The sequence below is a fragment of the Micromonospora sp. NPDC048999 genome (assembly GCF_040649295.1).
Taxonomy (GTDB): domain Bacteria; phylum Actinomycetota; class Actinomycetes; order Mycobacteriales; family Micromonosporaceae; genus Micromonospora.
Genome location: NZ_JBEZFI010000024.1, coordinates 1 through 56,725, shown reverse-complemented (window position 1 = coordinate 56,725; position 56,725 = coordinate 1). Strand labels below are relative to the sequence as shown.

Annotated in this window: 50 protein-coding genes, 1 pseudogene and 1 riboswitch (1 of these 52 cut by a window edge); of the genes and pseudogenes, 31 read left to right on the top strand and 20 right to left on the bottom strand. The window is 72.6% G+C overall.

Annotation, left to right across the window (positions count from 1 at the left end; genetic code table 11):
- Both AB0C02_RS22375 and gltX read left to right on the top strand, forming a co-directional pair.
- Positions 1–773: the 3' portion of an MFS transporter gene (locus tag AB0C02_RS22375; protein ID WP_357550626.1), read on the top strand. The gene continues 505 nt to the left of window position 1, outside the view; only the last 773 of its 1,278 coding nucleotides appear in the window; its start codon lies off the left edge, out of view; the stop codon is at positions 771–773.
- Between the two features lie 48 nt (positions 774–821).
- Positions 822–2,231, top strand: coding sequence for a glutamate--tRNA ligase (gene gltX / locus AB0C02_RS22370; protein ID WP_357550625.1), 1,410 nt, complete (start codon positions 822–824; stop codon positions 2,229–2,231).
- A gap of 174 nt (positions 2,232–2,405) precedes the next feature.
- Here the strand turns inward: gltX and AB0C02_RS22365 are convergent, their stop codons facing one another.
- Positions 2,406–3,026, bottom strand: coding sequence for a copper resistance CopC family protein (locus AB0C02_RS22365; RefSeq protein WP_357550624.1), 621 nt, complete (start codon positions 3,024–3,026; stop codon positions 2,406–2,408).
- A gap of 223 nt (positions 3,027–3,249) precedes the next feature.
- On the opposite strand from AB0C02_RS22365, the gene AB0C02_RS22360 reads away from it, so the two are divergent.
- Positions 3,250–3,912, top strand: a complete 663-nt coding sequence (locus AB0C02_RS22360; protein ID WP_357550623.1) for a hypothetical protein — start codon at positions 3,250–3,252, stop codon at positions 3,910–3,912.
- 33 nt (positions 3,913–3,945) lie between these two features.
- Here AB0C02_RS22360 and AB0C02_RS22355 read toward each other — a convergent pair whose 3' ends face one another.
- Positions 3,946–4,188, bottom strand: a complete 243-nt coding sequence (locus AB0C02_RS22355) for a hypothetical protein (RefSeq protein WP_357550622.1) — start codon at positions 4,186–4,188, stop codon at positions 3,946–3,948.
- A gap of 114 nt (positions 4,189–4,302) precedes the next feature.
- Between AB0C02_RS22355 and AB0C02_RS22350 the strand changes: the two genes are divergently transcribed.
- From AB0C02_RS22350 to fabF, 5 genes and pseudogenes are all read left to right on the top strand, one after another.
- Positions 4,303–5,628, top strand: coding sequence for a helix-turn-helix domain-containing protein (locus tag AB0C02_RS22350; RefSeq protein ID WP_357550621.1), 1,326 nt, complete (start codon positions 4,303–4,305; stop codon positions 5,626–5,628).
- A gap of 78 nt (positions 5,629–5,706) precedes the next feature.
- Positions 5,707–6,615 (top strand): annotated as a pseudogene (locus AB0C02_RS22345) (ACP S-malonyltransferase); the annotation flags it as partial.
- A gap of 17 nt (positions 6,616–6,632) precedes the next feature.
- A complete protein-coding gene (locus AB0C02_RS22340; protein WP_357550620.1) occupies positions 6,633–7,577 on the top strand; it encodes a beta-ketoacyl-ACP synthase III in 945 nt (314 codons plus the stop codon).
- 86 nt (positions 7,578–7,663) lie between these two features.
- The gene (locus AB0C02_RS22335; RefSeq protein ID WP_334485728.1) at positions 7,664–7,903 is read left to right on the top strand and encodes an acyl carrier protein; all 240 of its coding nucleotides are present in this window, start codon (positions 7,664–7,666) and stop codon (positions 7,901–7,903) included.
- Between the two features lie 2 nt (positions 7,904–7,905).
- Positions 7,906–9,132: a beta-ketoacyl-ACP synthase II gene (fabF, locus tag AB0C02_RS22330; protein ID WP_357550619.1), complete on the top strand. Its 1,227-nt coding sequence runs from the start codon at positions 7,906–7,908 to the stop codon at positions 9,130–9,132.
- Between the two features lie 90 nt (positions 9,133–9,222).
- Here fabF and AB0C02_RS22325 read toward each other — a convergent pair whose 3' ends face one another.
- Positions 9,223–10,950: a glycoside hydrolase family 3 protein gene (locus AB0C02_RS22325; protein ID WP_357550618.1), complete on the bottom strand. Its 1,728-nt coding sequence runs from the start codon at positions 10,948–10,950 to the stop codon at positions 9,223–9,225.
- A gap of 48 nt (positions 10,951–10,998) precedes the next feature.
- Positions 10,999–11,490, bottom strand: coding sequence for a DUF3145 domain-containing protein (locus AB0C02_RS22320; protein WP_357550617.1), 492 nt, complete (start codon positions 11,488–11,490; stop codon positions 10,999–11,001).
- 322 nt (positions 11,491–11,812) lie between these two features.
- Here AB0C02_RS22320 and AB0C02_RS22315 point away from each other — a divergent pair, with 322 nt between their 5' ends.
- The 5 genes from AB0C02_RS22315 (at position 11,813) to AB0C02_RS22295 (ending at position 17,283) form a co-directional block, all read left to right on the top strand.
- The gene (locus tag AB0C02_RS22315; RefSeq protein WP_357550616.1) at positions 11,813–12,142 is read left to right on the top strand and encodes a hypothetical protein; all 330 of its coding nucleotides are present in this window, start codon (positions 11,813–11,815) and stop codon (positions 12,140–12,142) included.
- 120 nt (positions 12,143–12,262) lie between these two features.
- Positions 12,263–14,380 carry an AAA family ATPase gene (locus AB0C02_RS22310; protein ID WP_357550615.1) on the top strand — a complete coding sequence of 706 codons (2,118 nt, stop codon included), beginning with the start codon at positions 12,263–12,265 and terminating at the stop codon, positions 14,378–14,380.
- A 73-nt stretch (positions 14,381–14,453) separates the two neighbouring features.
- Entirely contained in the window at positions 14,454–15,368 is a 915-nt protein-coding gene (locus tag AB0C02_RS22305) for a cation diffusion facilitator family transporter (protein WP_357550614.1), read from the top strand.
- Between the two features lie 143 nt (positions 15,369–15,511).
- Positions 15,512–15,645, top strand: a riboswitch (cyclic di-AMP (ydaO/yuaA leader).
- Positions 15,646–15,649: 4 nt separating this feature from the next.
- Entirely contained in the window at positions 15,650–16,708 is a 1,059-nt protein-coding gene (locus AB0C02_RS22300; RefSeq protein ID WP_357550613.1) for a hypothetical protein, read from the top strand.
- Between the two features lie 110 nt (positions 16,709–16,818).
- Positions 16,819–17,283: a hypothetical protein gene (locus AB0C02_RS22295; protein WP_357550612.1), complete on the top strand. Its 465-nt coding sequence runs from the start codon at positions 16,819–16,821 to the stop codon at positions 17,281–17,283.
- Position 17,284: 1 nt separating this feature from the next.
- Here the strand turns inward: AB0C02_RS22295 and AB0C02_RS22290 are convergent, their stop codons facing one another.
- The 3 genes from AB0C02_RS22290 to AB0C02_RS22280 form a co-directional block, all read right to left on the bottom strand.
- On the bottom strand, positions 17,285–17,737 hold the full coding sequence (locus tag AB0C02_RS22290; protein ID WP_357550611.1) for an SRPBCC family protein: 453 nt from the start codon (positions 17,735–17,737) through the stop codon (positions 17,285–17,287).
- Positions 17,738–17,832: 95 nt separating this feature from the next.
- A complete protein-coding gene (locus AB0C02_RS22285; protein WP_357550610.1) occupies positions 17,833–18,192 on the bottom strand; it encodes an STAS domain-containing protein in 360 nt (119 codons plus the stop codon).
- A gap of 295 nt (positions 18,193–18,487) precedes the next feature.
- A complete protein-coding gene (locus tag AB0C02_RS22280) occupies positions 18,488–21,250 on the bottom strand; it encodes a cellulose binding domain-containing protein (protein WP_357550609.1) in 2,763 nt (920 codons plus the stop codon).
- Between the two features lie 261 nt (positions 21,251–21,511).
- Here AB0C02_RS22280 and AB0C02_RS22275 point away from each other — a divergent pair, with 261 nt between their 5' ends.
- On the top strand, positions 21,512–22,207 hold the full coding sequence (locus AB0C02_RS22275; protein ID WP_357550608.1) for a BON domain-containing protein: 696 nt from the start codon (positions 21,512–21,514) through the stop codon (positions 22,205–22,207).
- Positions 22,207–22,758, top strand: a complete 552-nt coding sequence (locus AB0C02_RS22270) for a thioredoxin domain-containing protein (RefSeq protein WP_357550607.1) — start codon at positions 22,207–22,209, stop codon at positions 22,756–22,758. The genes AB0C02_RS22275 and AB0C02_RS22270 overlap by 1 nt, the downstream gene beginning before the upstream one ends.
- 2 nt (positions 22,759–22,760) lie before the next feature.
- Here AB0C02_RS22270 and AB0C02_RS22265 read toward each other — a convergent pair whose 3' ends face one another.
- A complete protein-coding gene (locus AB0C02_RS22265) occupies positions 22,761–25,469 on the bottom strand; it encodes a LuxR C-terminal-related transcriptional regulator (RefSeq protein ID WP_357550606.1) in 2,709 nt (902 codons plus the stop codon).
- 224 nt (positions 25,470–25,693) lie between these two features.
- Between AB0C02_RS22265 and AB0C02_RS22260 the strand changes: the two genes are divergently transcribed.
- From AB0C02_RS22260 to AB0C02_RS22230, 7 genes are all read left to right on the top strand, one after another.
- Positions 25,694–26,131, top strand: coding sequence for a hypothetical protein (locus AB0C02_RS22260; protein ID WP_357550656.1), 438 nt, complete (start codon positions 25,694–25,696; stop codon positions 26,129–26,131).
- Positions 26,128–27,279 carry a zinc-dependent alcohol dehydrogenase gene (locus AB0C02_RS22255; protein ID WP_357550605.1) on the top strand — a complete coding sequence of 384 codons (1,152 nt, stop codon included), beginning with the start codon at positions 26,128–26,130 and terminating at the stop codon, positions 27,277–27,279. Before AB0C02_RS22260 ends, AB0C02_RS22255 begins: the two co-directional genes overlap by 4 nt.
- Positions 27,280–27,310: 31 nt before the next feature.
- A complete protein-coding gene (locus AB0C02_RS22250) occupies positions 27,311–28,486 on the top strand; it encodes a saccharopine dehydrogenase NADP-binding domain-containing protein (protein ID WP_357550604.1) in 1,176 nt (391 codons plus the stop codon).
- A 47-nt stretch (positions 28,487–28,533) separates the two neighbouring features.
- Positions 28,534–29,604, top strand: a complete 1,071-nt coding sequence (locus AB0C02_RS22245) for a MerR family transcriptional regulator (protein ID WP_357550655.1) — start codon at positions 28,534–28,536, stop codon at positions 29,602–29,604.
- A gap of 461 nt (positions 29,605–30,065) precedes the next feature.
- Positions 30,066–31,352, top strand: a complete 1,287-nt coding sequence (gene serS, locus AB0C02_RS22240; RefSeq protein ID WP_357550603.1) for a serine--tRNA ligase — start codon at positions 30,066–30,068, stop codon at positions 31,350–31,352.
- 155 nt (positions 31,353–31,507) lie between these two features.
- Positions 31,508–32,953: an alpha-amylase family protein gene (locus tag AB0C02_RS22235; protein WP_357550602.1), complete on the top strand. Its 1,446-nt coding sequence runs from the start codon at positions 31,508–31,510 to the stop codon at positions 32,951–32,953.
- A gap of 36 nt (positions 32,954–32,989) precedes the next feature.
- A complete protein-coding gene (locus tag AB0C02_RS22230) occupies positions 32,990–33,892 on the top strand; it encodes a L,D-transpeptidase family protein (protein WP_357550601.1) in 903 nt (300 codons plus the stop codon).
- A gap of 6 nt (positions 33,893–33,898) precedes the next feature.
- Here AB0C02_RS22230 and AB0C02_RS22225 read toward each other — a convergent pair whose 3' ends face one another.
- The 4 genes from AB0C02_RS22225 to AB0C02_RS22210 form a co-directional block, all read right to left on the bottom strand.
- Complete coding sequence (locus AB0C02_RS22225) at positions 33,899–34,522, bottom strand: response regulator transcription factor (protein ID WP_357550600.1); 624 nt, start codon at positions 34,520–34,522, stop codon at positions 33,899–33,901.
- Positions 34,523–34,600: 78 nt separating this feature from the next.
- On the bottom strand, positions 34,601–35,728 hold the full coding sequence (locus tag AB0C02_RS22220) for a sensor histidine kinase (RefSeq protein ID WP_357550599.1): 1,128 nt from the start codon (positions 35,726–35,728) through the stop codon (positions 34,601–34,603).
- A 30-nt stretch (positions 35,729–35,758) separates the two neighbouring features.
- Positions 35,759–36,565, bottom strand: a complete 807-nt coding sequence (locus tag AB0C02_RS22215; RefSeq protein ID WP_357550598.1) for an ABC transporter permease — start codon at positions 36,563–36,565, stop codon at positions 35,759–35,761.
- Between the two features lies 1 nt (position 36,566).
- Positions 36,567–37,505 (bottom strand): ABC transporter ATP-binding protein, encoded by a 939-nt coding sequence (locus tag AB0C02_RS22210; protein ID WP_357550597.1) that lies wholly within the window; start codon positions 37,503–37,505, stop codon positions 36,567–36,569.
- A 171-nt stretch (positions 37,506–37,676) separates the two neighbouring features.
- Here AB0C02_RS22210 and AB0C02_RS22205 point away from each other — a divergent pair, with 171 nt between their 5' ends.
- Complete coding sequence (locus tag AB0C02_RS22205; protein ID WP_357550596.1) at positions 37,677–38,528, top strand: alpha/beta fold hydrolase; 852 nt, start codon at positions 37,677–37,679, stop codon at positions 38,526–38,528.
- Between the two features lie 209 nt (positions 38,529–38,737).
- Positions 38,738–40,135 (top strand): histidine-type phosphatase, encoded by a 1,398-nt coding sequence (locus tag AB0C02_RS22200; protein ID WP_357550595.1) that lies wholly within the window; start codon positions 38,738–38,740, stop codon positions 40,133–40,135.
- 103 nt (positions 40,136–40,238) lie between these two features.
- Here the strand turns inward: AB0C02_RS22200 and AB0C02_RS22195 are convergent, their stop codons facing one another.
- Positions 40,239–41,963, bottom strand: coding sequence for a S8 family peptidase (locus AB0C02_RS22195; RefSeq protein WP_357550594.1), 1,725 nt, complete (start codon positions 41,961–41,963; stop codon positions 40,239–40,241).
- A 259-nt stretch (positions 41,964–42,222) separates the two neighbouring features.
- Here AB0C02_RS22195 and AB0C02_RS22190 point away from each other — a divergent pair, with 259 nt between their 5' ends.
- Positions 42,223–43,365 (top strand): site-2 protease family protein, encoded by a 1,143-nt coding sequence (locus AB0C02_RS22190; protein WP_357550593.1) that lies wholly within the window; start codon positions 42,223–42,225, stop codon positions 43,363–43,365.
- On the opposite strand, the gene AB0C02_RS22185 is transcribed toward AB0C02_RS22190, so the two are convergent.
- On the bottom strand, positions 43,362–44,696 hold the full coding sequence (locus tag AB0C02_RS22185) for an FAD-binding protein (RefSeq protein WP_357550592.1): 1,335 nt from the start codon (positions 44,694–44,696) through the stop codon (positions 43,362–43,364). The two genes, AB0C02_RS22190 and AB0C02_RS22185, sit on opposite strands and share 4 nt — an antisense overlap.
- A 90-nt stretch (positions 44,697–44,786) precedes the next feature.
- A complete protein-coding gene (locus tag AB0C02_RS22180; protein ID WP_357550591.1) occupies positions 44,787–45,716 on the bottom strand; it encodes an LLM class F420-dependent oxidoreductase in 930 nt (309 codons plus the stop codon).
- A gap of 67 nt (positions 45,717–45,783) precedes the next feature.
- On the opposite strand from AB0C02_RS22180, the gene AB0C02_RS22175 reads away from it, so the two are divergent.
- Positions 45,784–46,440 carry an ABC transporter ATP-binding protein gene (locus tag AB0C02_RS22175; RefSeq protein WP_357550590.1) on the top strand — a complete coding sequence of 219 codons (657 nt, stop codon included), beginning with the start codon at positions 45,784–45,786 and terminating at the stop codon, positions 46,438–46,440.
- Complete coding sequence (locus AB0C02_RS22170; RefSeq protein ID WP_357550589.1) at positions 46,437–47,978, top strand: DUF6297 family protein; 1,542 nt, start codon at positions 46,437–46,439, stop codon at positions 47,976–47,978. The genes AB0C02_RS22175 and AB0C02_RS22170 overlap by 4 nt, the downstream gene beginning before the upstream one ends.
- An 18-nt stretch (positions 47,979–47,996) precedes the next feature.
- Here the strand turns inward: AB0C02_RS22170 and AB0C02_RS22165 are convergent, their stop codons facing one another.
- Positions 47,997–49,217: an FAD-dependent monooxygenase gene (locus AB0C02_RS22165; protein ID WP_357550588.1), complete on the bottom strand. Its 1,221-nt coding sequence runs from the start codon at positions 49,215–49,217 to the stop codon at positions 47,997–47,999.
- A gap of 71 nt (positions 49,218–49,288) precedes the next feature.
- Here AB0C02_RS22165 and AB0C02_RS22160 point away from each other — a divergent pair, with 71 nt between their 5' ends.
- Positions 49,289–49,876, top strand: coding sequence for a TetR/AcrR family transcriptional regulator (locus AB0C02_RS22160; RefSeq protein WP_357550587.1), 588 nt, complete (start codon positions 49,289–49,291; stop codon positions 49,874–49,876).
- Positions 49,877–49,890: 14 nt separating this feature from the next.
- Here AB0C02_RS22160 and AB0C02_RS22155 read toward each other — a convergent pair whose 3' ends face one another.
- Positions 49,891–50,850, bottom strand: a complete 960-nt coding sequence (locus tag AB0C02_RS22155; RefSeq protein ID WP_357550586.1) for a TIGR03560 family F420-dependent LLM class oxidoreductase — start codon at positions 50,848–50,850, stop codon at positions 49,891–49,893.
- A gap of 191 nt (positions 50,851–51,041) precedes the next feature.
- On the opposite strand from AB0C02_RS22155, the gene AB0C02_RS22150 reads away from it, so the two are divergent.
- Positions 51,042–51,887, top strand: a complete 846-nt coding sequence (locus AB0C02_RS22150) for a trypsin-like serine protease (protein WP_357550585.1) — start codon at positions 51,042–51,044, stop codon at positions 51,885–51,887.
- A 124-nt stretch (positions 51,888–52,011) separates the two neighbouring features.
- On the opposite strand, the gene AB0C02_RS22145 is transcribed toward AB0C02_RS22150, so the two are convergent.
- Genes AB0C02_RS22145 through AB0C02_RS22135 form a run of 3 tightly spaced genes read right to left on the bottom strand, consistent with a single transcriptional unit; the run spans position 52,012 to position 55,101 of the window.
- Positions 52,012–53,790, bottom strand: a complete 1,779-nt coding sequence (locus AB0C02_RS22145; protein WP_357550584.1) for an FtsX-like permease family protein — start codon at positions 53,788–53,790, stop codon at positions 52,012–52,014.
- Between the two features lies 1 nt (position 53,791).
- Complete coding sequence (locus tag AB0C02_RS22140; protein ID WP_357550583.1) at positions 53,792–54,565, bottom strand: ABC transporter ATP-binding protein; 774 nt, start codon at positions 54,563–54,565, stop codon at positions 53,792–53,794.
- Positions 54,562–55,101 carry a PadR family transcriptional regulator gene (locus tag AB0C02_RS22135; RefSeq protein ID WP_357550582.1) on the bottom strand — a complete coding sequence of 180 codons (540 nt, stop codon included), beginning with the start codon at positions 55,099–55,101 and terminating at the stop codon, positions 54,562–54,564. The genes AB0C02_RS22140 and AB0C02_RS22135 overlap by 4 nt, the downstream gene beginning before the upstream one ends.
- A 180-nt stretch (positions 55,102–55,281) precedes the next feature.
- Between AB0C02_RS22135 and AB0C02_RS22130 the strand changes: the two genes are divergently transcribed.
- Positions 55,282–55,935, top strand: a complete 654-nt coding sequence (locus AB0C02_RS22130; RefSeq protein ID WP_357550581.1) for a hypothetical protein — start codon at positions 55,282–55,284, stop codon at positions 55,933–55,935.
- Between the two features lie 220 nt (positions 55,936–56,155).
- On the top strand, positions 56,156–56,578 hold the full coding sequence (locus AB0C02_RS22125; protein WP_357550580.1) for a hypothetical protein: 423 nt from the start codon (positions 56,156–56,158) through the stop codon (positions 56,576–56,578).
- The last annotated feature ends 147 nt before the right edge of the window (positions 56,579–56,725 follow it).

Genomic DNA, 56,725 nt, shown 5'->3' with positions numbered 1-56,725 from the left:
TTCCGCAGGCGCTCGGTCTGGTGGTGGGGGCGGTGCTGGTCACCGCCGTGGTCACCGGCAACGCCGCCGGGTACGCGGCCGTCGCCGCCGCGGTGCTGCTGCTGTCGCTGCCGTTCGCGCTGCTGACCGCGGACGACCCGCTGCCCCGGGAGCACCGGTCGGTGCTGCGGCTGCGCGGGCTGCTCGCCTCGCTCTGGATCAGCCCACGCCGGCACCCCGACTTCGCCTGGGCCTGGTTCACCCGGTTCCTGGTCCAGACCGGCAACGCGCTCGGCACGCTCTACCTGCTGTATTTCCTCACCGACGGGGTGCGGGTGGCCGACCCCGAGGGCGGGTTGCTGGCGCTGATCCTGCTCTACACGCTGGGCATGATGCTGACCGCCGTGGTGTCCGGTCGGCTGTCGGACCGCTCCGGCCGGCGGAAGGTCTTCGTGATCGTCTCCGGGCTGATCATGGCCGTGGCGGCGCTGCTGCTCGCGGTGGCGCCGACCTGGCCGATGGCGGTCACCGCCGCGCTGCTGCTCGGCGCCGGCTACGGCGTCTACCTGGCGGTGGACGCGGCGCTGATCACGCAGGTGCTGCCGGCCGCGACCGACCGGGCCAAGGACCTCGGGGTGATCAACATCGCGAACTCCGCGCCGCAGGTGCTCGGCCCGGCGCTCTCCGCCCCGATCGTGGTCCACCTCGGCGGCTACCCCACCCTGTACGCGGCCACCGCGGCGGTCACCCTGCTCGGCAGCGCCCTGGTGTTGAAGATCAGATCGGTCCCCTGACCGCCCCCTCCCTCAAATCGGCTGGCCCCCGGCCGTAGGCTGGGGGACGTGACGGTACGTGTACGCTTCGCCCCCTCCCCGACCGGTATGTTCCACGTCGGCGGTGCCCGCTCGGCACTACAGAACTGGATCTACGCCAAGCAGCAGGGCGGGGTGTTCGTGCTCCGCATCGAGGACACCGACGCGGCCCGCAACAAGCCGGAGTGGACCGAGGGCATCCTGTCGGCGCTGGACTGGATCGGCATCGCGCGGGGCAGCTACGAGGGCCCGTACTTCCAGTCGTCGTACGCCGGCGAGCACCGCGCCGCCGCGCAGCGGCTCCACGAGGGCGGCCGGGCGTACTACTGCGACTGCACCCGGGAGGAAGTGCAGGCGCGGACCGGCTCCCAGTACGCCGGCTACGACGGTTTCTGCCGCGACCGCGGCCTCGAGCCCGGCGAGGGCCGGGCGCTGCGCTTCCGTACGCCGGACGAGGGCGAGACCGTGGTGGTCGACCTGATCCGCGGCGAGCCGACCTTCGAGAACAAGCTGATCGAGGATTTCGTCATCGCCCGGGGCGACGGCTCGCCGGTCTTCCTGCTCGCCAACGTGGTCGACGACATGACCATGGGGATCACCCACGTGATCCGGGCCGAGGAGCACCTGCCCAACACCCCGAAGCAGCAGCTGCTCTGGGACGCGCTCGGGGTCAAGCCGCCGGTCTGGGCGCACGTCCCCGTGGTGGTGAACGAGAAGCGGCAGAAGCTGTCCAAGCGGCGGGACAAAGTCGCCCTGGAGGCGTACCGGGACGAGGGCTACCTCGCCGCCGCGATGCGCAACTACCTGATGCTGCTCGGCTGGGCGCCCTCCGGTGACCGGGAGATCGTGCCCTGGTCGGTGGTCGAGGAGGAGTTCCGGCTGGCGGAGGTGAACCCCTCCCCGGCGTTCTTCGACGAGAAGAAGCTGCGCGCGTTCAACGGCGAGTACATCCGGGCGCTGCCCGTCGAGGATTTCATCACGGAGTGCCAGCCGTGGCTGGCCGGCACGGGCACCATCGCCCCGCCGCCGTGGCAGCCGGAGGAGTTCGACGCCGCCGCCTTCGCCGCGGTGGCGCCGCTGGCGCAGACCCGGATCGCGGTGCTCAGCGAGATCGTGCCGAACGTCGACTTCCTCTTCCTGGCCGACCCGCTGATCGACGAGGCGGCCTGGGCGAAGGCGATGAAGGAGGGCGCGGCCGAGCTGCTGGAGGCGGCCGTCGCCGCGTTCGAGGGGCTGGAGTCCTGGGACGCCGAGTCGCTGAAGTCCACGCTGGAGGCGGTCGGCGCGGAGCGTGGCCTGAAGCTGGGCAAGGCGCAGGCGCCGGTCCGGGTCGCGGTCACCGGTCGCACCGTCGGCCTGCCGCTCTTCGAGTCCCTTGAGGTACTCGGCCGCGAGCGCACCCTGGCCCGGCTGCGCGCCGCCCGCGTACGCCTGGTCTGACGTGGATCGTGCCCGGCGTGTCGTGCTCCGGGAGACCAGGTCCCTGACAGCGATATGCCGCTGAGTCATGAATATGACTCAGCGGCATATCGATGAAAACGGGAGTGCCTCCTCAACCAGCCGTCGGTGGCGGCTCCGCGCGTCCGGCGCTCCGGGCGACCGCGCCGACACGGCTCAGCGGCGGGCGGAGCGGCGGCGAAGCAGCAGCCCGCCGCCCAGCGCGGCCAGCGCCGCCACGGCTCCCAGCGCCCACCACAGGCCGGTCCCCCCGCCGCTGTCGTCCGGACGCGACGCGACCGGTTCGGCGCTCGCCGGCGAGGCCGCCTCGGCCACCGGAGTCGCCTCGGCCACCGGATCCGTGGGCGGCGTGGTGGTCGGCGATTCCTCGGCCGAGGGCGTGGCGGTGACCGCGCCGACGGTCAGGGTGAAGCTGATTTTCCCGTTGACCTGGTGACCGTCAACCGAGCCGACCCGGTACGCGACGGTGTACGAGCCGGCCGGGCCCGGGGTGAACGGCACGCTCACCCGCTTGCCGGAGAAGGTCGGCTCGCCGTCGGAGGCGGGCGTGTCGTCCGGGCCGGTCACGGTGATCTTGGTGGCGGTGGGGGCCGGCGTGGCGAGGAAACGGAGCTCGATCCGCTTCGGGGCGGTCGCCACCTTTGCCCCGTCCTTCGGATTGCTGCTGGTCAGCGAGTTGTGCGCCGCGGCCGGGCTGGCTGGTAACACCGCCGCGCCCGCCGCCATGCCGAGAACCACCAACCAGGTACGCGCCGCTCGGGCGACCCTGCCCCCCATAAGCCCCTCCATCCGGGTACGATCCGGCCGCTGATCATCGACCGGCTGTTAGTCGGTTCCAGATCGCAAATAGTTCCAATTACTCTCTCCGCAGCTGCAACCGAGCGACGTTCCACGGAGTCTTTTTGGAGTGGGCACCGGTTCGCCGGGCGGCCACCACCGTCGGCCGGTCAAGCGTGACCCGCAGCGGGAGCCAGCCATCGAACGGGGCGAGGAGGCGGCGATGATCCGGAGGGTAAGGCGGCTGCTGGCAGCCGTGGCCGGGACGGTGATCGCGACCGCCACATTGGCCCTGGCGGGCCCGGCCGCGGCCCATGCGGCGGCGGCCAGAGTCGACCGCCCGGCGGCCGGAGTGGACATCACCGGCGAGCACCTGGACCAGCCCCTGCGGCTGCGCGCCGCCACGCACCCCGCCGAGGTGAACGCGGTCCTCGATCAGGTCAGCTGGCTGGGTCGTACCGGCCAGCAGCAGGGCCCCAAGACCGCGGACCTCGGTCCGAAGTACACGGTCGTGGTGCTCGCCGGAGACGCGCCGACGAAGACCTACGACCTCTACCCGCTCGCCAAGGGCGGGCCCCGGGTCTACCGGCCGGCCAAGCAGCCCGACCGGAGCAAGACCCTGGCCGGCTGGTTCTTCGGCCGGCTGAACATGTCCGAGACGCTGCGCGCCGCCGGGGTGCCGCTGCAGCGACAGTTCGACACGCTCAGCGGCGGCGTCGGCGGCGGCGAACGGGTCATCCCGGACGACGCGCTGGACCCCGGGCAGGACCTCGACGCGGCGATGGGTGAGCTTCAGCGGCTGCTGCTGCTCAACGGCGGGGTGATGCTGGTCATCACCGCCGGGATCGCCGGCATTGCGCTGCTGGTCCGCCGCCGTACCCGCTGAGGTCAGCCGCCGGCCCTCCGCCGGGTGGCGGGGTCAGCACCAGCGGCGCGGCGGCCGCTCCTGGCGGCTCGTGCGGCGACGGGGTCGGACCGGGCCGTGCCGGTGGGCGCCGGCCCAGCCGGGCAGCTCGCTGCAGCAGCCCGGCTCGTGCGCCGGCTCGGGCATCGCCGGCGGCATCGGCTCGACGGCCCGCTGCCGGGGCACGGGCGGGTCGTGGTGGCCCGGCCGGCAGGGTTCACCCTGGGCGCAGCCGTGGTCGGCCTCCCCGTGCGCCATCCCGGTCTCCTCAGTCTCGCCATCGCCCGTCGGGCGGTCGCCCGGCGTGCCCTGACACCGTACTGGCCGGCCCCGACGAGGTGTTCAGCGCGGGCGGCATCCAGGTCAGCGCGGTTGAGCCGGGCACCGACCCTCGGTGTCGAGGCGCTGGTCAGGGCATGTCAGGCTGAAGCCGTGAGCGAACCGGGCGGGACCGAACTACCGGCCACGCTGCGCCGGATCGAACGGGCGGCGGGCGCACTGGCCACCGCCAGCGTGGCCCGGATGGACGAGGCCCTCCCCTGGTTCCGGGAGCTGCCGGCCGACCAGCGGTCGTGGGTCATGCTGGTCGCCCAGGCGGGTGTCCGGTCGCTGGTGCAGTGGCTGCGGCAGGGCGGCGGTGCGACCGACAGCACCCAGGAGGTGTCGGACGAGGTCTTCGCCACCGCGCCGCAGGCGCTGGCCCGCTCGATCAGCCTGCAGCAGACCGTGGCGCTGATCAAGGTGACCATCGAGGTGGTCGAGGAGCAGGTGGCGCACCTGGCCGCCGAGGGCGAGGAACAGCCGCTGCGGGAGGCGGTGCTGCGTTTCTCCCGCGAGATCGCCTTCGCCGCCGCCCGGGTGTACGCCCGCGCCGCCGAGTCGCGCGGCTCGTGGGACGCCCGGCTCCAGGCGTTGCTGGTGGACGCGTTGCTGCGCGGCGACTCGCCGGACGTGCTGGCCAGCCGGGCGGCAGCGCTGGGCTGGACGGACGCGCCGCCGGTGGCGGTGGCGGTGGGCCGCTCGCCCGGCGGCGAGGTGGCCGCCGTGCTGCACACCGTCTACCGGCAGGCCCGCCGGATCGGGGTCGAGGTGATCGGCGGGGTGCACGGCGATCGGCTGGTCATCGTGCTCGGCGGGGCGGCCGACCCGCTGTCGGCCACCGAAAAGCTGCTGACCGCGTTCGGGGAGGGGCCGGTGGTGGTCGGCCCGGCCGTGCCGAGCCTGGACGAGGCGACGGACTCGGCGCGGGCCGCGCTGGCCGGGTTCCGCGCGGCGCCGGCCTGGCCGACCGCGCCTCGCCCGGTGCCCGCCGCTGACCTGCTGCCGGAGCGGGCTCTGGCCGGCGACGGCGAGGCCCGCCGCCGGCTGCGCCACGACGTGTACGCGACACTGGCCCGCGCCGGTGGCGAACTGCTGGAGACGTTGGACGCCTTCTTCGCCGCCGGCGGCACGCTGGAGAGCGCCGCCCGGGCGCTCTATGTGCATCCGAACACCGTGCGTTACCGGCTCAAGCGGGTCGCCGACGTGACCGGCTTCTCGCCGCTGGTCCCGCGGGACGCGTTCGCGCTACAGGTGGCGCTGACCGTGGGCCGGCTCGACCCGATCGTCCCCGGCGTCGCACCCGTCCCGAGCCAGACATTGGGTTCAGGGGTCAGGAAAACATCACACACAGGTGATGATCGTCGCCGATTTTTGTAGGTTTCCTCCAAAGCTTCTAGTACGGCTTGGTGCCGTGCGTTACAGCGCGACCCGCGAGTATCCGTCAGAGTCGTAGACGTGCTCGCCGTACTCTCACCCGGACAGGGTTCCCAGAAACCCGGCTTCCTGATCCCCTGGCTCGAGCTGCCCGGGGCCGAGGCCCGCCTGCGCTGGTGGTCAGCGCTGGCCGGCGTCGACCTGGTCCACCTCGGTACCCAGGCGGACGCGGACGAGATCAAGGACACCGCCCGCACGCAGCCGCTGCTCGTCGCGGCCGCGCTGCTCGCCGCCGAGCACCTGCCGCTGCGCGACGTGTCGCTGGTCGCCGGCCACAGCGTGGGCGAGCTGGGCGCCGCCGCCCTGGCCGGGGTGCTGTCCGCCGAGGCGGCCGTCACCCTCGCCGGCGTACGCGGCCGGGAGATGGCCGCGGCGTGCGCGCTCGAGCCGACCGGAATGGCCGCGATGCTCGGCGGCGACGCGGACGAGGTGCTCGCCGCGATCGAGGCCCACGGTCTGTACCCGGCCAACCGCAACGGCGCCGGCCAGGTTGTCGCCGCGGGCGCGGTGGCCGGGCTGGAGAAGCTGGCCGCCGAACCGCCGGCGCGGGCCCGGGTCATCCGGCTCCAGGTCGCCGGTGCCTTCCACACCCCGTACATGGCTCCGGCCGAGGCCGCCCTGGCCTCCGTGGCCGACGGCATCGTGCCGGCCGACCCGGCCCGGATCCTGCTCTCCAACCTCGACGGCACCGCGGTCAGCGACGGCCGGGAGATGGTGCAGCGGCTGGTCCGGCAGGTCACCGCCCCGGTCCGCTGGGACCTGTGCATGCGGGCCCTGGCCGACCTCGGTGTCACCGGCGTGATCGAGCTGCCGCCGGCCGGCACCCTGGCCGGCCTGGTCAAACGTGAACTGAAGGGCGCAGGTGCGCCCGAGATCGTCACCCTGAACACCCCCGACGATCTGCCCGCCGCGCGGGACCTGATCGCCCGGATCGGAGGGCTTAACTGATGTCCGGCAGTCGAATCGTCGCGATGGGGCACTACCAGCCCTCCCGCGTGGTGACCAACGACGACCTCGCGCAACTGGTCGAGACCAACGACGAGTGGATCCGGGACCGGGTCGGCATCGTCACCCGGCGGATCGCCGGCGACGAGACGGTGGCCGACATGGCAGCGGCCGCCGCCGGCAAGGCGCTGGCCAGTTCCGGCCTCACCGCCGCCGACATCGACCTCGTCGTGGTGGCCACCTGCACGTCGGTCGACCGTAGCCCGAACGTGGCCTGCCGGGTCGCCGCCAAGCTGGGCATCAACGCCCCCGGCGCGTTCGACCTCAACACCGCCTGCTCGGGCTTCGCGTACGCGCTCGGCACGGTCGACCACGCGATCCGGGCCGGCGCGGCCCGCAACGCCATTGTGATCGGCGCGGAGAAGCTCTCCGACTTCACCGACTGGACCGACCGCTCGACCTGCATCATCTTCGGCGACGGCGCCGGGGCAGCGGTGGTCACCGCGGCCGCCGAGGGCGAGCCGGCCGGGATCGGGCCGGTGGTCTGGGGCTCGGTGCCGGAGAAGAGCGACGCGGTCCGCATCGAGGGCTGGCGGCCCTACATCGCGCAGGAGGGGCAGACGGTCTTCCGCTGGGCCACCACGGCGCTGGCGCCGCTGGCGCTGCAGGCCTGCGAGAAGGCCGGGGTGTCCCCCGCCGAGCTGGCCGCGTTCGTGCCGCACCAGGCCAACGCCCGGATCATCGACGGTATCGCCAAGCGACTGAACATCCCCGACGCGATCATCGCGAAGGACATCGTCGAGTCCGGCAACACGTCGGCGGCGAGCATCCCGCTCGCCCTGTCGAAGCTTGTCGAGCGGCGCGAGGTGCCGTCCGGCGCCCCGGTGCTGCTGTTCGGCTTCGGCGGTGGCCTGACCTACGCCGGTCAGGTCGTCCGCTGCCCCTGAAGACCTCCTCGGGCGCGAGTGCGCCGAGGATTGACGGCCGGCATCGCCGACCGTCGTGAACACCCGATGAGAGGAACCGAACCGTAATGACCCGTGACGAGATCACCGCCGGCCTCGCCGAGATCCTCGAAGAGGTTGCCGGGGTGAACCCGGACGACGTGGCCGAGGGGAAGTCCTTCACCGACGACCTCGACGTCGACTCGCTCTCGATGGTGGAGGTCGTGGTGGCGGCCGAGGAGAAGTTCGGCGTCAAGATCCCGGACAACGAGGTGCAGAACCTGAAGACCGTCGGGGACGCCGTCAGCTTCATCGAGGCGCAGTCCTGATCATGAGTCGCCCCGACGTCGTCGTCACCGGGCTCGGCGCGACGACCCCGCTCGGCGGGGACGTCGCGTCGACCTGGGACGCCATGCTCGCCGGCCGCTCCGGGGTGAGTGCGCTCACCCAGGAGTGGGCGGCGCAACTGCCGGTCCGGATCGCGGCCCAGCTCGCCGTGGAGCCCTCCGCGGTGCTGGACCGGGTCAAGCTGCGCCGACTGGACCGGTCCCAGGCGATCGCGATCATCGCGGCGCAGCAGGCCTGGGCCGACTCCGGGCTGGCCGACTCCGGGCTGGACCCGGAGCGGCTGGCGGTCAGCGTCGGCTCCGGCATCGGCGGGGCCACCACCCTGCTCGCCCAGGACGACATCCTGGAGGCGTCCGGGCCACGGCGGGTCTCCCCGCACACCGTGCCGATGCTGATGCCGAACGGCCCGGCCGCCTGCGTCGGACTGGAACTGGGCGCCAAGGCCGGCGTGCACTCGGTGGCCAGCGCCTGCGCGACCGGCGCGGAGGCGATCGCGCTCGGCCTGGACATCATCCGCTCCGGCCGGGCCGACGTGGTGGTGGCCGGCGGCACCGAGGCGGTCATCCACCCGCTGCCGATCGCCGGCTTCGCCTCGATGCGGGCCATGTCGACCCGCAACGACGAGCCGGAGAAGGCCTCGCGGCCGTGGGACAAGGGCCGCGACGGCTTCGTACTCGGTGAGGGCGCGGGCGTGCTGGTCCTGGAGCGTGCCGAGCACGCCGCCGCCCGCGGCGCCCGGGTGTACGCGCGCCTGGCCGGCGCGGGGGTCACCTCGGACGCGTACGACATGGTGCAGCCGCACGCCGAGGGCGAGGGCGCGATCCGGGCGATCGGGAAGGCGATCGCGGACGCGGACATCGCCAAGACGGACATCGTGCATGTCAACGCGCACGCCACCTCCACCCCCGTGGGCGACATGCTGGAGATCGGCGCCCTGCGCAAGGCGCTCGGCGACCACCCACTCCTGTCGGCCACCAAGTCGATGACCGGGCACCTGCTCGGCGCGGCCGGGGCGCTGGAGTCGATCGCCACCATCCTGGCCATCCGCGATGGTGTCGTCCCTCCGACGATCAACCTCGACGACCCGGACGAGGGCCTCACGCTGGAGGTGGCCGCGCACAAGGCGCGCCACCTGGAGATCCCCGCCGCGCTGAACAACGCGTTCGGCTTCGGGGGCCACAACGTGGCGCTCGTCTTCACTCGGCCCTGAGGCCCGTGCGGCTCAGGTAATCCAGCGGTTCCACCATCAGGGTCCGCGCCCTCCCCGGGCGCGGGCCCTGCGCCGTTTCAGCCCCGGCGGTCAGTTGTCGCAGGCGGTGGCGGGCAGGCCGGTCACCGGAACCGGCGAGTGGCCGACCGGTCGGGCGGTGCCGGCGAGCACGGCGGCCAGCGCGGTCATCGACGCCGGGCTGGACGAGTAGCTGGCCAGCAACGTCGGCGACTTGGCGGTGGCGAGCACGTACGGGGTGTCCATCGCCACCGTCACGGCCGCGTCGGCCCGCAGGTCGCCGGCGCCGTCGCCGTATCCGACGAGATGCACGATCCGGCCGCCACTCGGCACCACCTTGACGCCGGCGGCGGTGAGTGCCTTGGTCAGTGCGTCGCGGGCGCGGTCCCGCCCGGCGGAGGAGGTCACGGTGACCGGCCCGGTCACCGGGGCGGCGTCGCAGCGGCCGCGCAGCATGGTGACCGTGGCGGCGGCGAGGGCGGCGACGGCCTTGCGGTGTTCGGCGCTGCCCAACGTCGACATGTCGGGGGCGGTCCGGTCGGCCAGCTTGAACTTCATGGTCAGCACCCGGGTGACCGCCTCGACCAGCCGGTCCCGGGGCAGTGAGCCGTCCCGCAGCGCGGCGAGCAGCCCGTCGAACGCCTCGCTCACGTTCGGGGTCATCAGGATGAGGTCGTTGCCGGCGTTGAGCGCCCGGACCGCGGCCTCCCCCGGCGACCAGCGCTTGGCCGGCTCCATGTTCATCCCGTCGGTGATCACCACGCCCTGAAAGCCGAGCTGGCCCCGGAGCACGTCGGTGAGGACCTTGTGGGAGAAGGTGGCGGGGGTGCCCGGGTCGATCGCCCGCACGTCGAGGTGGGCGGACATCACCGCCATGGCGCCCGCGTCGATCCCGGCGCGGAACGGCGGGAACGCGGTGCTGTCCAGCACGGCGCGGGACTGGCCGACGACCGGGAGGTCCTGGTGCGAGTCGGCGGAGCTCAGGCCGTGGCCGGGGAAGTGCTTGACGCTGGCCGCCACCCCCTCGGCCTGCAGGCCCCGGACGGCGGCGGCCACCTGGGCGGCGGCCTGCTGCGGGTCGGCGCCGAACGAGCGGGAGCCGATCACCGTGCTGCGCTTGACCAGCACGTCGGCGACCGGCGCGAAGTCCATGTTGATCCCCATGGCGGCGAGCTCGGCGCCGGCGGCCCGCCAGGCGGCCTCGGTCAGCGCCGGGTCGCCCGCCGCGCCGACGGCGAGCGCGCTGGGCAGCAGCGTCACCCCGTCGGTGATCCGGGTCACCATGCCGTACTCCTGGTCGGTGCCGATCAGGAAGGGCGCCGGGCCGGCGGGAAGTTTGCCGGCCGCCTCCCGCAGCCCGGTGGTCAGCTCGCGGACCTGCCGAGGGCTGTCGACGTTGGTGGTGACCTGGTTGGCGGAGGTGGGGTCGTCGGCGCTGAACCCGACCAGGATCACCCCGCCGAGGCGGTACTTCGCCACCATCTCGGCGGGAGTGTCGACCCCGGCGAGGGCCCGGTTGCCGGCGGCCGAGGCGGGCGAGACCTCGGTGGCCGAGCTGCCGTACGCGTACGGCATCAGGACCTGGCCGACCAGGTCCTCGTCGGCGAGGGTCCGCACCAGCGCGGCGGCTCGGGCGGCGGGGTCGGTGTCGGGGGCCGGGGTGGCGGCGGACCAGATCCCGGCGGACGCGCTCGCGGACGGGGCGGGACGGGGGCGGTCCGGCCCTGCGGAGCAGCCGGCGGCGAGCAGTGCGGTCAGCGCGGTGAGCGCGACGAAGGTACGCCGAGGGGTGGTCAGCACGCGGCCATCCCATCAGTTGCCCGCGTATCAGGGCAACTTGACCTTTGGTCAACCCACCCGGGTGAGCAGGGTCACCGGTGCGCCGTCGCCGGCGTATCGGTAGGGCTCCAGTTCGGCGTCCCAGGCGGTGCCGAGCGCCTTGTCGAGGGCGTGCGCGAGCGCCTCCGGGGCGCGGACGGACGCCACGATCGCGCGCAGCCGGTCCTCACCGACCTGGATGTCGCCGGCCGCGCCGACGGTGGCCCGGAACAGGCCCCGCCCCGGGACGTACATGAACCGCTCGCCGTCGACGCCCGGGCTCGGCTCCTCGGTCACCTCGAAACGGATCATGGGCCACTGCCGAAGGGCAGCAGCCAGCTCGGCACCCGTCCCCGGGCTACCGGTCCACCCGCACTCGGCGCGCCGGGCACCGGGCTCGACGGGCTGGGCCGTCCAGTGCAGGTTGACCGGCGCGGCGAGGACGCGCGCGATCGCCCACTCGACGTGCGAGCACACGGCGAGCGGGGTCGAGTGGACGTATACGACGCCACGCGTTGGCACGGTGACCTCCCGGAGAGCGAGGTGCGTCTTCCCCTACGACCTCGACCAACCGAGTGATGCGTGCAACACATGATGACCGCTGTGACAGATGGTGCGCCAGCGAATCGGAAAATTCGCCGGTGCTGGCGGCCGGAAATACCCGGGCGGCTGACCCTGTTGACCCTCCTGACGGCGCGATGACCAGCCAGGCGTCGAGGTCGTGTACAGTTCTCTGGGCGGTTCTGTGCCGCCGCACAATCTTCGCGGGCCGAGGCTCACCCGGGCGTCACCCGCACAGCCCCCGGACGTTTCAGTCCTCCCGTACGTCTCAAGGAGTACCTCCGTGGCGAGCAACACCTCTAAGACCGCGCGCGCGTCAGTCCGGGCCGGCCAGGCTGGCCAGGGTGGCGCCCTCAGCGTGCTGGGCGAGTTCAAGTACGTGATCCCGCTCAACGGCGGCAAGCACGCCTACGTGCGCAACCTGACCAACGGCAAGACCGCGCACCTGCGCACCGACTCCGAGGCCTTCGTCGAGGAGATCCGGACGCTGGCCGCGGCCGGCCACGCCGCCAAGGTCCGCGCCGAGCTCAGCGGCCTCGCCGCCGCCTACCCCGAGCACGGCTGGGACGCCACCGAGAAGCGCCTCGTCGAGGCCGGTGTCTTCGAGGGCTGAGTCCCTCACCCGCGTCACTCGAACCGCCCGCCGGGTCGTCCCGGCGGGCGGTTCGTCGTCTCCGGCCCGTACCCTCATTCAGCCCACCGTGCCCGCCGCATGACCACAGGAGCCCCCGCCTTGAGCGACCAAACCACCCTGGACCGGGAGATCGCCGTCGAACAGCGACATCTCGACCGGGTGTACGCCCGGTTGGCGGAACTACGCAAGGCCGCCGCCGACGCCGAGCGGGAGGGCTACCGGCTGGCCGGGGTCGGCAACTTCGGCGCGTTGGTGGAGCGGGACGCCATGGTGTTTCACGCCGCGCAGCGCCGGCACGTGCTGGACGCCGAGCACGAGGGGCTGGTGTTCGGCCGGCTCGACCTGCGTACCCGGCAGGTGCTGCACGTGGGCCGGCTAGGGGTGCGCGGGCAGAACGCCGAGACGCTGGTGGTGGACTGGCGGGCACCGGCCGCCGCCGCCTTCTACCGGGCCACCCCGGCCGAGCCGATGGGCGTGGTGCGCCGGCGCACCATCCAGTCATCGGCGGAGCGGGTAACCCGGATCGAGGACGACCTGCTCGACCCGGAGTCGGCGCCGCCGGACCTGGCGGTGGTCGGCGACGGTGCGCTGCTGGCCAGCCTGTCCCGGGCCACCGGGCGGGGCATGCGGGACATCGTCGCCACCATCCAGCGGGAGCAGGACGAGGCGATCCGCTCCCCCGGCTCGGGGGTCACGATCGTCTCCGGCGGCCCGGGCACCGGCAAGACCGCGGTCGCGCTGCACCGGGCCGCGTACCTGCTCTACTCCGAACGGGCCCGGTACGCCGGCGGCGGGATCCTGGTGGTCGGCCCGTCCGGCGTGTTCGTCGAGTACATCGCCTCCGTGCTGCCCTCGCTCGGCGAGGAGACCGCCACCCTGCACTCGCTCGGCTCGCTCTTTCCGGGCATGTCGGCGACCCGTACCGACCCGCCCGAGGTGGCGGCCGTGAAGGGGTCGCTGCGGATGCGCCGGGTGCTGGAACGCGCGGTGCGGGACGCGGTGCCGGACTCCCCCACCGAGCTGCGCCTGCTCTATCGGGGCGAGCTGCTCCGGCTGGGCCGGGCCGAGTTGGACGCGATTCGGGACCGGGCGCTGGCGCGCGGCGCACGCCGCAACGAGGTGCGCCGAGTCGGCTTCGACGCCGTACTCGCCGCCCTGTACGCCCAGGCTCGGGGGCTGCGGATCGGCCGGCTGCCGGAGCAGCCCGCGTTCGAGGACGAGATCATCGAACGACCGGAATTCCGCGAGTTCCTCAAGGCGTGGTGGCCCCGGCTGCACCCGCGGCACGTGCTCGGCTGGCTGGCCCGCCCCGACCGGCTGCGCCGGTACGCCGACGGGATCCTCGCGGCCCGGGAGATCCGGCTGCTGACCGAGGCGTACCGGGCCCTGGACACCGAGGGGCTGACCATCGCCGACATCGCGCTGCTGGACGAGCTGGACGCGCTGCTCGGCAAGCCGGTGCGGCGGGCGAAGCCGAAGCGTGATCCGTTCCAGCTCGCCGGGGGCGTCCGTGAGCTGAGCACGTTCGCCGAGCGGCAGCGGGCGGCCCGGGCCGCCGCCCGGGAGCGGCCGGAGGACTACCGCGACTACGCCCACGTGGTGGTCGACGAGGCGCAGGACGTCTCGCCGATGCAGTGGCGCATGATCGGCCGGCGCGGTCGGCTGGCGTCCTGGACGGTGGTGGGTGACCCGGCGCAGACCGCCTGGACGGGTGACCCGGGGGAGCTGACCCGGGCCCGGGACCAGGCGCTGGGGCAGCGCCGGCGGCACCGGTACGAGCTGACCACCAACTACCGCAACTCGGCGGAGATCTTCGCGGTGGCGGCGGCGGAGATCCGCCGTCGCTATCCGGACCTGGCGTTGCCGACTGCGGTGCGCTCCACCGGGGTGCCGCCGGTCGAGCAGACCGTGCCCACCGCCGAGCTGCCCGCCGCGACCGTGGCCGCGGCCGACGCGCTGCTGGCCGAGGTCGAGGGGACGGTCGGCGTGATCACGCCGGTGCCGCGCCGGGACGAGGTCGCCGGCTGGCTGGGCGAGCGCGGCGACGGCCGGCTCCAGGTGGTGACCAGCCTCCAGGCCAAGGGCATGGAGTACGACGGCGTGGTGCTGGTGGCACCGAGCGAGATCCGGGCCGATCCCGGATCGGGCGTGCGAACGCTCTACGTGGCGCTGTCCCGGGCCACCCAGCGCCTCACCACCCTGGACCCGGTCGGCTGACCCACTCGCTTGCACATATTGCGATGTGAGCATAGATTGGCCTGGCCGGGGCGCGGAACGAGAGGGTGTGGGCGTGGGCGCAGGTCATGACCACAGCGGCACGGTCACCAACGCCGCGCACCGCCACCGGGGTCGGCTCTGGGCCGCGTTCGGGCTGCTCACCGCTCTCATGCTGGTCGAGGCGGTGGCCGCGTTCGCCACCGGTTCGCTGGCCCTGCTCTCCGACGCCGGGCACATGTTCACCGACGTGCTCGGCATCGGCATGGCGCTCGCCGCGATCACCGCCACCCAACGGGCCAACACCGACCCGCAGCGCACCTTCGGGCTCTACCGGCTGGAGGTGCTGGCCGCGCTCGCCAACGCGGTCCTGCTCGGCGCGGTCGCCGCCTACGTGCTCGTCGAGGCGGTCCGCCGGTTCGGTGAGCCGCCGGAAGTGCTCGCCTGGCCGATGCTGGCCGTGGCGGTGCTCGGCCTGCTCGCCAACCTGGCCGCGTTCGGGCTGCTGCGGTCCGGCGCGCAGGAAAGCATCAACCTGCGCGGGGCGTACCTGGAGGTGCTCGGCGACCTGCTGGGCTCGCTCGGGGTGATCGCCGCCGCCCTGGTCATCGCGTTCACCGACTGGTGGTGGGCCGACCCGCTGGTCGCCGTCGCGATCGGGCTGTTCATCCTGCCGCGTACCTGGCGGCTCGGCCGGGCCGCGGTCCGCATCCTGGTGCAGGCTGCCCCGGAGCACCTCCAGGTGACCGCGGTGCGCGACCGGCTGGCCGCGGTCCCCGGCGTCGCCGAGGTGCACGACCTGCACGTCTGGACGCTCACCTCCGGCATGGAGGTGGCCTCGGCGCACCTGGCCACCATCCCCGGCGCCGAGGTGGGCGAGGTGCTGGCCGCCGCGCGGGCCGCCCTGCACGAGGACTTCCGAATCGATCACGCCACGTTGCAGATCGAACCCGGAGCGTCAGCCGGCGCGTGCGGACCCGTGGAGTGGTAATTAGGGCAATCTTAAATCCAAGTGGCTATTGTGCATCTATGCCGACTTTGGTCCGATTCTCGATCCCCGCCACGGGGCCCGGATCGGCGTACGGCCGGTAGGCTCGGTCGCGGTCTCCACCCGGCGGCGCGCTGTGGCGCCGGGGGCGGCCGTCGCCTAATCGCCAGCAGCACGGCGAGCCGGGGAACCACGTTCCTGGGGTGCATCCGCGTCAGCGGTAGGGATCTTCCGTCCCGAACCCGTCAGCTAACCCGGTCGGCGGTTGACGGAAGGACACGTTCATGGCACCTGTACGACGGACGGCCGCCCGGTTGGCGGCCCTGCTCGTCGCGGCGCTCGCCCTCGGCGTCGCGGCCGCGCCGCTCTCCCCCGCCTCGGCGGCCGCCCCGACCGGGCTGCTCGCGGTCGGCCACGACGACGAGGGTGGCAGCCCGGCGCTGCACGCCCAACTCGAAGCGGCCAGCAAGGGCTGGCTGGACGCGCGGGCGGCGTTGAACCGGTCGGAGCAACGGCAGCGGCAGCTCACCGCCCAGCTCAAGGCGGTCAACGCCGAGCTGGAGGTACGCGACGCCAAGGTCGGCGAGATCGCCGAGGTCGCGTACCGGACCGGGCGGCTCGGCACCGCCGCGGCCCTGCTCGGCAGCAGCAGCCCGCAGGGCTTCCTGGACCGGGCCGCCGCCCTGCAACAGGTCGCCGCGCACGAGGACCACGCGCTGCGCGAGCTGATCGACACCCGGGACCGGGCCAACCGCACCCAGACGGCGCTGGGCGCCGAGATCCGGGAACAGCGCAAGCAGGTCACGGTGATGGCCAAGCGCAAGGAGCAGGCGGAACGCGCGCTGGAGGTGGCGAACACCAACGCCACCAGCACCGACGGTGGCAGCGGCATGCAGGGCACCTCCCGGGCCGACGCCACGCCGGCGCCGCGCAACGCCGACGGCTCGTGGCCCTCGGAGTCGTGCAGCGTGAAGGACCCGACCCCGGCCAACGGCTGCATCACCCCGCGCATGCTGCACGCGCTTCAACAGGCCAAGGCGGCCGGGTTCACCCGGTACGTCTCCTGCTACCGGCCCAGCGGCTCCGGCGAGCACCCGAAGGGCCGGGCCTGCGACTTCGCCGCCCAGAAGAACGGCTTCGGCGGGGTGGCCACCGGCGGCGACAAGACGTACGGCAACAACCTGGCCGCGTACTTCATCCGCAACGCCGACCCGCTCGCGGTGCTCTACGTGATCTGGTTCAAGCAGATCTGGCTGCCCAGCAGCGGGTGGAAGGCGTACACCAGCGGCAACGGCGACCCGTCCAGCGACCACACCAACCACGTGCACCTGTCGGTGTACTGAGGCCGCCGGTGGCCCGCCGCCCGGCGGGCCCACCTACGCCCGCCGACGTACGCCGGATGTCGCCGCGCGCCCCACGACGGCGGGCCGGCGAGGATCGAACATCTCCAGGCATGAGCCGACTGTCTCCCGCCGGGCGCAAGGCCCTGCTCACCCTGCACCTGGTCACCGCGCTGGGCTGGCTCGGGGCGGACCTGGTGCTACTCACCCTCGGCGTCGCCGGGCTGCGTGGCGCCGACCCCGCAGTGGTCTACCCGGCGGCGGGGCTGCTGGTCACGTACGTCTTCGGGCCGCTGAGCGTGGCGGTCTGGCTGATCGGACTGGCCAGCGCGCTGCTCACCCCGTGGGGCCTGCTGCGCTGGCGCTGGGTGCTGGTGAAGTTCGCGATCACCACGGCGATGCTGGGGCTGGTGCTGCTGCTGCTCACCCCGACCGTGCGCCGGCTCGGCGCGCTGGGCCCGGACCTCACCACCCGGGACCGACTGGACCTCATCATCCCGCCGGTGGTCTCCAGCACCCTGCTGATCGTCATGACCGTGCTGTCCACCTACAAGCCGTGGGGACGGCGGCGCAGCTGACTCACTCCGTCCGCCCCTCCAGGGCGGCCCCGAGCCGGCTGGCGAGGCCGAGGTGGGCCGCCCGGGCCTGCCGGAAGGCGTACCCGAACAGCGGCGCCGGGGCGGAGAGGGTGATCTCGACGTCGACGCGCACCACGCCGCCCGGCTCGTCCCGCAGCCGGGTGTGGTTGCGGACGGTGGTGGCCGGCTGCTGACGGGCCACCGTCACCACCTCGTCCTCGGTCGCGATCAGCACGTCCGCCTGGTAGGTGACCGGGAAGTGCAGCGGCCCGAGCTCCAGCCGGTCGGTGATCGCATAGCTGGCCAGGGCGCCGGGGCGCGGCGGCAGCGAGCGCACCCGGACGATCAGCGGATGCAACTCACCCTGGCGGGTCAGGTCGCTGAGCAGGGCGAGCGCGTTCGCCCTGGTGCAGCGGGCCTGCACGGTGTAGCTGAAAGTGTCGCTGCTGAGCAACGCCGTATCCCCTTGCCGTCGGCGATCCGCACGATCGTCGCCTAACCGGGGCCCGGCTGGCAACGACCGACGAAAAGCGTACGGAGCCGGGCGGCTCAGGCGCCAGGAAGGACCTGCGGAGCGCCGGCGGCGAAGTAGGGCTCGGGCGCGCCGAAGAGGCCCAGCAGGCCGGTGACCCAGAGCTGGCGGTGCACGAACCGGCTCGGCTCGGTGACCACCAGCTTCACGCCGCTGACCTCGGCGGTCTGGAAACCGGCGACCATCGCGCTGATGCCGACCGAGTCGATGAACGTGACCAGCCGCATGTTCAGCTCGATCCGGGCCGGGCGGCCCTTCGCGAGCACCTCAGCGATCGCTTCCCGCACCTCGTACGCGGTGTCGACGTCGATCTCGCCCCGCGGGGCGATCTGGATGACACCACCCGGCAACACCGATTGCACGATCGACAGGCTCACGCGAGCACCTCCACTCGCCCGTACGGGCGCCTCATCAGTACGCGGGCCGCGACCGAGAGTATTCCTCCGATGCCCTCGGTCGCCACCCCTCGGGACGGGCAATTCGCGGACTGGGCACACCTGGGCATCCCGACCAGAGTAGCCGCTTCGGGCCGCTCCGGCCCGGAGCCGACCCCCGGCGCGTTCGGGTGGTTGGTCCCGCCTCGTCCCGTCGGCCACGCCAGTCCTGGGATGGTTTGCGGTGACCCGACGACGGTGGCCGTCCCGCGGACGGGACGGCCACCGTACGGCCCGGTCAGCGGGCGATGGTCGGGGTGCAGGTGGCCGTGGGCACCGAGTTGGTCTTGCTCCAGTCGGCCAGGAAGCCGAAGCTGGTGCTGGCCCCCGTGCCGAGGGCGCCGTTGTAGCCGGCGTCCTTGACCACCACGGAACTGCCGCTCTGGGTGTACGTACCACCCCAGAGCTGGGTGATCTTCTGCCCGTTGGCAAAGGTCCAGGACACCGACCAGGCGCTGGTCGGCGAGCCGTTGTTACGGACCGTCACCTCGGCCTGGAAGCCGCCCTCCCACGAGTTGGTCACCTGGTACGTCGCCGTGCAGCCGCTGCCGGGCGGCGGAGTGGTCGTCGGCGGCGCGGTCGTCGGCGGCGCGGTCGTCGGAGGTGCGGTGGTCGGAGGTGCGGTCGTGGGCGGGGCCGTCGTCGGCGGGGCAGTCGTCGGCGGCGCGGTGGTGGGCGGAGCCGTCGTCGGCGGTGTGGTCGTGCCGCCGAGCCGGTCCGCCACCAGGATGCCCCGGCCGTTGGTGCCGAGGTAGACCCGACCGTAGACGCGCGGGTCGCCGGTCAACGCCTCGCCGGCATTGCCGTACTGGTGCTGGTTGTCGTTGATCCGCACCCAGGTCGCGCCGGTGTTGTCGGAGCGGTAGACGCCGGGCTGCCCGTCGATCGTGCCGACGACGAACAGCGCCGGGTACGTCTGTCCGGGCGCCGCCTTGCCGAAGCCGACGTTGACGGCGGTGCTGACGCTGGTGACCTTGGTGAAGCTGGTCCCGGAGTTGGTGGAGTGCCAGAGGCCGCCCTCGCCGGCCAGCCAGACGTCGCCCTCCGTGCCGGGGAGCGCCTTGAACTTCACGTCGACGGTCGGCAGGCCGGTGGCGGCGCTGGCGGTGAAGCTGGCCCCGCCGTTGGTGCTGACGTAGAACTTCCCGCCGCTGTACCCGTAGAACTTGTTCGAGTTGACCCGGTCGGACTTGATGATCGCGTTGGCCGGGATGCCGGTCGACGCGGTCCACGAGTTGCCGAAGCCGACCGAGCGGACCACCTGCTTGCCGGAGTCGCCCGGCGCCCACACGAACTGGCTGCCGTCGGCGGACGCGGCCACCGTGCCGCCGTTGTTGATCCCGCCGGGCTCGCTGCCCTGGAACCAGTTCGCCCCGCCGTCGGTGGAGAACGCGACATGCCGGTCGTTCGGCCGGTCCGAGGCGGTGAAGTTACCCGCCCGAACCATGATCGACGGCTTGGTCTCGGCGTAGTCGAGGCTGGTCGTGCTGGTGAAGACCGGCTGGGTGAACATCATCGACGGCACCGCGTTCAGGTCGGTGTGCCGGAAGCCGCCGATGTCGCCGAGCCCGCTGATCAGCGAAGCGCCCGAGGGCGGGCTGATCAGGTCGAGCACGGCGGTCTCCTCCACGCCCTTGACCATCGGCTTGATGGTGAACTGCCCGCCGGTGTCCCACTTGGTCAGGTCGGTGGTGCCGTAGATGGTCGCGCCGGTGCCGTACAGCATCCGGTTGCTGTCGAACGGGTCGATCTCCAGCGACTCGTTCATCCAGCCCAGCTTCGGCGTCTCCTCCGGCGGTTGCGGGTTGGCGCCGAAGGTCAGCCACGGCACCGAACTGATGTCCATCTTGTACTTCTTGGTGCGGTTCGGGTAGCTGGACCAGTCCCAGACCCGGGTCCAGGTCGCGCCCCCGTCGGCGCTTCGCCAGAAGATCGCGTCCGGCCACCAGGAGATCTGGGTGGCGACCATGATGGTGTTCGGCTTCTGCCGGTCGATGGTCAGGCCGGAGTAGCCGTAGTAGGGGTCACCGTCGGACGGGGGGCTGATCTTCGTCCAGGCGCCGGTGGCCCGGCTGAACTTCCACACGTCCCCCTTGCCACCGTCGTACGGGCCGCCGGTGTCGCTGGTGGCGATGTAGAGGTAGCCGCCGACCGGGTCGACCACGCCCTTGTGGGCCAGGTAGCCGGTGGGCTGGTTGGCGATCCGCTCCCAGGTGGTGCCGCCGTTGGTGGTGCGGTAGACCGGGTTCTGCTTGTCCGCCACGCCGACGTAGATGGTCTGCGTGGCGTTGCCGCTCGTGCCGGTGCTCTTGTCGAAGCTGACCCAGGTCAGACCCTGGTTCTGGCTCTGGTAGCCGGTGCTGTCGTTCGGGTCGGCCCGGTAGTTGCCGACGTTCGGGAAGTTGGCCACCTTGGCCCAGGTCACCCCGTAGTCGGTGCTGCGCCACAGGCCGTTGCCGCCCTCGGCCCCGTAGTAGAGGACGCTGTTCTTGTTCGGGTCGACGGCCAGCCGCTCCCCCATGCCCCGACCGGGCATGTTGCCGCCGTTCTTGAACGGCAGCGCGGTGGCCTGCCAGGTGGCGCCCTTGTCGGTCGAGCGCAGGATCGCGCCGTTGTTCGGGTCCCAGCTATTGGTGTACATGCCGACCGCGGCGTACACCCGGTTGGTCTGCACCGGGTCGGTGGCGAGGCTGACCACGCCGTTGTAGCCCCACTTGTCGGCGCCCACCCAGTCCAGCAGCGGCGTCCAGGACTGGGTCGACTGCTCCCAGCGGTACGCCCCGCCGATGTCGGTACGCGCGTAGATCAGGTTCTTCTCGGTCTGGTTGAAGACGATGCCGGGGACGAAGCCGCCACCGTCGATCCGGACGTTCTTCCAGCTGTACGGATCGGACGCCGCGGCGGCGGCCGGGGTGGCGGGGGTGGCGGCAAACTGCACGACCACGGCCACCGCGGTGGCGGCCAGCGCGGCGACCGTCGCGCCGGCGAGACTTCTGCGCATGGGCGGGTTCCTCTCGATTGCCCTTGGGGGTAAGGGTTCGGGGAGCTGCCCGGGCTCCCGGTCGGCGTGTCGGGCTCCCGCAGCCGAGGGACATTCACAGTAACCGCTGGGGCGGGGAATTTGGAAGCGCTCCCAACTAATTCGAGTCACCCAGGTCGAGTGAGGGCAGGTCACCCGGGCTACGGGCACGATCGCGGGTAGCGGCACCCGTGCCACTGGCGGGTTCCCGTGCCATGAACCGATCCGGGAGGGGGGCCACCGATGGCCACCGCGTCGATCACGCGTACCGACCAGGACATCCAGACCGACGTCCTCGACGAGCTGACCTGGGAACCCCGGGTACGCCCCAACGAGATCGGGGTGACCGTCAGCGAAGGGGTCGTGACGTTGACCGGCTGGGTGGACAGCTACGCCAAGAAGTGGGCCGCCGAGCGGGCGGCGCACCGGGTGTCCCGGGTCCGGGCGGTCGCCAACGACCTCGCCGTCCGGATCGCCACCGCCGCCGAGAAGAGCGACCCGGAGATCGCCACCGCCGCCACCCGGGCCCTGGAGTGGGACGCGTTCGTGCCGATCGAGACGCTCGACGTGACCGTCTCCGACGGTTGGGTCACCCTGCACGGCGAGGTCGAGTGGGAGTACCAGCGCCGCGCCGCCGAGCGGGCGGTCGGCCGGCTCACCGGCGTACGCGGGGTGAGCAACGGGATCACCGTCCGGCCGGGCGCCCGCACCGACACGCGTGACCTGGCCGAGCGGATCGTGGACGCGCTGGTCCGCAACGGCGCCACCGAGGCGGAGGCGATCAGCGTCCGGGTGCACCGCGGCGACGAGGTGATCCTGGAGGGTCGGGTCCACTCGATCCCGGAACGCGAGGAGATCGAGCGGGTCGTCTGGTCCGCCCCCGGCATCCGTACCGTGCACAACCACGTGATCGTGGGAAAGCTGGGAAAGCATGCCTGATGACGACGCCACTGCAGGTCACCAGCGCCCGGCTGCACCTCCCGGTGACCGAGACGGACCACGTCCGGGGGCCGGCCGACGCGGCGGTCACGATCGTCGAGTACGGCGACTACCAGTGCCGTTTCTGCGGGGCCGCGTACGCGAACCTGACTGAGGTGCTGCGCCAGCGCGGCGACATCGCCCGCCTGGTATACCGGCACTTTCCCATCGCCAACATCCACCCGTACGCGGAGGGCGCGGCGGAGGCGGCCGAGGCCGCCGGCCGGCGAGGGCGGTTCTGGGACCTGCACGACTGGCTCTACCAGCACCAGGACCAGCTCGACCCGGTGCACCTGTCACTCGGCGTGGAGCAGCTCGGGCTGCCCCCCGACGACGTCAACGCGGAGGTGGACGAGCACGCCCACGCGGACCGGATCCGGCGGGACTTCGTGGGCGGCATCCGCAGCGGGGTGACCGGCGTCCCGACGCTGTTCGTCAACGACGTCCGCCACGACGGCGGGTACGACCTGGCGGACCTGCTGGCCGCGGTGGACGCCGCGGCAAACGCCTGACATCAGATGAGGCGGAGGTCGCGGGCGCGCTGGACGGCCTCCCGACGACGGGTCGCGTCGAGCTTGCGGTAGATGTTGCGGACGTGGGTCTTGACCGTGTTGACCGACAGGGACAACTCGCTGGCGATCTCCACGTTGGACAGGATGCTCTGCAGGTAACGCAGGATCGTCAGTTCCCGCTCGGTGAGCGGCTCGTTCAGCGTCCGCTGTGGCGCGCCCGGCCGCTCGGCCGACTCGTCGACCCGCCGCTCGTCGACCCCGCGTAGCAGGTCGCTCACGGTCGCCCAGTGCGCCGTGCCGGAGTCCAGATGCGCGGCGAGCAGGTCGCGTACCCCCGGCTCGGCGCGGGTGAAGACCCGCCGGTGGCCCTCCGGCTCGGCCAGGTCGAGCACCTGTTCCAGGATCCGCCCGGCCCGCCGGTCGTCGCCGCTGTCGCGGGCCAGGACCGCGTCGAGGAGGCCGGCGGTGAGCCGGACCGCCAGCGGCCAGGACTGCACCCCGGGTCCGGCCCAGTCGGGCAGCGCCCGCCCGGCGGCCCGGGGATCCCCGGCCCGCAGCTCCACCCGGGAAAGCGCCACCCCGAGCGCCGCTGCCTCCGCGCTCCCGGCGTCGCAGTTCCGCAGCGCGTCGGTGACCTGGACCCGGGCCGTGTCCACGTCACCGACGTCCGCCCGCAGCCGCACCTCGGCCGCGGTCAGCCAGGCGGCCGATTCGCCGCCCGGCGCCCCCTCCCGGGCTGCGGCGACGGCCCGCAGCGCGGCGGCCGGTTGGCCGTCCGCCGCCAGCAGTTCGGCCCGACAGAGCGCGGCCAGCACCGCCGCCCCCGGCTGCGCGGCGGCCGGACCGGCGAGGGCCAGGTGGGCCGCCGTCTCCGCCGGTTCGTCGCGGTGGCACGCCACCAGGGCCAGCGCGAGGTACGCGTACCCGCAGTCCAGCCGGGCGGACCAGCCCTGACAGGCCGGCGTTTCGAGCGCCTCCCGCGCGGTGCGTTCGGCCGCCCGTAATCCGCCCCGGGCCGCGTTGAGCAACGCCGACCGGCTGGCGTCGACCAGCTCCGTACGCGGCCGACCCGCCCGCCGGGCCTCGGTACGGGCCTCGGCGAACCGCTCCGCGGCGGCGGGCAGCTCCCCCTCGGCCAGCAACACCAGGCCGAGCGCGGTGCCGGCGACCGCCCGGACGTCGGCGTCCTCCCCGGCCCCGGCGCGCGGGTCGTCCGCCGGCCCGGCGGCGGTGCACGTGGCGAGCAGCCGGGCGGCGGCGCGACGGATCTCCGCGTGGTCCCCGCCGAGCCGGGCCAGGGTCAGCTCCAGCGCGGTGGCCAGCCGGCGGAACCGGTCCCGGCGCGGGGCGGGCAGGTCGCGCGCCTGCTCGGCGGCGCGCCGCAGGTGGTGGTCGGCCCCGGCGGCGTCCCCGGCGTACGCCCGCTCGGCGGCGCAGGCCAGCGCCAGCTCCGGGTCCCGACGCACCGCCTCTGCGGGCGGCTCGGGCGGCGGTGGGCCGGCCGACCCGTCCCGCTCGTACGGGGCCAGTTCCGGCCACCGGGCGATCAACAGCTCGGTGGCCTGGTTCCACTCGCCGCCGGCCAGCGCGTGCCGCAGCGCCTCGGCCGGCCGGTCGTTGCCCGCGTACCAGCCGGCGGCCCGCAGGTGCAGGTCGCGGAGCTCCTCGCCGGGGAGCCGGCCCAACTCGTCGCGGAGCAGGTCGGCCAGCAGCGGGTGGCACCGGTACCAGGGCGGGGTGCCGCCGTCGGGTCGGAGGAAGCCGCCGGTGCGGGCCAGGTCGGCCAGCAACTGGCCGGCGTCGGCCCGCCCGGTCACCGCGTCGGCGAGGTCGGCGCAGACGACGGCGGCGACGGCGCTGCGCCGCAGCACGTCCCGGGCGTCCGGGTCCAGCGGGGCGAGCACCTCGTCCCGCAGGTACGCGGCGACGTCCGACCGGTCCCCGCCGAACCGTTCGACGCCGCGGGCCGGGTCGGGTTGGGCGCGCAGCGCCAGCGCGGCGAAGCGCAGGCCGGCCGGCCAGCCGCCGGTCCGCTCGCGCAGCCGGGGTACCGCCGCGGCGGGCAACGGCACCCCGTGCGCGACCAGCAGGTCGGCCACCTCGTCGGGGGTGAACGCCAGTTCGTCCGGGCCGATCTCGGTCAGCTCGCCGGCCAGCCGCCACCGGTGCAGGGCCAGCGGCGGGTCGGTTCGGGCGCCGGCCAGCAGCCGCAACCGCCCCTCGGTGTGGCGGAGCAGGAACTCCAGCCCGGTCAGCGCGGCCGGATCATGGATCCGGTGCAGGTCGTCCAGGACCAGCCGCACCGGGCGGTCCCGGGCGGCGAGCGCCGCCGCGAGCAGTTCGAGCTGGTCGGGGCGGGGCGGGGTGTCCGGCACCGGCGGGCGGGGCCCCTCGTCCGGCACGCCCTCCGAGGTGGCCCGCAGCGCCGCCGCCAGGTAGGACCAGAGCCGATGCCCGGTGTCGCCCTCCTCCACCGCCACCCAGGCGGGCGACGGCTCGGCGCGGTCGGCGCGCGCCCAGGAGGCGAGCAGCGTCGTCTTGCCCCAGCCGGCCGGTGCGCAGACCAACGTGACCGGCCCGGTCACCCCCTGGTCCAGCCGATCCAGCAGCCGGGGCCGGACCAGCACCGGCTCGGGCAGGGTGGCCGGGGCCAGCCGCGACGCCAGCAGGGGTGTCTCGGCCACCTCGACCCGGTCAGCCTGCTCCGGCATGCGGCCCTCCCCCGTCGCGTCCGCTCCCGGCCGGTGCGGGCTGCGGCCCGTCGTGCCCGTTCCCGGCCGGTGCGGCCTGCGGTTACCCGGCCCGGACGGGTTCACCCCTTCGGGGCGAACCCGCTTCACCCGGCCCGGTCGCACCCTGGAGGCACGCGGGCGGCCGGCGGCGCGTGGTCGGCTGCCCGCCGGGACCGCGACGACGGGAGGGACAGGTGGCACGGATGGCACGGCTGGCCGGTGGCGGCATCGCCCTCGCGGCGGCGGCCGGGGTGAGCGTCGCGCGAGTGCTGGTACGCCGCCGGGAGCGGTGGCCGCGCGCGGCCGGACCGGACCCCCGGCCCGGTCGCTGGCAGGTGGTGACCGTGGCGCGCCGGCCCGAGGAGGTGCTGCCGGGCGGCCGGTGGCCGGAGCCGCTGCGTCGGCTGGGCGGCGCGGTGGAGGTGGAGGCCGGGCCGGCGCCCGGCGGGCGTGGCACCGAGCTGGCGGCCCGGCCGCTCGGCGGTGAGCTGCGGCTGCCCGGACTCGCCGCCCACCTGGTCGGGGACGATCCCGGCCGGTTCGTCCGGCAGGTGCTTCGGGAGGCCAAGCAACTCGCCGAGACCGGTGAGGTGCTACGGGCGGACCGGTCCCGGCTGGACCGTACGGGGGTGGTCGGGTGAGGGCGCTCTGCTGGGAGGGCGTCGACGCGCTGGCCGTACGCCAGGTCCCCGACCCAGAGCTGCGCAACAGCCAGGACATGATCGTCCGGGTACGGCGCAGCGCCACCTGCGGTGCCGACCTGCCGCTGCTGGCCGGGCGGATCCCGTACCTGGCCGCCGGGGACGTGCTCGGGCACGAGTTCCTCGGCGAGGTGGTCGAGGTCGGGCCGGACGTACGCCAGCACCGGGTCGCCGACCGGGTGGTGGTCTGCGCGGGGATCGCCTGCGGGGCCTGCTGGTTCTGCCGGCAGGGCCTCTTCGCCTGCTGCGACAACGGCACCTCCGGTGCGGCGGCGGCCGAGTCGGCGTGGGGTCAGCCCACCGCCGGCTGCTACGGCCACCCTGGCCCGCTGGGCGGCTTCGCCGGCAGCCACGCCGAGTACGTGCGGGTGCCGTACGCCGACGTCGGCGCGTTCACCGTGCCGGACGAGGTCAGCGACGACCGGGCGGTGTTCGCCTCGGACGCCGCGCCGACCGGTTGGCTCGGCACCGAGCTGGGCGAGGTGACGTCCGGTGACGTGGTGGCCATCTGGGGCGCCGGCGCGGTCGGCCAGCTCACCGCCGGGGCCGCCGTGCTACGCGGGGCGGACCGGGTGATCGTCGTCGACGGTCACGACGACCGGCTGCGGATGGTCGAACGGCACGTCGGCGCGGAACCGCTCAACTACCGGCACGTGGACGTCCCCGCCGAGCTGCGGGAGCGCAGCGGCGGCCGGGGGCCGGACGTGTGCGTGGAGGCGGTCGGCATGCCGGCCGAGCGCCCGGGCCTGCTGGCCGGCCGGCTCGGTGGGGGCGCGGACCGGCCGCTGGCACTGCGCGAGGCGGTGCACGCCTGCCGCAAGGGCGGCACGGTGGTGGTGCTCGGCACCTGGACCGGGTTCGTCGACACGTTCCCGCTGGGCGCGGTGATGAACAAGGCGCTGACCGTACGCAGCGCCCGGCAGCACGGGCAGCGCTGGATCCCGATGCTGCTGGACCGGATGGCCCGCGACGAGCTGCGCACCGAGCACCTGGCCACCCACCACCTGCCGCTCGAGCGGGGCCCGGACGGGTACGCGCTGTTCCGCGACCGGGCCGACGGTTGCGTCCGGGCGGTCTTCTCGCCGTGAGTCGCGCCGTCGCGGGTGGCACACTCGGTGGGTGCCCGACGAGCGCCCGTACGATCTGGTCCTGTTCGGCGCCACCGGGTTCACCGGCGGCCTCACCGCCGACTACCTGGCCCGGCACGCCCCGCCCGGGCTGCGCTGGGCGCTGGCCGGCCGCAACCCGGCCAAGTTGGCCGGGGTGCGGGACCGGCTCGCCGGGATCGACGCGGGTCTGGCCGCGCTGCCGCTGCTGACCGCCGACGTCACCGACCCGGCGTCGCTGCGCGCAGTCGCGGAGAGCGCGCGGGTGGTCGCCAGCACCGTCGGCCCGTACCTGCGGCACGGGGAACCGCTGGTCGCGGCGTGCGCCGCCGCCGGCACCGACTACGTCGACATCACCGGCGAGCCCGAGTTCGTTGACCTGATGTACGTGCGGCACCACGCCGAGGCGGTACGCACCGGCGCGCGGCTGGTGCACGCATGCGGCTTCGACTCGGTCCCGCACGACCTGGGTGTCTGGTTCACGGTCCGGCAGCTTCCCGCCGACGGGCCGGTCACCGTGGACGGTTACGTCCGGGCCGGGGGCCGGTTCTCCGCCGGCACGTACCATTCGGCGCTCCTCTCGTTCTCCCGCAGCGGTCAGGCCCGGCGGGCGGCGCAGGCGCGCCGGGCCGTCGAGCCGCGGCCGGTGGGCCGCCGCGTGCGGGCGGTGCCCGGGAAACTGGGCCGCGCGGCGGAGGCCGGCGGGTGGGCGGTGCCGCTGCCCACCATCGACCCGCAGATCGTCCGGCGCTCGGCGGCGACCCGCCCGAAGTACGGCCCGGACTTCCGTTACCGACACTTCGCCGCGGTGAAGCGGCTGCCGACCGTGCTGGCCGCCGGGGTGGGCCTGGCCGGCCTGATCGGGCTGGTGAAGCTGCCACCGACCCGGCGCTGGCTGCTCGGCCGGCTCTCCCCCGGGCAGGGGCCGAGCGCCGAGCAGCGGGCGAAGTCCTGGTTCCGGGTCCGGTTCGTCGGCACCGGCGGCGGCCGGACGGTGGTGACCGAGGTGGCCGGCGGCGACCCCGGCTACGACGAGACGGCCAAGATGCTCGCCGAGTCGGCCCTCTGCCTGGCCTTCGACGACCTGCCGCCCGCCGCCGGGCAGCTGACCACGGTGACCGTGATGGGCGACGCCCTGCTCGACCGCCTCACCCGCGCCGGCATCACCTTCCGCGTGGTGGACGCTTGACCCTCGACCAGGTTGAGGCCACAGGATCACCGGACGTGGAGAGCGAACTGCGCAGCATCGGCGAGCTGGCCCGGGCCAGCGGGCTGACGGTGAGCGCGCTGCGGTTCTACGACCGCTGCGGCGTACTGTTCCCGGCGCTGGTCGACCCGGCCACCGGCTACCGCTGGTACACCGACGACCAGGTCGCCCCGGCCCGGCTGGTGGCCGGGCTGCGCCGGGTCGGGATGCCGCTGGCCGGGATCGCCGAGTCGCTGGCGCACCGGCACGAGCCGACGGTGCTCCACCGGCTGCTGGACGCGCACCTGCGCCGGCTGGAGGACGGCCTCGCCGACGCCCGCCGTGAGCTCTCCCGGATCCGCGCCCTGATCGATCCGGAGGAGATCGCCATGACCACCCGTCTCGTACTGAACCGCACCGACCTGTCCGCCGCCGTCGACACCGTCCGCTTCGCCGTCGGCGCCGACCCGGAGCTGCCGATGCTGGCCGGCGTGCTGCTGGAGGTGGAGGCGGACGGCGTACGGCTGGTCGCCACCGACCGGCACCGGCTGGCGGTGGCCCGGGTGGTCGGCACGGTCGACGGCCCGGCGGTCCGGGCGCTGCTGCCGACGGAGGCGGTGGACGAGGTGCGCGCCCTGCTGGAAACGGGCGAGGGAAGGGCCCAGCTCACCGTCACCCCCGACCGGGTCGAGGTCTCGGTCGCCGGCCGCACGGTGGCCGCCGGCGCGCCACGATACGACTTCCCGGACTACCGCCGGCTGCTGCACAGCCAGGTCGCCGAGGTGGCGGCGTACCGGATCCCGGTCGACGTGGCCGCCCTGCGCGACGCGCTCACCGCCGACGACGCCCCGGTGTTGCTCCGCGAGCACGCCGGGGCTCCCGTCGAGGTGACCGTGCTCAACCTGGACGACCGGGGCGGGCTACGCGTCGTCGGGCCGGACGACGCGGCGGGTCCGGACGGGGTACGGGTCGGGGTGAACCGGGAGTACCTGCTCGACGCCCTGGACGCCGGGGATCGCGGCCAGCTCGTGCTGGAGCTGGACGGCCCGATCACCCCGCTGGCCGTCCGCCGCCCGGACGACGCGGACGCCTTCTCCATCCTCATGCCGATCCGGCTCTGACCCTCGCTCATCCGCGCTCATCGGCGCCCCGCCGGGTCTGACTGGCGGTCACCCTCCGTCATGCCGCCCCGCCGGGCCGGACCCTCTCCCCTCCCGCCTTTGCTTTGCATCCATCTACGCAACAGTCACCCACGGTTGCTGCTGCGTATATGGCTGCAAAGCAAAGGGGCCGGCGGGGTGAGTCGGCCGGCGCTGCGTCTACGCAGAGATGACCAGCTCAACAGGCGTTCGGCGAAAAAGCAGAGCGTTTGCTCCGCCTCGGCAATCCGGGATCCGTCACGGAACGTCACACGCCCGGTCCAGCAGGCGCGGGATCACGCAGTGTCATCTCCGGTCGTGCGCCATGAGTCAGCTGGGCGTCCCGCAGCCCCGTGCCGAGCAGGGCCGACCAGGCCGACCGGGCCGCGACGGTAGCATCTGAGGGTCCCACCTGACTGCCTGGACGGAGCGTACGGAGCAGCATGCTCGACATGGAGTTGATCCGGAAGGATCGCGAGGCGGTGGCGACCGCGCTGGCGAAGCGTCTGGATCCCGCCGAGGTCAACCGGGCGCTGGACGAGATCCAGCGGCTCGACCAGGAACGTCGCGCCCTGATCACGGAGATCGACGCCGAGCGGCAGCGCCGCAAGGCGGAGGCGCGGGCGTACGCGCAGGCCAAGCGATCCGGCGTCACGCCGGAGCCGGTGGCGCCGGAGGCCGAGCGTAAGCAGCTCGCCGAGCTGGAGTCCCAGCTGGACGAGGTGCAGTCCCGGCTGCGCACCGCCATGAGCGAGTTGCCCAACCTGCCCGCCGACGATGTCGTCGCCGGTGGCAAGGAGGCGAACCGGGTCGTCAAGACCTTCGGCGAACCGCCGGCCATCGAGAAGGTGCGGGACCACGTGGAGCTGAGCCGCGCGCTCGGCCTGGTCGACCACGAGCGCGGGGTCAAGCTCGGCGGTTCCGGCTTCTGGATGTACACCGGCATGGGCGCCCGGCTGGAGTGGGCGCTGGTCAACTGGCTGATCGAGCAGGACATCCAGGCCGGCTACGAGTTCCTGCTCCCGCCGCACCTGCTGCTGGACAGCGCCGGTTTCGCCGCCGGGCAGTTCCCCAAGTTCTACGACGACGTCTACCACCTGGACCGGCAGTCCGCCCCGCGTGGGCAGTTCCTGCTGCCCACCGCGGAGACGGCGATCCTCGGGGCGTTCCAGGACGAGATCCTGGAGACCGCGAAGCTGCCGCTGAAGGCGTTCGCCTACACCCCGTGCTACCGGCGCGAGGCGGCCGGGTCGCACTCGGACGAGCGCGGCACCGTACGCGGCCACCAGTTCAACAAGGTGGAGATCTTCCAGTTCACCCTGCCGGAGCAGGCGGACACCGCGCTGGCGGAGATGGTCAGCCACGTGGAGAGCCTGGTCGAGAAGCTGGGTCTGCACTACCAGACCAGCCTGCTCGCGGCCGGTGATTCCAGCGCCTCGATGAAGAAGACCCTCGACATCGAGGTCTGGATGCCGAGCACCGGCAAGTACAAGGAGGTGTCGTCGGTCTCCTGGGGCGGCGACTACCAGGCCCGCCGGGCAGCCATCCGCTACCGGGAGCCGGGCGGCAAGCAGACGCGTTTCGTGCACACCCTCAACGGTTCGGCGCTGGCCACCAGCCGGCTCTTCCCGGCGATCCTGGAGCAGTTCCAGCAGCCCGACGGCTCGGTGCTGGTGCCGGAGGTGCTCCACGACAAGCTCGGCACCGACCGGCTCGCCCCGGTCCGCTGACCGGTCGACCCGCGGCGGCGGGGGTCGGGCCTCGCCCGGCTCCCGCCGTTTTTTCACCTGCGCAGTGATGCATTCCCATGCGTTGACAGTCGCTGCAAGCCGCTTGTAACCTTGCGGAAAATTTCAGGCGGATCTGCAAGAAGCAGGAGTCCCCTATGCAGCAACGTCGACGCCGTGCGGCGGCCCTCGCCCTCGGCCTGGCCGCCGGCCTACTCGCCCCGACCAGCGTGGCGGCACCCCCGGCCGCCGCGGCCACCTCCGGCAGCAAGAAGGTCATCGTCCAGCTCTTCGAGTGGAACTGGACCTCGGTGGCCAGCGAGTGCACCACCGTGCTCGGCCCCAAGGGGTACGGCTACGTCCAGGTCTCCCCGCCGCAGGAACACGTCACGGGCAACCCGTGGTGGCTGGCCTACCAGCCGGTCAGCTACAAGATCGAGTCACGCAAGGGCACCCGGGCGCAGTTCCAGTCCATGGTGAACACCTGCCACACCGCCGGCGTGAAAGTGATCGTGGACGCCGTCATCAACCACATGTCCGGCCAGGACAACGGCGGCACCGGCTGGGCCGGCACCGCGTACGGCCACTACAACTACCCCGGCACCTACGGCGCGCAGGACTTCCACTACTGCGGCCGCAACGGCAACAACGACATCGTCAACTACTACGACCGGTACGAGGTACAGAACTGCGAACTGGTCAACCTCGCCGACCTCAAGACGGAGTCGGACTATGTACGGTCGACGATCGCCGGCTACCTGAACGATCTGCTCTCGCTCGGCGTGGACGGGTTCCGGCTCGACGCCAGCAAGCACATGCCGGCCGCCGACATCGCCGCCATCAAGAGCAAGCTGTCCCGCTCGGCCTACCTCGTGCAGGAGGTCATCTACGGCGCCGGTGAGCCGATCCAGCCGACCGAGTACACCGGCAACGGTGACGTCCACGAGTTCCGGTACGGCAAGGACCTGGCCCGGATGTTCAACAGCGAGCGACTGGCGTACCTGAAGAACTTCGGCGAGTCCTGGGGTTACCTGCCCAGCAGTCAGGCGGTGGTCTTCACCGACAACCACGACACCCAGCGCGACGGCGGCGTATTGACCTACCGCGACCGTGGCAAGTACGCACTGGCCAACGCCTTCATGCTGGCCTGGCCGTACGGCACCCCGGCGGTGATGTCCAGCTTCACGTACAGCAACCGGGACCAGGGCCCGCCCTCGGGCGCCGGCAACAAGACCTCGAACACCGTCTGCTACTCCGGCTGGGAGTGCGAGCACCGCTGGCAGGTCATCGCCAACATGGTCGGCTTCAACAACGCCACCCAGGGCGCGGCGGTCGCCAACTGGTACGACAACGGCTGGCAGCACATCGCGTTCAGCCGGGCCGGCAAGGGCTACCTCACCATCAACAACGAGGACTTCGCGATCACCGGCCGCTCGTACTACACCGGTCTGCCCGCCGGCCGGTACTGCGACGTCATCCATGGCGACTACAGCAACGGCTCGTGCAGCGGGCCGGTGATCACCGTGGACGGCAACGGCTGGTTCCCCGCCAACGTATCGGCCCACGACGCGATCGCCATCCACATCGGCGCGAAACTGTCCTGACCACAGCGGGGCCCACCGTCGATTACAGTCGGGATCGTGCTTTCCGGCCGGTTGATGTCGCGGTGGGCCCTCGGCTGGCTGCTCGCCGCCCTCGGCGTACCGCTGCTGCTGGTGGCGGCGCTGCTGGTCGGACGGACGCTGACCGGCACCCCGGCCCCGGCCGCCGCGCGGGTCGTCTCCACGCCGGCGTCGCCGGCCGCGAGCCCGACGCCGGAGGAATCCGTGCCGCCGGCCGCCCCCGCCCCGGACGACCTGCCGGTGGTCACGTACGCCGCGGCACCACGCGGGTTCCCCGCCGACCCGGGCACCGGCGACACGCGGCCGCTCACCGAGGGCCTCGCGCCATCCCGCACCATCGCCGCATACGACGCGCCGGGCGGGCGGCCGCTGGCCTTCCTCGCCCCCACCATCAGCGGCGTCAAGCTGACCATGCCGATCGTCGACCAACGGGTCGGCTGGACCGCCGTGCTGCTGCCCTCGGCGAACCGCCGCATCGCCTGGCTACCGGCCGGCGGCTGGCACAGAGTGGCCCTGCCCGACCAGATCGTGGTGGAACGCCGGCCCCACCGACTCACCTGGTACCGGAACGGCCAAGCGATGCAGTCCTGGCAGGTCAGCCTCGGCATGCCAGGGCAGCCCACCCCGCTCGGGCGCACCTTCATCCTCGGCCGCACGCCCCCGCCCCAGGCGGTCTACGGCGGTGTCGACGTCTTCGCCCTGGGCTCGGTCCCCGACGACCCGGACGCGCTGCCGACCGGCCTGCGCGGCGCGCACATCGGGCTGCACAGCTGGTACACCGATGCGCCGCTCGGCAAGGACGTCACCAACGGCTGCATCCGGCTGACCCGCAGCGGTCAGCGCAAGCTGCTCGCCGAGGTGCCGCCGGGAACCAGCGTGGTGGTGGTGGACCGGCTCCCCACCCCGCCGGCGACCGCCTGATCCGGCTCACTGGCCGAGCAGCCAGCCGTTCTCCTCGGCGACCCGGACCGCGTCGGCCCGATTGCGGGCACCGGTCTTGCCGATCGCCGAGGAGAGGTGGTTGCGGACCGTCCCCTCGGAGAGGTGCAGGATCGCCGCCAACTCCGCCACGGTGCCGCCGGACCGCGCGGTCCGCAGCACCTCGGTCTCCCGCTCGGTCAACGGGCTCGCCCCGGTTGCCAGGGTCTCCGCGGCCAGGGTCGGGTCGACCACCCGCAGCCCGGCGTGCACCCGGCGTACCGCGTCGGCGAGCTGCCGGGCCGGGGTGTCCTTGACGACGAAGCCGCCCGCGCCCGCCTCCATCGCGCGGCGCAGGTAGCCGGGGCGGCCGAACGTGGTCACCACCAGCACCCGGCAGTCAGGCACCGCCGCCCGCAACGCGGCGGTCGCGGCGATCCCGTCCAGGCCGGGCATCTCCACGTCGAGCAGCGCCACGTCGGGCCGCGTGCGCCGGGCCTCCGGAACCACCTCGTCGCCCCGGCCCACCTCGGAGACCACCGCCAGGTCCGGCTCCAGCGACAGCAGCACGGCCAGCGCGCCCCGCACCAGCGCCTGGTCGTCGGCGAGCAGCAGTTTGATCGGCTCGGTCATCCCCACGTCCTCCGTCCCCGGCGCCGGCCGCGCGGCCGCCCGTCACAACCCGGCCGCCCGTCACAACCCGGCCACCCGTCAGGACCCGGCCGGCAGGGCGACCCGCAGCAGGAAACCGCGCCCGCCGGGGCGACGGCCGACGGTGACCGTGGCGTCCAGCCGCCGCGCCCGCTCGCGCAACCCGACCAGGCCGTGCCCCGCCGCGCCGGAATCCCCGACCGGCCCCCGGCCGTCGTCGCGGACCTCCACGGCCGAACCGTCCACCCGGATCTCGCAGCGCCGGGCACCGCTGTGCCGGACCACGTTGGTCACCCCCTCGCGTACCGTCCAGCCGAACAGCTCGTCCGCCTCCGCCGGAAGCTGCGGCACCGTCTCCGGCAGGTCCGCGGCGATGCCCGCGGCGGCCAGCGCCGAGCGGGCGCCAGCCAGCTCCGCCGCCAAGCGCACCCCCCGGTACGCCCCGACGGTGCCCCGCACGTCGGCGAGGGCCTGCCGGGCCAGCCGCTCCACATCGGCGATCTCGGTGGCCGCCCGAGCCGGGTCCAGCTCCAGCAGCCGGCCGGCCAGCTCGGCCTTGACCGCCACCACGGTCAGCGAGTGACCGAGGATGTCGTGCAGGTCGCGGGCCGTACGAGCCCGTTCCTCGGCCACCGCGAGCCGGCGGATCTCCTGCTGGGCGGCCTGGAGCTCAGCGTTGCGCTGGGCCAGCCGGGTCACCCCGAACATGGCGAACGAGGCGAGCAGCACCGCGAACACCACAGTGCTCTCGGCCTCCCAGCCGGGCACCAGGGCGGCGACGACCGGTGGGGTCGCCGCGGCGAGGAAGACCACCACCACCGCCTCGCGCGTCGGCAGCAGGAACACCGCCGCCGCCGCGACGAAGACGAGCGTGGTGAGCCAGTTTCCCGACGTGCCGGGCAGCCCGGCGAGCCCGAGGCCGAGCAGCAGCGCCAGGGCCGCCCAGGCCCGGCCGCGCGGGACGCTCAGGTGCGCCTGCCGGCGGGCCCGTGCCCACTGGAAGACGCACACGTAGCAGACGCCGAAGGCGACCAGGGTGGACGCGCCCAGCACCCGCCGCCACAGTTCGGGCTGGTGCAGGGCGGTGAGCAGCGGGATGTTGAGGAAGAAGAGCCAGACCGCGGCAAGCAGCCAGCCGGTGAACCGCCAGTGGGTCCTCGGCTGGCTGCGTTCCGGCGGCGGGTTCACGATGAACACGCTAACCTCCGGCCCCGCGGGTCAGACGCGGCTGGTGTCCCGGCGGAACAGCCGGGCCGCGCCGAGGCCGAACATCGCCGTCCAGGCGGACACGTTGCCCACCGCTGCCCAGTCCAGGCCGTCGCCGGTCAGCGGGGCCCGGGCGAGCTGGCCGACCCCGTACACCGGGGTGAACTTGGCGATCTCCTGGAAGGCGTGCGGCAGCATCTCCAGCGGCACGAAGAGCCCGCCGAACATGGCCAGGATGGCCAGGATCGGGCCCATGAACTGCATGACGTTCTCGGCCGGGGCGAGGTAGCCGACGAAGAGCCCGAAGGCGGCGAAGACCAGCGACCCGATCCAGGCGGCCAGGCCGGCGAACAGCCACACGTCGGCCGGCAGGCGTACGCCGGCGGCGGCGCCGACCGCGAACTCGACCAGCACGCCGGCCAGCCCGAGCACCATCGCGGTGGCCACCTTCGTCGCCACGTACGCGGCCGGGCGCAGCGGGGTAAGCCGCAGCTGTCGGCTCCAGCCCAGCGCCCGCTCGGTGGCGACCGCCGCCCCCGCGCTGGTAGTGGCGACCATGGCCGCGTACACGGCGAGGCTGATCATGATCCAGCCGGTGACCGGGCGGCCGTTGGGCAGCTCCTGGCCGCGCTGCGGCAGCCCGAACAGCAGGAAGAACACCGCCGGCATGATCAGCGTGAACATCAGGGTACGGCGGTTGCGCAGCACACGGCGGATCTCGATGCCGAGCACTGCCGTGGAGAACCCGCCGAGGGCGGGCGGACGACGGTCGACGGGACGGTTCGGCGACGTGGTGGTGGACGAGGCGGCGACGGTCATCTCAAGCTCCGATGGGCTGCGCGGGGTCGGCGGTCAGGCTGTCGGCGGTCAGGCTGTCGGTGGTGAGGGCGAGGAAGGCGTCCTCGAGGTTGCGGGAGGTGATCTCGACGTCGCGGGCGGCGGTGCGGGTGAGCAGGTGGCGGGCGACCGAGTCCGAGTCATCGGTCCGCACCAGCACCGCGTCACCGCGTACCTCGACCGCTCGGACGCCGGGAAGCGCGGCGAGGGCGGCCTGGTCGGCGCCCGGCAGGGTGGCCCGGACGATCCGGCCGGCGGCCAGGTTCTTGATCTCGGCGGTGGTGCCGTCGGCGATGATCCGGCCCTGCCGCACCAGCACGATCCGGTCCGCGTACGCGTCGGCCTCGTCCAGGTAGTGGGTGGCGAAGATGACGGTCCGGCCGGCCCGGGCGTCAGCCCGGATCGCCTGCCAGAAGTCCCGCCGCCCCTCGACGTCCATGCCGGTGGTGGGCTCGTCGAGCACCATCAGGTCCGGGTCCGGCAGCAGGGCCAGGGCGAAGCGCAGCCGCTGCTGCTGGCCGCCGGAGCACTTGCCCACCGGGCGGTCGGCGAGATCGGCGATCCCGGCCCGCTCCAGCACCTCGGCGACGGGCCGGGTGTGCGCGTGGAAGTGCGCGGTCATCCGTACCGTCTCGGCGACGGTGAGATCCTTGAGCAGGCCGCCGGTCTGCATCACGGCGGCGACCCGGCCGAGCCGGACGGCGTCGGTCGGCGGGCCGCCGAAGAGCCGGACGGTGCCGGCGTCCGGGCGGGCCAGGCCGAGCATCATGTCGACGGTGGTGGTCTTGCCGGCACCGTTGGGGCCGAGAAACGCCACCACCTCGCCCGGCTGGACGCGGAGGCTGAGCCCGTCGACGGCGGTCACGGGGCCGAAGGTCTTGGTGAGTGCGGCCAGCTCGACGGCCGGTGGCATGTCGGTCATGACAACGATGCTCCAGGGAACGCCCCTGCCGTCCCCGGAGCATGCGTCATCTTCCACCCGTGACATTTGTCAGGGCCATGGGGACGTCGCCGGGAACATCCGATCGGGGAGTGACGGCGGCCGGGCCGGGTAACCGCCGGGGTCCGCACACCGCGACACCGGGAGGTCACCATGGCGGCGCCGACGGGACGAGTCGACACGATCGTGCTGATCCACGGGCTCTGGCTGACCCCGCGCAGCTGGGAGCGCTGGGCCGACCGCTACCGGGCGCGGGGCTTCCAGGTGCTGACGCCGGCCTGGCCCGGCATGGAGGCCGAGGTCGAGGAGCTACGGGCGGATCCCGCCCCGATCGCCGGGCAGCGCATAGCCGAAATCACCGACCATTACGCCCGGATCACCCGCGACCTGCCCCGCCCGCCGATCATCATGGGGCACTCGTTCGGCGGCCTGATCGCCCAACTCCTGGTCGCCAGGAAGCTGAGCGCCGCCGCCGTGGCCGTTCATCCCATACCGGTCGACGGGGTGCAGGAGTTCCCGATAAGCACTCTGCGGTCGGTCTTCCCCGTCCTGGACAGCCCGACCCACCTGCACCAGGCGGTGCCGATGAGCCCGGACGACTTCCACTTCGTCTTCGGCAACACGATGAGCCGGCAGGACTCCGACGCGGCCTGGGAGCGGTACGCCGTCCCCGCCGCTGGGCACGTCCTCTTCGAGGCCGTCTTCGCCAACCTCGAACCGGGCGGAGTCACGAAGATCGACAGTCACGAGTCAGAGCGGGCACCGCTGCTGCTGCTCGCCGGGGACGCCGACAACGTCGTGCCACCCCGGGTGGTACGCCTCAACGCCGACATCTACCGGCCGTCCCGGGCACTCACCGGGTATCAGGAGTTCCCCGGGCGGTCGCACTTCGCGATCGGCGGTCCAGGCTGGGAGGAGGAGGCCGACTTCGCCCTGGAGTGGGCGGTGGAGGCGTCCAACGAGTTCTCCCGAACCGTGGTGAGCCAGGCCCCCGGCCGCCGCTGACCCACCACCTCCGCTACCGAGACCACCGGTTGCCGCACACCCGAGTCGATCACGGGCCAGCTGCCGATGTCGTTCGCCCAAACCTACGTCGGTGAACACAGCGATTACAGCCTGGCAACGGATTCCGTTCACCTCTGGGATTCACGGTGTCCACAGTTTGCCCTCCGCGGGCTGGCACCTGCACACATCCCCTGTTTCAGAGGAGAACGATGAAACGCCTCGCCCGGCCGCTGGCGGTTCTCGCCGCCGCGCTCGTGATATCCAGTTCGGGAACCGCATCCGCCGCCGCCGTGTCCGGCACCACGCAGCCCTCCGCCACGTCGTACGGCACCAAGCTTCCGTACACCCCGCAGCAGAACTCGGCGACCTACCAGGCGCCCCCATCCGGGTTCAAGCCGGTCTTCACCGAGCACGTCGCGCGGCACGGTTCGCGCGGACTGTCGAGCAAGAAGTACGACGACCTCGCCTTGCAGGTATGGAAGAAGGCCAAGAGCGAAAACTCGTTGACCGATCTGGGCACCGAGTTCGGGCCCGCGGTCCAGGCCCTCATGACGGCCAACGAAAAGCTCGGGTACGGCAACCTTACGACCCGTGGAGTGCAAGAGCACCGGGACCTGGCGGCGCGGGTTTATCGCCGGCTGCCGGCCCTCTTCAACGACATCCCGAAGAAGTCCAACCCGATTGTGATCGTCACGTCCGGCGTGGACCGTGCGGTCGACAGCGGCCGGAACTTCGGCGAGGGGCTGGCGGCGGCCGACCCGGCCGTCGCTTCGCTGATCCAAGCTCCCCAGGCCGACCCGGACCTGTTGTATTTTCACAAGTCCTCCGCCAACGCCGCCTACCAGAACTACCTCAACAATGATCCCCGGTTGAAGAACGTGCTGCGGCAGATCCAGGAGCAGCCGCGCAGCCGTACCGTGGCCCGCGACCTGCTGGAGGGGCTCTTCACCCCCGCTTTCGTCGACCGGTTGGCCGCCGGCGAGTTCGACTTCGTCGACAGTGAGAGCAAGAAGACGCACGTCAGGAACGAGGTCGACGCCGCGCTGGTGATCTACAACCTCTACCTCATCACACCCGGCATGCGGGACGAGGGCGACTGGAGGTTCGAACGTTTCGTACCTGTCGAGGATGCGGAGTGGCTCGGCTACCTGGCGGACGCCGAGGACTTCTACGGGAAGGGTCCGGGCTTCGCCGGGGACGACATCTCATTCCGGATGGCCACCGTGCTGCTCGATGATTTCTTCGCCAAGCTCGAAGCGGCGAAGGGTGTCGGAATCCACAATCGCGGCGCGGTGTTCCGCTTCACGCACGCCGAGGAGATCATCCCGCTGGCGGCGCTGATGGGGCTGCCCGGCAGCACGCAACAGATGCCGGAAGGGACGCTCTACACCTACGAGAACAACCCCTGGCGAGGTGCTCTAGTGAGCCCCATGGGGGCGAACATCCAGTGGGACATGTTCCAGCGCGGGAACCAGTACATCGTGCGGATGCTCTACAACGAGAAGGAGACCGACTTCAAGGCTGCCTGCAAGCCGATCAGCGCCGGAAGCTACTTCTACGACCTCACCGAGCTGGAGCGCTGCTTCGGCCGGCGCACCGCCGGCTGACCCTGGCCGCCGACCTCCCCGATGTGACGGGCCCTTGCCGGCAAGGGCCCGTCACAGGGCCTGTCCAGACCCGGTGTCCGCCACGGTGGCGGACCGGCTGTCGCTACTGCTTGCCGGTCAGCCCACCGAGCGCGGCGGCATCGGCGAAGTCGGCGTAGGCGGCGTTGAGCAGTTGCATGGCCTTGTCGGTGAGCTCGGGCGACTTGTCCGCCCCGGCCTCCTGAAGCACGGTGAGACCTTCGTTCAGATGATGAGCGAGGTCGACCAGTGGCTGATTCTCGGCCGGGACCGTCTCGCCCCGTTCCGGGTCGTAGTAGCCGGCGGCGCTGTACTTCATGGTGACCTTGCCCGCGCTGGTGGCCGCCGTGCGGAAGTAGGTCAGGGCGACGTCCTGATAGCGGCGGGCTTCCTCGGGGTTGTCGGCGGCGTGTGCGTAGCCGAGGTTCTGCATGCCGGCGATGACGTTGGTGTGCAGAAGTTTTTCCAGCTCTATGTTGATCATTTCGTTCGGGAACTTGAGCAGCGGCCCGGCGCACGGGATGCAGATCACGATGGGGCCGAAGCCGAGATCCACCAGGTCCCACCACCAAGGTTTCTTCGACGCCACGACCGCGAAGGGCACCTTGAAGTGGAACGACGGCCCGACGAAGAGCAGGCGGTTCGGTGCCCCCCTGGTGTCGGTCACCACGTCTTGGGTGGAGTTCTTGACAATCTCATTGGCGACCTGGGCCGGCGTCCATTGCGGATGCTCGGCCAGCACCATCGCGGCGGCGCCGGCGACATGGGGCGCGGCCATCGACGTGCCGCTCATCGTCGCCGTCGCCTTGTCGTCCTTGTGGCCAGCGGAGACGATGTTCCCGCCGGGCGCGAAGAGGTCCACGCACCCGCCGAAGTTGGAGGTGCTGCGCCGGGCATCGTTGCTGTTGGTCGCCGCGACGGTGATCGCCGTGCCGACCCGTGCCGGCGAGTAGCCGCAGGCATCCTTGGCGTCGTTGCCCGCCGCGACCGTGTAGGTGACGCCGGCCTTGATCGACTCGGTCACCGCCTTGTCCAGAAGCGAGTTGGCAAGGCCGCCGAGGCTCATGTTCGCCACCGCCGGGCTTTTGTGGTTCTTGGTGACCCAGTCCACGCCCGCGATGACGGTGCTGGTCGTGCCGTCGCCGTTGCAGTCGAGCACCCGGACCGCGTAGAGGTCCACCTCCTTGGCCACCCCGTAGGCGGTGCCGCCGATGGTGCCGGCCACGTGCGTACCGTGTCCGTCGCAGTCGTCCGCGTCGCCGCCCGGCGTCATCGCGTCGTACCCCGGATGCGCCCGCCCGTCAAAGTCCAGGTGGCTCTGGCGGATGCCGCTGTCGATGACGTAGACGTTCACGCCTTCACCCGTGTTGGGGTAGGCGTAGCGTTTGTCCAGCGGCAGCTCGCGCTGGTCGATACGATCCAGCCCCCACGACGGCGGGTTGGGCTGGACCCCCCGCGCCGACAGGGTCTGGTTCTGCTGCACCAAGGCGACCGACGGGTCGCCGGCCAGCCGGCGGGCCGACGACTCGGGTAGGGAAACCTCGAAGCCGTGCAGCGCCGTGTCGTAGACGAAGCCCATCTTGCCGCCATAGGCGCGGGCCAGGTCCCGCGCTCTGCCGGCGACCTGCGCCCGGCCAACCGTGTCGTCCTTCAGCACGACGATGTAGCTGTCCTTCACGGCCGTGGGGTCGCCCGCGTAGAGGATCTTTCCCTCGACGGGAGCGGCCACGGCGGGGCCCGCACCGACGGCGGTGAGGGCGGTGACAAGCAGGCCTGCCACAGCCAACCGGTGGCGGCTCGTTGACGCCATCTGCTCTCCTTTCGCGCAACGGTGTCACCGGCCACCACTCCTGCTCGGGCACCGCAACGCCTCGCGCCCAGCCGGCACTTTCTTTAACGGATAAGCCGATGAACGTGGAAAACTTGCGGCAGAGCCTATAGAGATCCGTCGATTATTTCAATGACGGGAACTTGACTACCGAGCCGGACGGCGCCACGGGCGGTCCGGCTCGGAGACCCCGGGTCAACCGCCCTGGCATGGGTTCGTAATCGGCGGGTATGACGGGGGCATGAGGGCGAGCTTCCGCCTTGGCCGGATCGCAGGCGTACCGGTCGGGGTCAACTGGAGCGTCGTGGTCATCTTCGCGCTGATCGCTTGGGCGCTGGCGGCCAGTCTGTTCCCACACTCCTACCCCGGCTATTCGACCTTCGCGTACGTACTGGCCGGACTGGCCGCGTCGGTGGTGTTCTTCGGCGGCCTGCTTGCCCACGAGTTGGCCCACTCCGTCGTGGCCAAGCGCAACGGGATCGAAGTCGAGGACATCACGCTCTGGCTCTTCGGCGGCGTATCCAAGCTGAAGGGTGAGGCGAAGGATCCGGGCGCCGAACTGCGGATCGCCGGGGTCGGGCCGTTGGTGAGCCTGCTCATCGGGATCTTCTTCGGCGTGATCGCGGCGCTCGTCGGCCTCACCGGCGGGCGCGGCCTGCTGCTCGGCGTGCTGTCCTGGCTGGCCGGCATCAACATCCTGCTGGCGATCTTCAACGTGCTGCCGGCCGCCCCGCTGGACGGCGGGCGGCTGTTGCGCGCGGTGGTGTGGAGGGCCACCGGCGACCGCACGAAGGCGTCGGTGGTGGCCGCGCGCGCCGGCTGGGGGCTCGGCATCCTGCTGATCGCCGTCGGGCTCTGGCAGTTCCTGAGGGGCGCCGGGATCGGCGGGCTCTGGCTGGCGCTGATCGGCTGGTTCCTGATCGGGGCCGCCAGCGCGGAGGAGCGCCAGGCCCGGATGGGCAGCGCGCTGCAGGGGGTGCGCGTCGGCGACGTGATGACCCCGCAACCGCAGACCGTCTCCGGAGAGCTGACCGTCGCCGACTTCGTGGACCACTACCTGTTCGCCTACCGGCACACGGCGCTGCCGCTGGCCGAGGACGGGCGGCCGGTCGGCCTGGTCACCCTTGACCGGGTACGCGGTATCCCGGCCGACCAGCGCGCCACCACCACCCTGGCCTCGGTCGCCTGCCGCGCCGACGACCTGGTGCTCGCCCGCCCGGAGGAGCAGCTCACCGACCTGCTGCCCCGGCTCAGCCAGTGCGCCGACGGCCGGGCGTTGGTGGTGAGCGACCAGGGACTGGTCGGGATTGTCTCGCCCAGCGACATCAGCCGGGCGGTGCAGCACGGCAACATGCGTGACCAGATGGCCCCCGGGCACCGCTAGTCGCGCGGGAAGTAGCGGTCCAGTTCGTCGGTGCGGAATTTCCCGGCCGGGTCGAAATCGCTCAGCAAGGCTCGGAAGTCGGCATACCGGGGATACGTGGCGGCCGGGTCGCGGACGAACAGCTTGCCCCAGTGCGGGCGCGGGGTGAACGGCGTCAGCCGCTCCTCCACCTCGGCCAGCACGGGGGCCACGGCTGCCGCGTCGCCGATCCAGGTGAAGTGGATCGCCAGGCTGTCCCGATCGTAGTTCGGGCTGAGCCACAGCCCGTCCGCGGCGACCGTACGCAGCTCGCAGACCTGCAGCACCGCGGCGATCCGCTCGGCGGCCGGGTCGAGCGCGGCGAGGGCGTCGGCGGCCGAGGCGCGGGGCAGGTGCCACTCGGACTGAAGCTCGTCGCCGCTGCTCGGGGTGAAGCCGAGCCGGAAGTGCGGCAGCCGCTCGTGCCACGGCCCGGGCGCGCCGAGTTGGGCCGTGCAGTGCTCCGCCGGCATGCCGGGCACCGGGTGGCAGGGGGCCTCGGCGGCGACGGTGTCCAGCCAGTCCGCCGGGGGTGGCGGCGCGTCGGCCCGCTGTTTGAGCCACACCTGGTCCAGCCGGGACGAGCGCCAGCGGGTGAAAACGCTGACGCTGTATGCCGCCTCGCAGGCGGCATCGAGCGCCTCGCGGGGCAGGCCCAGCCGGACGTACTGCCGGATGTGGAAGGTGGGCACCACGTCGAGGGTGACCCGGGTGACCACCCCCAGCGCACCGAGGTTGACCACCATCCCGGCGAACCGTGGATCGGTGCGGTCCACGGTGAGCAGGTCACCGTCGGCGGTGATCAGTTCCATGGCGGCCACCGCGGTGGCCAGGTTGCCGTGCGCCACACCCGACCCGTGGGTGGCGGTGGCCACCGCGCCCGCCACCGAGATGTGCGGCAGCGAGGCGAGGTTGGCCAACGCGTACCCCTCGGCGTGCAGGCGGGTGGCGATGTCGCCGTAACGCAGGCCGGCGGCGACGGTGACCGTGCGGCGGTCCCGGTCCAGCGCGACGGTGGGCGGCAGCCCGGCCACCGAGACCAGTGCTCCGGTGGTGTCGCCGAGCCGGTTGAACGAGTGTCCGGTGCCCACCGCCCGGATTCGGTCGGCGGTGGCCACCAGCTTGCGCAGCTCGTCGATGCTGGACGGCTCGTGCCGCGCCCGGGCGGCGTACCGGACGTTGCCCGCCCAGTTACGGCCGGCCCCGGTCACACGGTCGCCTTCGGCTTCCTCGCGGGTGAACGCCCCGCGGCTGCGGTGCAGGTCCATGTCGTACCCCCGATCCGACGCCGTGCCGGGTGCATCATCCGTCACCTGTCAAGGCACGTCCGGCCGCTGCCTCCGCCCCGGGCACTGCTTGCTCGGCTCCCTACAGAGCTGAAGGCGTAACCGATTCAGTTGAGGTCAGAGCTGCCGCATGACCTCGGCGGCGACCAGCTCCAGGTGGTCCAGGTCGGACAGGTCGAGCACCTGGAGATAGGCCCGGCTGCTGCCGACCGTGGCGTACCGGCCGAGCTTGTCGACGATCTCGGCGGGCGTCCCGGCGAGGCCGTTCTCGCGCAGCTCGGCGGGCTCCCGCCCGATCGCCGCCGCACGCCGCGCCACCTCGGCCTCGTCCCGCCCGCAACAGAGCACCAGGGCGTTGGACCAGACCACGCCGGACGGATCCCGGTCGATTTCGGCGCAGGCGTCCTTCACCCGCTGGAACTGGGCCGACGAGTCCTCGACCGAGGCGAACGGCAGGTTGAACTCGTCGGCGTACCGGGCAGCGAGCCGGGGTGTCCGCTTCGGCCCCATTCCGCCGATCAGGATCGGCGGGCGCGGCTGCTGCACCGGCTTGGGCAGCGCGGGCGAGTCGCTGACCGGGTAGTACTTGCCGGGGAAGTCGAAGGTCGCGCCGGCCGGGGTCTCCCAGAGGCCGGTGATGACGGCGAGCTGCTCCTCCAGCCGGTCGAAGCGCTCTGCCAGCGGCGGGAACGGGATGCCGTACGCGGTGTGCTCCTCGGCGAACCAGCCGGTACCGATGCCCAGCTCGACCCGGCCGCCGCTCATCTGGTCGACCTGCGCCACGGTGATCGCGAGCGGGCCGGGGAGCCGGAAGGTGGCCGCGGTCATCAGGGTGCCGAGCCGAATCCGGGCGGTGTCCCGGGCCAGGCCCGCCAGGGTGGTCCAGGCGTCGGTGGGGCCGGGCTCGCCGGTCACCGAGCCCATCTTCAGGTAGTGGTCGGAACGGAAGAACGCGCCGAAGCCCGTCTCCTCCGCGCAGCGTGCCACCGCGAGCAGTTGGTCGTAGCTGGCGCCCTGCTGGGGTTCGGTGAAGATCCGCAGTTCCATGCCCCGAGCATATTGAGCCGCGTGGCAAGAAGATCCAACCTCTTGGCATTCCGATCTAACCTGAGGCGTGACCTCAACGGCCGTCTCCATCCGTGGGCTTCGGGTGACCTTCGGTGCCCGGCCCGTGCTCCAGGACGTCGACCTGACCGTGGCCGTCGGCGCCGCGCTCTGTCTCACCGGCGAAAACGGCACCGGCAAGACCACCCTGCTCCGCTGCGTCACCGGGCTCGTCGAGCCGGACGCGGGGACAGTGCGGGTGTTCGGGCAGCGGCCCGACGAGTCTGCGACGTTCTGGCGGCGAGTCGCCACCACGGTCGAGCAGCCGAGCTGGTACGCGGGACTGACCGTCCGCGAGCATGTCGAGCTGATCCGGCTGGCCAGCGGCGCCGACCCGGGCGACGGCCGGATCGACCGTCTTTTCACCGCGTTGGGGCTGCATCCGCTCGCGGACAGCGCCCCGGACACCCTCTCCTCCGGCCAGCGCCAGCGGCTGCTGCTCGCCGTCGTCCTCTCCCGGCCGAGTGAGCTGCTGGTCCTTGACGAGCCCGAGCAGCGGCTCGACGCCGGTATCCGCCAGGTCGTCGCCGGGCAGTTGCGCGACTACCTGGACGCCGGAGGCAGCATCCTGATGGCGAGCCACGACCCGTCCCTGGTCGCCGCCGTGGGATGTCCCGTCCTTTCACTCGACACCGCGTCGACGCCGACCACCAGCGGTGCGGCGTGACCGTCCGGCCGAGCAGCGGCTCTGGTGCGGACGTGCTGCTCACGTCGGCCGTCGAACTGCGGCGGTGGATCCGCCGCCGCCAGGCGGCCGCCCGTGGAACCATCTCAATGGGGACGGTGTACGTGGCGGTGCTCGCCATCGCCATGGCGATCGCGCTGCTCGGGCCGGGATTGGGGCGTACCCTCTGGCCCGCCGCACCGGTCGTCGACCCGAACCCGCTGACGATCGCCGCCCTGGTCGGGGTCGGCGGCGCGGGCCTGTCGGCGGCGCTGCGCCGGCTGGGTCCGCTGGTCATCGGGCGTTCAAACGCCAGTTGGCTGCTCACCGCACCCGTACGCCGGCGTGGGCTGCTGCTCCCGGCACTGGTCCGCACGGTGCTCGCCGCCGCCGCCGTCGGGATCGCCGCCGCCGTGGTCTGCGTCGGTCGACTCGCCACGCGCCCGGTCGACGGGGCGACGCTGCTCGGCTGGGCGGCGCTCGGCGCCGCTGCGGGCGTGCTGATCGCGCTGGCCACCGTGCGGGGCCAGCGCGACCCGGGATGGGCCCGTCGCTGGGACCGTCTCGTCACCGTGCTGCTGCTCGGATCCGGCGCGGCGGCTCTGGTCGCCCCCGTGGTGCCGGCGCGGCCGATCGCCGCGCCCGCCGCCCCGGTCCTGTGGACCGCCGCGCTGGCGGCGATCGCCGCCGCGGTCCTGGGCACCGCCGTCGCGGTACGCCAGCTCGACGACTTCTCCGGGAGGCGGTTGCGGGAGTCCTCGAATCTCGTCGGCTCCTACCTGGACGCTGCCTACGCCGTCGAGCCCTCCTACCTGTCCGACCTCCGGGAGCGCCGCTCGTGGCGGGGCCGCACTCTCCGGTCCGCGCCGGTGCGCCGGCTGCCCGGGCTTCCCGTCGAGGCGAGCCACGATCTGCTGGTGCTGCGGCGCAAGCGGCGCCGCCTCGGCTGGCTCGCCGCTGCCGCGCTGCTGCCGGCGATGCTGACGGGCAGCCCCGGCTGGGTGCTCGTCCCGGTCCTGCTGGCCGGCGGCTTGATCAGCGCCGACACCACGCTCGACGCGGTACGCCGCGACTCGGCCCAACCGGCCCTGGTTCGGCTGCTGGGCCGCACCGGCCGCCAGGTCGTCGCCGCCCGGTTCCTCGCGCCGGCGATCCTGGCCGCCGCCTGGTCGGGGCTGGCGTTGACCGCCCTGGCCCTGCGGTCCGACCTGCCACCCGGCCCGTGGTGGGCCCTGGGGTTGGCAGTCGGGCCCGCCGTCGCGGTCGCCGCGCTGAGGCGGGCCCGGGCGCGGGCGATCGACAACAGCCTGCCCCTGGTCGACACTCCGATGGGCACCTTCGCGCCGGGGCCACTGATGTGGCTGTTCACCGGCCTGGAGGGGCTGGTCGTCCTCACCCTGCCGACGGTCCTCGCGTTGCTCGAGAGCACCGGGTCGACCGAGCTCGGGTGGGGCCGGGTGCTGACCCAGGCCGGGCTCTCGGCTCTGGGCGTCGCGGCGTACCTGACGCTGGCCGCCGACCGGAACCGCGCGGCGATCTGACCCCACCTCGTCGACCGGTCACCGCATGAGGTGCCGTCGGGACGCCGGCGGCGACTCCGGCAGGGTGATCGCGGTGGCGGCCTCGCGGATCGGCTCGGTCACCCGGCGGATCATCCGCTCCCGGCCGGGCAGGCGCGGCATGAGCCGCAGCATCAGCGTCTGGAATCGGATCTGCGCGGCCGAACCGAGCACCATGCCCTTGAGGTTGCGGTCGGCGAGCCGCTGGTTGGCCGCCACGAACGGGCGCATCCGCCGCTCGTACGCGGCGAACCCGGCGGCCGGATCGCCGCCCGCCTCGGCCAGCGACGTGGCCAGCACGTACGCCCCGACCAGGCTCAGGCTGGTGCCCTGCCCGGAGGCGGGTGAGGCCCCGTACCCGGCGTCGCCGAGCAGCGCGATCCGCCCGGTCGACCAGCGGTCCATCCGTACCTGGCTCATCGCGTCGAAGTAGAAGTCCGGCGCGTCCGCCATTGCGGCCAGCAGCTCCGGCACCCGCCAGCCGGACCCGGCGAACGCCCGGGCCAGCGCCGCCCGCTGCCCCGCGACGTCCCGGTGGTCGGGCTCCTCGGCTGGCGACGGAAAGAGGAAGAGCGCCCGGGCGTCCGGTGCGCCGGCGGTCCGGTAGACACCGACGCTCCGGCCGGGGGCGGGGTGCATCAGCTCGACGCGCTCCTCGCCGTACTCGGCCGGCACGGTGAAGATCGCGATGTGGTGCCCGAGCGGGCGCAGGTACGCCGAGCCGGGCCCGAAGGCCAGCCGCCGGACCGTCGAGTGCAACCCGTCGGCGCCGATCACCAGGTCGAAGCGGCGGTTCGGCCCCCGCTCGAAGGCGACCTCGACCCCGTCGGCGCTCGGCTCCAGCGCGACGATCGAGTCGTCGAAGCGGTACTCCACGTCGGTCGTGGCGTCGATCAGGATGCGGGCCAGGTCGCCGCGCATGATCTCAACGTCGTCCCCCTCCCGGCCGCCGAAGAGCGCGGCGTCCATGGTGGCCAGCTGCGCCCCGTCGGCGTTGACGAAGCGGGCCAGCCGCATTCCGGTGTCGTGGCTGCTGACCTGCTCGCGCAGGCCCATCCGGTCCACCACGGTCAGGGCCGCGCCCCGGATGTCCACCTTGTAGCCCCCGTCGCGGGGGGCCGGGGCCCGCTCGACGACGGTCGGACGGAAGCCGTGGCGGCGCAGCCACCAGGCGAGGGCAGGGCCGGCGACGCCGGCGCCGGAGATCAGCACATCGGTCATGCCAGCGACTGTACGAGCGTGTTATACATTTGTGCAAGACGTTTGTGCGAGAAATCGGCTAGGCTGTTCGCATGGGAAATCGGGACGACCTGCTCGCCGGAGCCAAGCGCTGCCTGATGGAGAAGGGCTACGCCGGCACCAAGGCCCGCGACGTCGCCGCCGCCGCCGGCACCAGCCTGGCCGCCATCGGCTACCACTTCCGCACGACGAAGGCGCTGCTCAACGAGGCCCTCATCGAGGCGATGGCGGAGTGGGGCGAGGAGCTGGGCCGCGCCCTCGCGGAAGACGCCGGCCCGGAGGCCACGCCGCAGGAGCGGTTCGAGGCGGCCTGGGAACGGATCATCGAATCCTTCGCCCGGCTGCGGCCGCTCTGGGCCATCCAGTTCGAGCTGATCTCGCAGATGGACCGCGCGCCCGAGCTACGGGAGGCGTTCGCCACCGCCAACCGGCAGGCCCGACTCGGCCTGGCCGAGGTCTTCCACCGGCTCGACCCGACCGTCGACGAGCCGGCCGCGCTCACCCTCGGCGCCTTTCACCAGGCACTGCTCGCCGGCCTGGCGACCCAGTGGCTGGTCGACCCGCAGGCGGCCCTGTCGGCCAAGGACCTGACCCGGGCGCTGCGGACCATCACCGACGAGTTCCGCGCCGACGCGGGCTGACCGAACCCGACGCGTCAGCCGAGCTGCGGGGCGACCTCACTGGCGAACAGCCGCATCGGAGCCAGGTCGGTCGGCTCGTGGAAGTAGAGGATGACGTACTCGATGCCGGCCTCGACCAGCAGGCCGAAGACCTCGACCAGTTCGGCGGGGGTGCCCACGGCGCTGCCCACGGCCACCTCCGCCCGGTCGCGCCCACGCAGGCGAGCAGTCACCTCACCGTCCGTCGCACCGGTGACGACCGAGAGGGAGGCGGTCTTCAGAATCGCGTCGTAGTCGCGGCCGACGTCGGCACAGTGCCCGGCCAGCACGTCCAGCTTGTGCCGGTAGAAGGCCGGGTCGGTGTGGTCGGTCAGATTGCAGGCGTCCGCGTACCGGGCCACCGTCCGCAGCGTGCGCTTCTCGCCGCTGCCGCCGACCAGCAGCGGTACGTGTGGCCGCTGCACCCCGGTCGGCACGTTCTGCGCCGCCCGCACCGAGTGGTACCGGCCCTCGACCGTGGCGACCGGCTCCCGCAGCATCGCCGTCACCACCGCCGCCGCCTCGTCCAGCCGGGTCAGCCGCTCCCCCGTCGACGGGTACGGCTGCTCGTAGCCGTACGCGTCGTACTCACGCTGGTCCCAGCCGGCGCCGAGGCCGAGGAACGCCCGCCCGCCGCTCGCCACGTCCAGGGTGGCGGCCATCTTCGCCAGCAGCGCCGGGTTGCGGAAGCTGTTGCAGGTGACGATCTGGCCGAGCCGGACCCGGCGGGTCTCCCGGGCGATCGCGGCCAGGCTGGTCCAGCACTCGAAGGTGGTGTCCGGCTCGCCGGAGACGGCCAGCAGGTGGTCGTAGAGCCACACCGAGTCGTAGCCCAGCTCGTCGGCCTCCCGGGCCACCCCGACCATCGCCTCGAACTGCTCCACCGGATCGGCCAGGTGGGTGAGGTCCGACCGCCAGCCCTGCGGCAGCACCACGCCCCACCGGATCCCGCTCATCTCCCCGCACCCTCCCATCGCCGCAGGTCATCGTAGGTGAGCCGGTTCTTCGGGATGCGCTCGGACCAGGCGCCGCGCCAAGGCCTCCACGCCTGCGCGCCCGGATGACGGTCAAGACGGCCGTCATCCGACCACCTGACCGGCGGCTCAGGCCTTTCGGAGAGCGCAGGGACCGGGCAGGATGGGCCGGCATGAGAGCACTGCGTCGTACCCTGGCCGCGATCGTCGCGACGACGTTCGCGCTGGTGGCCACAACCGCCCCCGCAGCCGCCATCACCGGCGGCGAACCCGACGGCAACCGGCACCCCAACGTGGGCCTGATCATGTTCTACGACGAGACCGGCCGCTACCGGTGCTCGGCCACGCTCGTCTCGCCGACCATCATCCTCACGGCCGCGCACTGCACCCAGGGAACCCTCGGCAAGACCCTGGTCACCTTCGACTCGTTCATCGCCGAGGCGCCCCCGAGCCCGTTCCCGGTGGCCGCGAACCCCAGCGTCGGCTACACGCCGCAGGAACTCGCCGCGGCGGGTTACCTGTCCGGCACGGCGTTCACCCACCCGCAGTACTCGGACTTCACCGACCTGAAGAACTGGAACGACGCCGGGGTGATCGTGCTGGACAAGCCGGTGACCGGCATCGCTCCCGCCACCGTGGCACCGACCAATTACCTCGACCAGTTCGCGCAGCCGAAACTCAACAAGACCCTCTTCGACCTGGTCGGATACGGCACCGAGGTCCGCAAGCCGGAGTCGGGCCCGCAGAAGCCCCAGCCGATGAGCTACCCGCTGCTGCGCCGTTACACGACCTCCCCGGGGCAGAAGCTCACCCCGCAGGTCCTGCAGCTGAACGGCAACCCGAACGACGTCCACGGCGGTGGCGGCACCTGCTTCGGTGACTCGGGCGGCCCGACCTTCCTCAACGGATACCTGGTCGCGGTCACCAGCTACGGCAACAACGACAACTGCCGGTACATCGGCGGCTACCAGCGCGTCGACATCCCGGTGGTCCAGAACTGGCTCGCCACCATCCGGTAACAGCGCACCGACCCACGCCACGTCGGCGGGTGCCTCCCACCGGAGGCACCCGCCGACGTCCCTGCGCGGCCCTGCGGACTGGCAACCCGGCCGGCTTGGCGGGCTGCGGGCCGTTGGCGGCCGGTCAGGTCGGTGAGGGTTGGAGGGCGTCGGCGACCGGGCGGCGGGCGGCGGCCAGGGCAGGGATGGCGGCGAGTGCGGCGACGGCGAACAGGACCGCGAGGGCCATGGCGAGCATCCAGGAGGCGGGTGCGTACTGGGGGTCGCCCGCAGTGGCGACCAGATACAGCCCGATGCCGGCCGGGACCCCGAGGGCGACGCCGGGTATCGCGGGAAGTAGCTGCGCCACCGCCATGCCCACGGTTACCTGTGCCGGGGTGGCGCCGAGTGTGCGGGCGACGGCCAGGGGGTGGCGGGCGTCGAGGACCGCGGTCCAGGTGCTCACGACGGCGTTGATGAGCGCGAGAACGCACAGCACGACGATGACGAGGAACATGGCCTGGAGAGTTCGCGTGCTCTGGGGGTTGGCCAGCTCCGATTCGCCGAGCTTGACCTGCCGGTTCTGCATCAGGCCCATGAGCAGGGCGGCGAGCGCGGTCGTGGTGATCAGGGTGTTCACCACGACGAGGCCGGCGCGGCGGGGGCGGCGGGCGTTGATGCGTACCCCGATCAGCAGGGCGGTGGGCATTCGGCGGGACAGCCAGACGCGCCACCCTCGACGTCGGGGTGGCGTGGCGGCGTCGGCCAACGCGTGGACGGTGTCGGTGCTGGCGGCGCGTAGCACGGGTGCCAGCGTCGCCGCGCCGGCGATGGCGAGGGCGAGGACGGTGGTGGCGAGCACGGCGCGTAGCGCGGGCGGGTGAACGCCGACGGAGCCGAGAAGTCCGGCGCCCGGTCGGGTCAGCCAGGGCGCGGCGAGCCAGCCGGCGGCCAGGCCGGCGCCGGCGGCGGCGAGCCCGATGACGAGGTATTCGGCGAGGTGGACGGCGGCGATCATGGCTGGTCCGGCGCCGACGGCCTTGAGTAGTCCCACCCGGCGGCGCTGGTCGACGACGCGACCGGCGACGATGTTGGCGACGCTGGCCACCGCGAGGGCGGTGAGCAGCCAACTGCCGATGAGCAGGGCCTCGTGTGCGAATTCGACCAGCCTGCCGTCCTGGTAGGCGATCTCCTGCCAGCTGGTGTATTCGATCCCGCCCGTGTTCATGTGGCGGAAGGATGTACCGGCGTGCGGGTCGGCGTATCGCAAGTTCAGCGTGTACGACAGCGGCCGCGCGCCGGCCAGCGCGCCGAGCTGGCTACGGTCGACCCACACCAGGCCGGCGTACTGGACCAGAGGGCTGCCCGGACCATAGCGCCAGTCGGCGCGCGGGTAAACGGCCCTGGCGGCGGTGACCGCGGTCCCGACCACCCGCAGCGGCTGGCCGTTGATGTCGACGGTGTCGCCGGTGCGTACGCCGAGGGCGCTGGCGAAGGTGGGTTCGATGACCACGCCGCCGGGGCGTACCCAGGTGCCGGTGGTCACCGCGGGCCGGTCGAGCGCCGCCGGGGAGTTGTCCCTGCCCTGGACGACCGCGGGCACGGTCTTGCCGTGGGCGGTCAGCGTCAGATAGGCCATCGGGTACGGCCCGCTGTACGCGGTGACACCGGGCGCGGTGGCCAGCGGCGCGAGGGCGGCCAGAGCCTCCGGGCCCGTCGCTCCCGGCATCGCCACCACGTCCGGGCCCGCAGTGGCGGCCCGGGTCCGCTCGTACGGTTGGGCGAGAGCATTGTTCAGGGCGAGGCCGAGGGTCAGCGTCGCGGTCGCGGCGCTGATCGCGAGCAGCAGCAGTACGGTCTCGGTGCGGCGCCGGCGCAGGTCCCGCACCATCAGCCGACACACGAGTAGCAGACGCCCGGCCACCTCAGCTCCACCCGCCGTAGACCGTGCCGGTGCCCGTACTGGCGGCGAATTGGCTGTCGTCGGCGAACGCCCCGTCGCGCATGGCGATCACCCGGTCGGCGACCGCGGCGATGCGGGCGTCGTGGGTGACCACCACCAGGGTCTGCCCCGCCGTACGCATCTCCTCGAACAGCCGTAGCACGTCCAGGGTGGCGGCGCTGTCCAGGTTGCCGGTGGGTTCGTCGGCCAACACGACCAGCGGCTCGTTGCTCAACGCACGGGCGATGGCGACCCGCTGCCGCTGCCCGCCGGACAACGCCGACGGCAGGTGCGTGGCGCGGTCGGCGAGCCCGACCCGGTCCAGCAGATGCAGGGCACGCTGCCGGGCCCGGCGGGGAGACTGCCCGGCCAGCAACGCGGCCAGCTCGACATTCTCCACGGCGGTCAACTCGTCCATGAGGTGGAACGACTGGAAGACGAAGCCGATGTGATGCCGCCGCAGCCGGGCCAAGGCGCGCTCGCTCATCGCGTCGATTCGGTGCTCGCCCAGCCAGATCTCGCCGTCGGTCGGGCGTTGCAGCCCGCCGAGCAGGTGCAACAGGGTCGACTTCCCGCAGCCACTGGGACCCATGATCGCCAGCGTCTGCCCCGCCGGCACCTCCAGGTCGATCTCGTCGACCGCGCGCACCAGGGCGCCGCCCCGGCCGTACCGCCTACTCACCCCGCGTGCCCGTAACAGCGCCGATCCGGTCATGCTGCCACCGGTGGCCTCCCGGCGCTCGCTTTGCTCGCTCACGGGTTCGCCTTGCCTCCGGTCCGGTCGCGTTCGGTCCACATGCGTTCGCACGCCTCCAGCCACTCCAGGTCGGCCCGCAGCCGCAGCACGACCCCTTCCAACAGCAACCCGACGACCGGATCCACCGACCGTTCCAGCGCGGCCCGCTGGGCATCCCGCAGCCGGCGCAGCACCTCACGCCGCTGTGCGTCAACCAGAGCCACCGGATCGGCCAGCCGGGCGGCAGCGGCGGCCACCAGCTTGAGGTGAAACTCGGTGAGGTCCGGCCTCGGCCAGCTCACCTCGGCCAGCCAGGCGGCGACCCGCTGCTGCCCGGCCGGGTTCAACGCGTAGACCCGGCGGTCGGGCCGGTCCGGCAAACCCTCGGCGCGCTGCGAGGTCACCAGGCCCGCCTTGGCCAGCCGGGCCAGCGTCACGTAGATCTGCCCGGCGTTCATCGCCTCGCCGAGCGGGCCGAGCGCGCCACGCACCCGGCTACGCAGCTCGTACCCGTACGCCGGTTCCTTCGCCAGCATGGCCAGCACCACGTCCTGCACCCAGCACACCCTCCGTAGATCGACAATAGATAACCGCTATCCATAGCGATGTCAAACGAAGGAGGGGGTTGCACGGGCCGCCGCCCTCGGCCCGGATCGTGACTCGCCGATGGCCGGTTGACTGCACCAGTGGCCATACGACCGGCGGCGTGCGGTCATGGAACGCCCTAGGCTGACGCCATGCCGGCGGAGCGCGAAGCGATTGAACTGGACGAGTACGACCACCAGCCGGCGGAGTCGGGCGGCGCCACCCCTGACCGCCTCATGGCCAGACGGAAGATGAACGTACGACTCGTCGCTGCCTTCGTGGTCGGCGTTGTACTCGGCGGTGTCGGTATCAGCGAGCTGCGAGACGCGCGGGACGAGCGGAAGCGGAATGCATCGGTCTTACTCGTGGTCTTTGCCGCATCCGGTGACGGGGGCTCGGACGTCCACCGGCCGGCCCCTGGCGAGCCGGTCACGGGGGTCGTTCAGATGAACGGGCAACTGAGAGTACTCAACGCTGGCCCTGCGCCGATTACGGTTCGTGCGGCTGTCGGTGAACGACCCGGCATCCAGGTCCGTGACACCGGCCAGTCTCGACTGCTATCCCCCAGCGGCACCGGCAGGATCGATGTCACGCTGCGCATCGAGTGCTCCAACGCGTTTGGGAGCGAGCCGTTGCCGATACGCGCGTTTGGGAGCGAGCCGCTGTCGATACGGTTCTCGGTCGAGACCGCCGACCGACAGGTCAGAGAGGTCAGCTACCCCGTCGACGTGATGGGAAGCGCCTGGCACCAGGGGGCCGAGCTGCCATGCAGGTACCTCAGTGACGTGGCGAAGCGTGGCGGCTAGGACCGAAGCGGATCTCCTCGTCGGTTCGTCCGAATCATGCCGGTGGGGAGGAAGGGCTGGGGGACTCACTCTGCGGGCGTACCGGCATCGGCGTGATAAGTCTGCAGCTCTCCATGAACAAATTCTCGCCCTCTTCCCACAAGGCGCGTTCTTCGTCGTGGTTCTCGAAGTGGGGCGCGCGGTAGCCTCTGCTGTAGACCGCTACATACTCGGATTCACAATGGTCCGCGTCGCCGCCGTCTCCATGGCTCTCCAGCTTGGCCCCATACTCGGCCCCACGCTGAGCCATCTCGCGCAGGTACTCCATCTGCTCGTCATGCGGTGCTGCGCAAACAACAACTTCCGCCGGCGGCTCTTCGACCGGGCTGCGGCGTCAGTCGGTCTCGCTGGTCTCACCCCGCATGAGCTGCGGCGAGCCTGGCGGTGGCCGAGGGCGCCAACGAAGGCGGTTCAGCGGGTGCTCGGGCACGCCTCGGCGGCGATGACCCTGGACGTCTATGCGGACCTGTTCGAGGACGACCTCGACCAGGTGGCGAATCGCCTGGACCGGGCGGCGGCTCGTGCTGCTGCGGATTCAGTGCGGACCGAGGGGACAGATCCGGCGTTTGACGCGGTTCGTCCGGGTCGTCGCCACCCTGGCTGACCAGGGGTTTTACGAGGTGGGGCGGGCGGGACTCGAACCCGCGACCGAGGGATTATGAGTTCGTCAGAATGCACTGCACCCCGCTGCATGGCCTGCAATTTCGTACGCGTGTGCAGTGCCGTGCAACGGGGTGCAGTACACCCTCTA

Bases quoted from the DNA above. Each gene is read 5' to 3' on its own strand.
- AB0C02_RS22365 (WP_357550624.1), bottom strand. From the start codon at position 3,026: ATGGGGGGCAGGGTCGCCCGAGCGGCGCGTACCTGGTTGGTGGTTCTC.
- AB0C02_RS22360 (WP_357550623.1), top strand. From the start codon at position 3,250: ATGATCCGGAGGGTAAGGCGGCTGCTGGCAGCCGTGGCCGGGACGGTG.
- AB0C02_RS22355 (WP_357550622.1), bottom strand. From the start codon at position 4,188: ATGGCGCACGGGGAGGCCGACCACGGCTGCGCCCAGGGTGAACCCTGC.
- AB0C02_RS22340 (WP_357550620.1), top strand. From the start codon at position 6,633: ATGTCCGGCAGTCGAATCGTCGCGATGGGGCACTACCAGCCCTCCCGC.
- AB0C02_RS22335 (WP_334485728.1), top strand. From the start codon at position 7,664: ATGACCCGTGACGAGATCACCGCCGGCCTCGCCGAGATCCTCGAAGAG.
- fabF (WP_357550619.1), top strand. From the start codon at position 7,906: ATGAGTCGCCCCGACGTCGTCGTCACCGGGCTCGGCGCGACGACCCCG.
- AB0C02_RS22300 (WP_357550613.1), top strand. From the start codon at position 15,650: ATGGCACCTGTACGACGGACGGCCGCCCGGTTGGCGGCCCTGCTCGTC.
- AB0C02_RS22295 (WP_357550612.1), top strand. From the start codon at position 16,819: ATGAGCCGACTGTCTCCCGCCGGGCGCAAGGCCCTGCTCACCCTGCAC.
- AB0C02_RS22280 (WP_357550609.1), bottom strand. From the start codon at position 21,250: ATGCGCAGAAGTCTCGCCGGCGCGACGGTCGCCGCGCTGGCCGCCACC.
- AB0C02_RS22275 (WP_357550608.1), top strand. From the start codon at position 21,512: ATGGCCACCGCGTCGATCACGCGTACCGACCAGGACATCCAGACCGAC.
- AB0C02_RS22270 (WP_357550607.1), top strand. From the start codon at position 22,207: ATGACGACGCCACTGCAGGTCACCAGCGCCCGGCTGCACCTCCCGGTG.
- AB0C02_RS22265 (WP_357550606.1), bottom strand. From the start codon at position 25,469: ATGCCGGAGCAGGCTGACCGGGTCGAGGTGGCCGAGACACCCCTGCTG.
- AB0C02_RS22260 (WP_357550656.1), top strand. From the start codon at position 25,694: ATGGCACGGCTGGCCGGTGGCGGCATCGCCCTCGCGGCGGCGGCCGGG.
- serS (WP_357550603.1), top strand. From the start codon at position 30,066: ATGCTCGACATGGAGTTGATCCGGAAGGATCGCGAGGCGGTGGCGACC.
- AB0C02_RS22235 (WP_357550602.1), top strand. From the start codon at position 31,508: ATGCAGCAACGTCGACGCCGTGCGGCGGCCCTCGCCCTCGGCCTGGCC.
- AB0C02_RS22225 (WP_357550600.1), bottom strand. From the start codon at position 34,522: ATGACCGAGCCGATCAAACTGCTGCTCGCCGACGACCAGGCGCTGGTG.
- AB0C02_RS22215 (WP_357550598.1), bottom strand. From the start codon at position 36,565: ATGACCGTCGCCGCCTCGTCCACCACCACGTCGCCGAACCGTCCCGTC.
- AB0C02_RS22210 (WP_357550597.1), bottom strand. From the start codon at position 37,505: ATGACCGACATGCCACCGGCCGTCGAGCTGGCCGCACTCACCAAGACC.
- AB0C02_RS22205 (WP_357550596.1), top strand. From the start codon at position 37,677: ATGGCGGCGCCGACGGGACGAGTCGACACGATCGTGCTGATCCACGGG.
- AB0C02_RS22200 (WP_357550595.1), top strand. From the start codon at position 38,738: ATGAAACGCCTCGCCCGGCCGCTGGCGGTTCTCGCCGCCGCGCTCGTG.
- AB0C02_RS22195 (WP_357550594.1), bottom strand. From the start codon at position 41,963: ATGGCGTCAACGAGCCGCCACCGGTTGGCTGTGGCAGGCCTGCTTGTC.
- AB0C02_RS22190 (WP_357550593.1), top strand. From the start codon at position 42,223: ATGAGGGCGAGCTTCCGCCTTGGCCGGATCGCAGGCGTACCGGTCGGG.
- AB0C02_RS22180 (WP_357550591.1), bottom strand. From the start codon at position 45,716: ATGGAACTGCGGATCTTCACCGAACCCCAGCAGGGCGCCAGCTACGAC.
- AB0C02_RS22165 (WP_357550588.1), bottom strand. From the start codon at position 49,217: ATGACCGATGTGCTGATCTCCGGCGCCGGCGTCGCCGGCCCTGCCCTC.
- AB0C02_RS22160 (WP_357550587.1), top strand. From the start codon at position 49,289: ATGGGAAATCGGGACGACCTGCTCGCCGGAGCCAAGCGCTGCCTGATG.
- AB0C02_RS22155 (WP_357550586.1), bottom strand. From the start codon at position 50,850: ATGAGCGGGATCCGGTGGGGCGTGGTGCTGCCGCAGGGCTGGCGGTCG.
- AB0C02_RS22150 (WP_357550585.1), top strand. From the start codon at position 51,042: ATGAGAGCACTGCGTCGTACCCTGGCCGCGATCGTCGCGACGACGTTC.
- AB0C02_RS22130 (WP_357550581.1), top strand. From the start codon at position 55,282: ATGCCGGCGGAGCGCGAAGCGATTGAACTGGACGAGTACGACCACCAG.
- AB0C02_RS22125 (WP_357550580.1), top strand. From the start codon at position 56,156: ATGGTCCGCGTCGCCGCCGTCTCCATGGCTCTCCAGCTTGGCCCCATA.